We start from the raw sequence: 55,990 nt of genomic DNA, 5'->3' as shown, positions 1-55,990 counted from the left end.
GAAACCCATGCGGCACTTACTGGGAATGGTATTGCTTGCCATAACGATGGCATGCAGCAATACGGCGGCCAAGGCCGCTGAGACGGACTACGATCCGGCCAAGGTCAGCGAAAGTCTAAAAGCGATTTTTCAGTTCGGTTCGGTCTCAACCAAGCAGGCACTGAACGCAAACACGGTCACTTTGATCTCGGGCACCATCGGCGGCACCTATGTGCAGTTCGGTGCCGACCTCGCTTCCGTGCTCGACGACGGAAACAAGTTGCGCGTACTTCCGATCGTCGGGCGCGGATCTGTGCAGAGCGTGGCCGACATCCTGTTCCTGCAGGGCGTCGACCTCGGCATCGTGCGCGCCGACACGCTCGACTATCTCGAGAAGAAGGGCTTTGCGAAGGACATCAAGAAGCAATTCACCTATGTGACGAAGCTCTACAATGAGGAGATGTACGTCCTCGCGTCGAAGTCGGTGACCAACATCAGCCAGCTTAACGGCAAGAAGGTCAGCGTCGACCTTCCCAATGGCGGCACCTTCGTAACCGCCGCGATCGTGTTCGAACGGCTCGGCATCAAACCGAATTTCCTCTATCTCGAGCAGCGCATCGCGATGGAGAAAATGCGGGCTGGCGAGATCGACGCGGTGATTGCCGTCGGCGGCAAACCGTACAAGTCCGTCGCCGCATTCAAGGACGACCGCTTCCATCTGGTTCCGGTCGACTATTCGCGGCCGCTGCAGGGCGACTATTTGCCGGCCACCCTGACCTCGAAGGACTATCCCAACCTGATCGCCGAAGGCGGGAAGGTCGATACCATTGCCGTGCCTGCGGTGCTCGCAGCCTACAACTGGGCACCCAACACCGACCGCTACCGCAAGCTGGCCCAGTTCGTGGACGCCTTCTTCACGAAGTTTCCGAGATTCCAGAACCCGCCGTTCCACCCGAAGTGGAAGGAAGTCTCGCTGTCGGCGCCGCTTCCTGATTGGCAGCGTCTGCCGGTCGCCGAGCAATGGCTCAAGACCCACAACGTTGAGGCGGTGTCGCGCGCCAGGTTCGATGAATTCCTGAAGCAGAGCCCGACGACCGCGGCGAGCGTCAAGACGGATGCGGACAAGGAAGCGCTCTTCAAGCAGTTCCAGGCGTGGGAAGCGGAGCGAGGCGCCAGGGCGCAGACGCGCTAGGCCGCTTCCGGCGGAAGCCGGCATTGATCCGGCCCGGCCGCCGGTTCAAGGCCAGAAAATCAAAAGCCCGTTCCGATTCAATCGGAACGGGCTTTTTGGCATCCGCTATTCCGTCGTTTCATCAACGTCGATCCCGCGCTTCAGCGCAGCGCGGGCGGCATCGCGATGCTCCTGCGTGATGTGACTTGCGACCAAGCGGATGGCGGTGGCGAGCACGGCCGCATCGTCGGTGAATCCGAGCAGCGGCATCACGTCCGGCATGAAATCGAGCGGCAGGATGAAATAGGCGACAGCGCCGATCAGCGCAGCCTGTACGTGACGCGGCGTCTCTTTGTCGAATGCACAATAGTACGCCGCGAGCAGATCCTCGGCGAACGGAAGCTGCGCCATCACCCGCTTGAACTTGATCCAGAAGCGCCGGCGTACGCTCTCGCGGTCCTGCGCCAGCCGGTCGGCCGGCTCAAAACCCGCGGTGTGATCGGACGATGCCATCGCGACGCTCCCCTTGCATCGGCGCGGCAGATCGCCGCGGCCAACATGTACGAATCAGGAATTGGGGATGTCCGCCCCACCCCGCAAGATCGCGAGAGTGACCTCAGGCGACGCCCAATTGCCCGGCGATGGCGTTCATGGCCTTGGCCAGATCGATATCACGCCTGGTGACGCCGCCGGCGTCATGGGTCGCCAGCACCACTTCCACCGTCTTGTAGACGTTCTTCCATTCCGGGTGGTGGTCGTTCTTTTCGGCCACGAGGGCGGCGCGGGACATGAAACCGAACGCCTCGTTGAAGTCCTTGAACGTGAAGGTGCGGGCAATCGCCTCGCGACCGGCCGTTTCCGACCAGCCGGCCAGTTCCGCCAGCGCCGATTTTCGCGCTTCTGCCGACAGCCGTTCCGCCATGATCGCCTCCGCGCTTGAATCAGCCTGTCACCTGATACCCAAGCCTAAACACCCAAGCCTAACACCCAAGGCCGCTCCGGGGATCCCCCATGCCCAAAATTGGCATGCAAGGCGCGTCCAGCCCGGATGCCGGTAACCATGACAGAGATGTAACAAAGGTTCCGCCAGGAAATTTGCTAGAATAATAAGTGAAGCGTGCCGGCTGCGTGAAACTCCACCCTCAAACCTACGGGGATTGATGACCGACGGCCCCCATTCTGCGGAAACGCCGGCCGCCCCCTCGCCCCGCTCTGCGAAACGACGGCTGACATTCGTGACGCTGGCCGGCGTGCTGGCTGTCGTCGGCGCGCTGGCGGCCGGCTATTACTTTGCGATGCGGCCGGTGACGCTACGGATCGCGGTTGGCCCTGCCAACAGCGACGATCTCAAGGTGGTTCAGAATCTGGCGCAAGCCTTCAATAATCCCAGAAACAGCCAGGTCCGGCTGCGTCCGGTGCAAACTGACGGCGCGGTCGCGAGCGCCAATCTGCTCGGCGAAGGCAAAGCCGATCTCGCCATCATCCGCGGCGATCTCGAGGTGCCGAAGAACGCGCAGGCCGTGGCAACGCTGCGCAAGAACGTCGCGGTGTTATGGGTGCCGTCGGCCGGCAAGGCCAGGGCTGCCAAAGGCAGGAAGGCCGCGCCCGACATCAGGAACATTACGCAGCTTGCCGGCCGGCGCATCGGCGTGGTCGGCCGCACCCAGGCCAATGTCAATTTGCTCAAGGTGATCCTGCTGCAATACGGCGTCGATCCCGGCAAAGTCGAGATCGTTCAGTTTCCGGCCAACGAGGCCGCGGAAGCCATTCGCAGCCAGAAGGCGGATGCCTATCTTGCGGCCGGCCCGGTCAACAGCAAAATCACGTCGGACGCGATCGCGGCTTCGACCCGCGACGGCGGCACGCCGAAATTCCTGGCGATCGATTCGGCGGAGGCGATTGCGCAGAACCACCCCGCCTACGAGGCGTCCGAAATTCCCGCCGGGACCTTTGGCGGCGCGCCGGACAAGCCCGAGGCAGAGGTCAAGACCATCAGTTTCGCGCATCACATCGTGGCACGCAGAGGCATTTCGGAATCGACCATCGCCGCCTTTACTCGCCAACTATTCGCCATCCGGCAAACCCTGAAGAACGAGTTTCCGCTCACCGCAAAGATCGAGACGCCCGACACCGACAAGGACGCCACGATTCCCGTGCATCCCGGCGCCGCCGCCTTTGTCGACGGCGAGGAAAAAACCTTTCTCGACCGTTACAGCGATTACATCTGGTGGACGTTGATGGCGATGTCGGCGATGGGCTCCGCCGGCGCGTGGTTTGCGGGCTACCTCAAGAAGGATGAGCGCAACGTCAACGTATCGCAGCGCGACCGGCTTCTCGACATGCTCAGCGCCGCCCGCCAGTGCGATTCGATGGACGAGCTCGACCAGATGCAGGCGGAAGCGGACGACATTTTGCGCCACACGCTGCTGTGCTACGAACACGGCACGATCGAGGAAGGCACGTTGACCGCTTTCAACATCGCGATCGAGCAATTCCACAACGCGGTCGCCGACCGCAAGGCGCTGTTGCTGAGCATGCCGCAAAACCTGCAACGCGCCAGCGCGCAGTTCCGCGCGGCCGGCAACGCCTGATCTGCCAGCCCGGTAATCGAGCCGTCATCAAATCTTTCTAGGTCTGACGGTGCTACACCGCACCCGCGCCAGATCCGAAAGAGGCCCGCATGAGGTTCAGGATTTCCCGCAACCGCCTTCCTGGAATTTCGCGGCGTCATTTCCTCGCCACCGCCGGAGCAGGCGCCATCGGCGTCATTGCAACGCCCTATCTCAGCCGCGCCGCGGACCGGCCCGTGATCACCTCCGGCGTGCAGTCGGGCGATGTCGGCGCTGACGGCGGCATGGTATGGGCCCGCGCCGACCGGCCTTCGCAAATGCTGGTCGAGGTCGCCACGAATGAATCCTTTGCCAACGCACGGGCTTTGCCGCCGATCGCAGCGCTGCCCGAAAGCGACTTCACCGCGAAAATGCTGCTGGAGAACCTGCCTGCCCGGCAGGAGATATTTTATCGCATCCGGTTTCGCGACCTCGCCCATACCAGCGTCGAAAGCGAGCCGGTGGTCGGGCGGTTTCGCACCGCGCCTAGCGACCGCCGCGACATCAGCTTCGTTTGGGGCGGCGACGTTGCCGGACAGGGCTGGGGCATCAACCCGGATGACGGCGGCATGCTCACCTTCGCCACCATGCGCAAGCATCGTCCGGACTTCCTGCTGCACTCGGGCGACACCATCTATGCCGACGGCCCGATCAAGAGCGAGGTGACGCTTCCCGATGGCAAGGTCTGGAAGAACGTGACGACGCCTGAGAAATCAAAGGTCGCCGAAACGCTCGACGAATTCCGCGCCGCGCACAAGTACAACTTCATGGACGAGCATCTGCGCGCGTTCAATGCCGAGGTGCCGATCTTCGTGCAGTGGGACGACCACGAGGTCGTCAACAACTGGTCGTCGTCCAAGGAACTGCCTGCCGCCTACGAGGAGCGCAACCTCGCCCTGCTCGCGGCCCGCTCAGCGCGCGCGTTCCACGAGATGTATCCGATCCGCGCGAGTATCACGGAGCCGGGGCGGGTCTACCGCACGCTGCGCTATGGCCCGCATCTCGACGTGTTCATGCTGGACGAGCGCAGCTATCGCGGGCCGAATGGTGCGAACCAGGAGACCGCTTACGGGCCGGCAAGCTTTTTTCTCGGGCCGGCGCAACTCGCGTGGCTGAAACGGGAACTGTTGAACTCGCGCGCCACCTGGAAGGTGATCGCATCCGACATGCCGCTCAGCATCATCGTCTATGACGATGCGCGCAACAAAATGGGCTCGGAAGCCGTTGCGCAAAGCGACGGCCCGCCGCGCGGCCGTGAGTTCGAGATCGCCGACCTCCTGCGTTTCATCAAGACGTCGGGCGTGGTCAACACCGTGTGGCTGACCGCGGATGTGCACTACGCGGCCGCGCATTACTACAATCCCGACAAGGCGCACTTTCAAGAATTCGATCCCTTCTGGGAGTTTGTCGCTGGTCCCCTGCACGCCGGCAGCTTCGGCCCGAACGACCTCGACAACACGTTCGGACCCGAGGTGAAGTTCATCAAGGCTCCGGGACCCGGCAAACAGAATTTGCCGCCGTCCGCCGGAATGCAGTTTTTCGGCCACGTCAGGATCGACGGCGGCAGCGGACAGATGACGGTGACCTTGCGCGACCGCGCCGATGTTGCGCTGTGGTCGACGACGCTCGATCCGAAGCCAGCCTAATCGAGAGCATATGAAGCACGTCTCGACCATGCGCGATCGCTGCGGAACCGGTCCTGCCGCTGCAATGAGGCGGTCAAAGCCCATTTTGACGCGGTTTTGCGCAGTTTATCCCGACCCCGAAACAGGCAATCGAGCCCGGCGCCGTACCCAAAATCGGCTAACCAAATGCCAAACGAACCATTGTTTTTTGGCGTTTTCTGAATATATTGCGCCGCAACGCGTAAGGTGTGCCCGGTCCTTTTGGCCGGGCTTCCTTTTTGGGGCCAGGTTTGAGCTGTGGCCCCGTTCGCATCCCAGGTTTGAGCGCGATCCGGAAAAGTGGGTCCCGGTTTTCCGGTGAGATCGCGCCTCCACATGCACGACCAGAAGAAGAGCCATGAACCTTCGTAACGTCGCCATCATCGCCCACGTCGACCACGGCAAGACCACCCTCGTCGACCGTCTGCTGCAGCAATCCGGCACCTATCGCGAGAACCAGAAGGTCACCGAGCGCGCGATGGATTCCAACGATCTGGAGCGCGAGCGCGGCATCACCATTCTGGCCAAGGCCGCCTCGGTGCAGTGGAAGGACACCCGCATCAACATCGTCGACACCCCCGGCCACGCCGATTTCGGCGGCGAGGTCGAGCGCATCCTGAACATGGTCGATGGTGCGCTGGTGCTGGTCGACGCCGCCGAGGGCCCGCTGCCGCAAACCAAGTTCGTGGTCTCCAAGGCGCTCAAGGTCGGGCTGAAGCCGATCGTCGTGATCAACAAGGTCGACCGTCCCGATGCGCGTCCGACCGAAGTCATCAACGAGGTATTCGACCTGTTCGCGGCGCTCGACGCCAGCGAGGAGCAGCTCGATTTCCCGATACTTTACGGGTCGGCCAAGCAGGGCTGGATGGCCGACAGCCCAGATGGGCCGCAGGAAGCCGGCATGCAGCCATTGTTCGATCTGATCGTGCGCCATGTCGCGCCGCCGAGCGTCGAGCAGGGCCCGTTCCGGATGATCGGCACCATTCTGGAAGCCAATCCCTATCTCGGCCGCATCATCACCGGCCGCATCACCTCGGGCGCGATCAAGCCGAACCAGCAGGTGAAGGTGCTGGGCGCTGACGGCAAGACGATCGAACAGGGGCGTATCACAAAGATCCTCGCCTTCCGCGGCATCGAGCGCACCCCGCTGGATGAAGCCGAAGCCGGCGACATCGTCGCGATTGCGGGCCTGACCAAAGGCACCGTCGCCGATACCTTCTGCGATCCTTCCGTCGAGACGCCGCTGGTGGCGCAGCCGATCGATCCGCCGACAGTGTCGATGTCGTTCATCGTCAATAACTCGCCGCTCGCCGGCACCGAAGGCGACAAGGTGACCTCGCGCATGATCCGCGACCGCCTGCTGCGCGAGGCCGAAGGCAACGTCGCGCTGCGCGTGGTCGAGGCCGCCGACAAGGATTCCATGGAAGTATCGGGCCGCGGCGAATTGCAGCTCGCGATCCTGATCGAGACCATGCGCCGCGAGGGTTTTGAGCTTTCAGTGTCGCGTCCGCGCGTCGTGCTGCAGAAGGACGAAGCCACCGGCCAGTGGCAGGAGCCGATCGAGGAAGTCGTGATCGACGTCGATGAGGAGCACTCCGGCGTCGTCGTGCAGAAGATGAGCGAGCGCAAGGCCGAGATGATCGAGATGCGTCCGTCCGGCGGCAACCGCCTGCGGCTGGTGTTCTACGCACCGACCCGCGGCCTGATCGGTTACCAGGGCGAACTGCTCACCGATACCCGCGGCACCGCGATCATGAATCGCCTGTTCCACGGCTATGCGCCCTACAAGGGCGACATCCAGGGCCGCCGCAACGGCGTGCTGATCTCCAACGATCAGGGCGAAGCGGTGGCTTACGCGATGTTCAAGCTGGAGGACCGCGGCCCGATGATGATCGAGCCTGGCTGGAAGGTCTACAAGGGCATGATCGTCGGCGAGCACACCCGCGACAACGATCTCGAGATCAACGTGCTCAAGGGCAAGCAGCTCACCAACATCCGCACCACGTCAAAGGACGAGGCGGTGCGCCTGACGCCTCCGATCAAGATGACCCTGGAAAAGGCGCTGGCCTATATCGAGGACGACGAGCTGGTCGAAGTGACGCCGAAGTCGATCCGCCTGCGCAAGAAGTTCCTCGACGCCAACGACCGCAAGCGCGCGGAAAAGGCCAAGGAAGCGGTGGCGTAAGGCCAGTCTCGTGCCCCGGACGCAGCGCGGCGCGATAGCGGTGCGCGGCTGAGCCGGGGCCCAAGCTCTACTCCCCCTCGTGCTTGGTCGGATCGTCACCGTCGTCAACCAGATCGATAGCGTCGTTTTTGTCGACCAGATCGACGGCCTTGCGCAGCGCAACGATGTGCGGAGCGCTGTAGGTGTCAGGCTTTCGTTCGACGTCCCAGTAGGCGGTATGGGTGAAGAAGTCGGCGCCGCCTGCCGCCTTGGTCGCTACTTCGAGATCGACGATGTGGTAGCCGAAGATCGGCGATAGCGCGCCGCCGATGGCGTCTCCCCAGAAAAGCTGAAACCGCGGGAAATAGATGTTGGTCCACCGGGTCAAGCCGAACAGGGCGCCGTTATGAACCCGCCTATTCCCCGTATTTGGGTCTCGGAACGTTAGCAAACCGTCTGCATCGAGCCGCTTTGGCGGGCAGGTCGGAAATTCTCTTTCTTCAACACGACGTTTGAAGTCTTTCTTGAGCCCGGCGTCGGCCACCTTGGCCGACGCATCGGCCTTGTCCTGATGCGTCGCGGCGTCGGTCTTGTCGTCTGGCTGCCATGGCGCGCCGTCGATGTCGGCGAACTCCTGCCAAAGCTGGTCGACCGGCGGCAGCTCGCTGCAAATCCGGCTGAAATAGGCGCGCAGCATGTCGTAGGCGACCACGGTTCCGAGGCTGTGCGCGACCACGACGATCCGGTCGTATTGACCGCTGGTGTGAAGACGCTCGAGCGTGTCCACGGCATCCTTCCGGATCGCCCGGCGCACCGCGACATTGGCGGGCGAATTGCGGAAGTAGCGCGCCGCATCGCCGAGATAGGGCTGCAGGAATGCGGCATTGACGATCAGATAGAGGCCAATCACGGCCGCGGCCGTGGCAACGGCCCACGGCGAGTTCAGCCCCCACACCCACCCCTTGATCACAGTTGAAATGAAGGCCGTCTCCGAATTCCAATACCGGTCGGCAGTGACAAACCAGCCAAACAGGAACAGCGAAATGAACAAAGCCCAGCAGAAGGCGCGCAGCCCCTGCAGCCCCATGACCAGCCCGGTTGCGATGAACGCGATCAGCGTAGGCAGCGCAATCAGCGTCACCAGTTCGGCGCCATCAGGAATTCCGGGGCTGCCGGCGAAATGCCACGCGACCTCGAAGTAGCCGAGGGCCAGCAGGCCTCCGCCCGCCAATAGAACTGCAAACAGGATGATGAGCCGGAACGCCAGCCACCGGCACGCCACGGCAAAACCGACAAATATACTGGCGACGAGCAGCAGAAACGGCGCCACCAGCATGATCTGCGCGCTGTTTCCCGAAAACAGCAAGACGCCCCGCAGCACCAGCACTGCGAAAGAAAGATTCATCAGGCACAGGAAAATGGCCGCGGCCCACCAGAGTCCGTTCATGCCGAGCTTCATGATCGGACCCTTCCGGCCAAGCTCGTAGAGCCAGAGCAGCACCGCAACCGCCCTGGTTTCACTCATCAGATGAGCCCAATACAGTTCGTGGAAGTCGACGCTGCGATTATCTTTCGAGTCCGGTACTCCGTTGGTCGTCATGACGGACAGATCGATATCGGCGCCATCCTTTTGCGGATGCGTCCATACCCGCTTGTTCTTGTCGGCCGGGTTGTTGCAGTCGAGCCAGATGCCGCGTATCACCCCACGCATTGTTTCCAGGGCGCGCTGGCTGCCGATGCCGTGAACGACGAGAATGGCGGTTCGCTTGCGTCTCGTAGTTGGATTCAACGCGGCCATGGCTGAAATCCATATCTGAAATGAGACAAGTGAATATAGTATTCAACACAACTACAGAACGAGGCGCAAGAGACCTCGTCGTTTCCACAGCGTTTCCACAGCGTCGCATCGACTGCCCGTCGCGACCGACGTCTGCTTGCGGATCGATGCGCGGACGCGCCCGGATTGCCGGCCCCGACATCGCCCTCGTCAATGGCCGGCTTCTAGCCTCTGCGCGAACGTGCTACAGCCTTACGCATGACGTCTCTCCCCTCCTCAGTCGATGTCGCCATCATCGGCGCCGGCGCCGCCGGGCTTGGCGCGGCGAATACGCTGAAAGATTCCGGCCTCTCCGTCATCGTGCTGGAAGCGCGTGATCGCATTGGCGGCCGCGCGCACACCATCATGGCCTCGCCTGACGTCACCTTCGACGTCGGCTGCGGCTGGCTGCATTCGGCAGATGAGAACTCATTTGTCAAAATCGCCGAACGGCTCGGTTTCGAGATCAACAGGTCACTGCCGCCCTGGCGCGAGCGCGCTCACGGCAAGGCGTTTCCGCAAGCAGAGCGCGACGACTTTATGCACGCGCTCAATGCGTTCTATGACCGCGCCGAAATAGCGGCGGCGGAAGCCGCGAAGAGTGGCCGCGACTGCGCCGCAAGCCTTTATCTGGAGCCTGGCAATCGCTGGAACCCGATGATCGATGCGATCTCGACTTACGTCAATGGCTGCGAGCTCGACCAGGTCTCGGTCATCGACATGGACGCCTATGAAGATACCGACATCAATTGGCGCGTCCGCCGCGGCTATGGTGCGCTGATTGCGGCCTATGGCGCCACGTGTCCGCTTGCGCTCAATTGCGCCGTGACGCTGATCGATCACTCAAGCAAGCGCGTCCGCATCGAGACGTCGCGCGGCACGCTGACTGCCGACAAGGTGATCATCACGGTGCCGACCAGCCTGATCGCCGATGAGGCGATCCGCTTTCACCCGCCGTTGCCACAAAAGGTCGATGCCGCGCGCGGCCTGCCGCTCGGCCTCGCCGACAAGGTGACGCTGGCAGTGGATGAGCCCGAAGCGCTGCCCGTAGAGGGCAATCTGCGCGCCGCCACCATGCGCACCGAAATGGGCACCTATCACATCCGCCCATTTGGCCAACCCTGCATTGAAGGCTTTTTCGGCGGCCGCTTCGCGCAGTCGCTGGAGGACGCCGGCCCCGGCGCGCTGGCCGCGGCAAGCATCGACGAGATCGTCTCGATCCTCGGCAACGATTTTCGCCGCAAGCTGAAGCCGCTCGCCGAATCACGCTGGGCGCATGATCCCTTCGCCCGCGGCTCCTATTCACACGCGCTGCCGGGACATGCGGGAGATCGCGAGGTCCTAGCCGCGCCCGTCGATGGCCGGCTGTTCTTTGCAGGCGAGGCAACCTCGCCGGAGTTCTTCTCGACCGCGCATGGGGCAAGGGACAGCGGCGAGCGGGCGGCGGAAGAAGTTTTGACTAAGCGTTGACAACCGTCATTGCGAGCGAAGCGAAGCAATCCATTTCGCGGCTGCCGAGACATGGATTGCTTCGTCGCTTTGCTCCTCGCAATGACGGTTGAGGCGACGTTCTTTCCTACTCCATCACCCTCGCCCGCATCTCCGCGTCCGGCACGAAGCACTCGTCATACTTCCCGAATATCCGATACCGGTTGCGCGCGACGAGATTATAGACGGCATCGCGCAGCGGCTTCGGTACGGCAAGCAGCCCGCGCGTCCATCGCCAGCCCGGCAACATGCCGAGTACTGTCAAAGCGGCGTCCGATTTGAGATATGCGACGCCTCCATGCACCACCGCGTTGGTATCGGGATCATCGGGAGCGATGCCGAAGGCCTGCGCCAGTCGTGTGCCATACGCCGACTGGATCGCGGTGAAACGAAACCTTCGCTCGACGTCGCGTTTCGCAACGAAGCGGACCCAGCGCGAGCAGAAGACGCAGACGCCGTCATAGAGGATCACGTCATCGTCGGGCCATTGGGTCATGCACACTCTTTGTCTTGACGCGTTTCCTTCACGCGAACCGGTTCCCACTTCGCTCGGAAACGCTATCTATTATCCAATGTCAGCAGCGCCACCAGCATCAGCACGATGGCGGGTCCCGTCTTCACCAGCGCGCCGAGCGGCTCGATCCAGAGGTCCGGCGTCAGGATTGCGGCGCCGGCCATATAGCCGAGCGAGGCAATGATACCCGCAACTAGGCCAAATGCCGAGGTACGGCGAAACGCGATCAGCACGCCGATGGTCATATCCATCAGGCTGGTACCCACCGTGATGGGGGCGACGAGCGCCGGCGGAAAACCGTGGCTGCGCAGGATACCTGCCGCCGCGTCATAGGAAATCACCAGTGCAATGAAGCCGGAGACGACCCAGAACAGCACGAGGCTTGCGATCATCAGCGCCTTGATCGGGAACAGCCGCGCGAACCATTTGTCCTGGATGGTCGCCAAGCGTTTTCCCGCCATTTGCCCGATTGTCTTCGGTATGATGCCGGTGGCGGCCATCCAGCCGGCGGGACTGCCGCTGACGCCGCGTCGCAGCTCCGCAATCGCGGTGGTCCGCATCGGTGGCGTCCAGCCGAGCAAGCTCGTGAGGTCGCCGAGCCTGGCGCCGAGATCGAGCAGGAACGCCGGCATCACAATGCGCCACCATTTGCCGGTGCCAAACACTTCGCGAAATTGATCGATCACGTCGCCGAGCGTGACCGGCTGCTCCTGCATCAGGTCCCAGGTCACCGCGTTCGCCTCGCCCGGATCGCGCGCGGCAAGCCAGGCAATCGTCGCCGCGATATCCTCCATGGCGACCGGCTGGAATGGCGTCAGCCGTTCGGCGGGCGAAAGATCAATCGGAAGTGCTGCGACCGAGCGAAGCATGGCGCTGCCGCCATAGGCAGCCAATGCCACCACGAAACCCGGCCGCAGGATCGTGTACGGAACGCCGGAATCGGCGATCAGTCGTTCGGCCTCGCGCTTGGTGGTGCTGAAGGCGGTGGCGTCGGTCTCGGCGACACCGGGAATCGAGATATGCACCAGCCGGATCGCGAGGCGGCTTTCGCGGATCGCCTGCAACAGCCGCGCTACGAATTCGCGATGCACTGCGGCAGTGTCGCTGCCGGGGCCATCCTGCAGCACGCCGACGCAATTGACGACGACACCGATGCCTTGATCGCGCAGCAGCCGCGCCATTGCCGCCGCATCCATCGACATGAGAGGCAGTTCGAGATCGAGCGCGCCGTTCTTCTGCGAAGCGGATAATTTCCGGGCGACGCCGACCACGCGAAATCCTCTCCCGCGAAGATCGTCGGTCACGAAGCGGCCGATCAGGCCGGAGGCGCCGAGCACGAGGATTTTTCGGATGTCGGCGTTCATGCTGCCTAGAACGGTTTGGCGATCATCAACCAGAGAATAGCCATGACCGAGCCAAACCCGGGAATGCCAAACAGAAACCAGCGGTGGAAAAGTGCGAGATAGCGCGACGGCAACTCCCGGTTTTGCTCCGCCGCCTTGCGCGCGAGATCGCGCATTTCAATCTGCATGAATACGACCGGCACCCAGAATAACCCCGCCACCGCATAGAGCCCGAGCGAGATCATCAGCCAGCGTTCGCTCCACGCAGTGGAAGACAGCCAGATCAGCGCGCCACCGCTCACCGGCTGCAGCAGCACCGCCGTTAGCGTGAACAGCATGTCAGCGATCACGACGGTCTCTGCCGTGCGCGCGATGAACGCCACGTCCCGGCTACGATGGGCCATCAGCATGAAAAATGCGATGCCGGCGCCAGTGCCGAGAATGACGATCGCGCCGAGTACATGGAGATATTTGACGAGGAAATACAGCGTCATCGCTTGGCTGCCGGGGTACGGGACCGCGCCTTCAACGCACGATCGAGTTCAGGTCCGGCGAGGGTTACACCGCCGCCAGTTTCCACCAGCCAGTGGCCTTCACTGCCATGGGCCGGCAGCACGCGAAAATCAGCCCTGCCGCCGGCGGCACGAAACGCATCGGCCAATTGACGCGAGAATGCGGGCGAAAAGTAGCTGTCATTGGCAGCCACCAGCCAGGTCACCCTCACGCGTGCAGCCTTGCCGAATTCGCCCGCGGCAGCCATCAGCGTGTGCGGCGCGCAGACGCGGCTGGAAGAATCATCGGCATGCCCGCCGCGCCCCGGCGCGAACGCGATGATGGCGGCAACGTTCTTCGGATCTTCGCCGGCCAGCGCCAGTGCACCCCAGGCGCCAGCCGAATGGCCGATCACGACCATGCCCTCGGCGCGGATGAAGGGCTGCTTGCGTATGAAGCCGGTGGCAGCGGCGATCGCATCCGCCACAACGCGGCCAGACTTGGCGTAGTCAGCCTCGTCGCAACCGCCCTGATCCTCCAGGTATTTTCCGCCCGTCGCGCCATGGCCCGGGCGTTCAGGAACCAGCACGGCAAAACCGCGGGCCACCAGCCATCCGGCGAGCGCGCGGTATTCGAGCTGCGGCATCTGCGCTCGCCGCAACACGTTCTGGGTCGAGGCGTGCGCAATCACCGCAAGTGGAAACGGCCCCTTTCCCGGTGGCCTGAACAGCACCGCATGCGCGGCAGTTGCAGAATCGGGAGAAGGCACCAGCCATTGCTGCAGCCGGTGAGGCTCGCCTTCCGGGCCTTGCGCGCCAAGGCTGGACTGCGCGGCGGCGACCTTCACGCCGAGCGCGGCAACGAGGATCAGCGCAGGAAGCATGTTTAGGGGATGCATGAAATGGCCTGGTGCAGCCGAGGGAGGGGCGTATTGCGAACTCACCAACAGAATACCGCCGGCGAATCACATCCTGCGCATTTTTCCGTGAACAGAATTCACCGAGCCGTTTGGTTGGATGATTTTAACAACGATTTCGCCGCCCATTGCCTCGGCGAAACACCTGATGAGACAGCCACCTTGTCCTCTTTCGGTACAGAAGAACACGAAACTGATGCAGAAAATCCACAGGTTAACCGATAATTAACGATGGACCTTGAAGCCGGCCCGCCGACTTGCTTTGATCAGGATATGAGCACAACCCTGATCGAGGTTCGACCGGCCAAGGCTGCGGATGCAGCCGCGGTGGCGTCTACCCATGATGAAGCCTGGCGCTCGGCCTATCAGGGCATCATTCCCGGCGCCGAGCTCGAAAAACTCATTAACCGTCGCGGCCCGCAATGGTGGGACAGCGCAATCCGCAAAGGCAGCCGCGTCAGCGTGCTGGTGTTCGGCGACAAGGTCGCGGGCTACGCCAATTACGGCCGCAACCGCGCCCGCAGCTTGCATTTCGAAGGCGAGATCTACGAGCTTTACCTGCGGCCGGAATTCCAGGGCCTCGGCTTCGGCCGCCGCCTGTTCACCGCCGCCCGGCGCGATCTGATGCAGAGCGGGCTGAGGAGCATGGTGATCTGGGCGCTGTCGGACAACGATCCGGCGACGGAATTCTACCGCGCGCTCGGCGGTCGCATGGTGGCCCGCTCCTCGGAGAAGTTCGGCGCCAAATCGCTCGACAAAGTCGCTTTTGCCTGGACCAACTGAAGCTATTTCAGGCTTTTCCCTGCTCGGCTGCGGGTCTAAAGGGACCCTGACGCGCGCCTGATTCCTGGCGCGCCCCTTAACGCCAAGCGGAGTCCCTTATGCGCATTGACGCCATCCCGATCGGAGTAAATCCGCCACACGACGTCAACGTCATCATCGAGGTGCCGGTTGGCGGCGAGCCGATCAAATACGAGATGGACAAGGAAGCCGGCACGCTGGTGGTCGATCGCTTCCTCTATACGGCGATGCGTTATCCCGGCAATTACGGCTTCATCCCGCACACGCTGTCCGGCGACGGCGACCCCTGCGACGTGCTGATTGCTAATACGCGCGCCATCGTGCCGGGTGCCGTGATGAGCGTGCGGCCGGTCGGCGTCTTGCTGATGGAAGACGAGGCCGGCGGCGACGAGAAGATCATCGCCGTACCATCGTCAAAGCTGACCCAGCGCTACGACAAGGTCCGGAACTACAACGACCTGCCCGACATCACGCTGCAGCAGATCCAGCACTTCTTCGAGCACTACAAGGATCTCGAGAAGGGCAAATGGGTGAAGGTGCTGCGCTGGTGCGGCGCCGAGGACGCCCACCGCCTGATCCTGGAAGGCATCGAACGCGCCAAGAAGAAGTAGCTTTTTCCGCGCGTCGTGGCCGCTGACGAAGTAGTGTCATTCTGGGGCGATGCGTCAGCATCGAACCCGGAATCTCGAGGTTCCGGGTTCGCCCGCTTCGCGCGCGCCCCGGAACGACGGTAACACCTACACCCCGGGCTTCGGCAGCCCGTGAATCGCACAGGCCGCGCGTAGTGTATTCACCAACAGGCACGCCACCGTCATCTGGCCTACGCCGCCCGGCACCGGCGTAATCGCACCGGCGACCTCGGCGACTTCCTTGAACGCGACATCGCCGACCAGCCGCGTCTTGCCGTCAGCGCTGGGCAGGCGGTTGATGCCGACGTCGATCACGGTGGCGCCCGGCTTGATCCAGCCGGCGCGCACCATTTCGGGCTTGCCGACAGCGGCATAGACCAAGTCGGCGCGGGCGCAGAGTTGCGGCAGGTCTTTTGAGCGCGAATGCGCGATCGTCACCGTCGCATTTTCATTCAGCAGCAATTGCAGCAGCGGGCGGCCAACCAGGTTGGAGCGGCCGATGACGATCGCGTTCATGCCTTCCAGCGAGGCATGCACGCTCTTGGTCAGGATGATGCAACCGAGCGGCGTACACGGCGACAGCGCGGTAAAGCCGCCGGCCAGCCGGCCGGCATTGGCGGGATGCAGCCCGTCGACATCCTTGGCGGGATCGATCGCGTTGATGATGGTTTCGGTGTGAAGCGATTTCGGCAGCGGCAATTGCACGAGAATGCCGTGCACGGCGGGGTCGCGGTTGAGCTTTGCGATCAGCGCCAGGAGATCGGCCTGCACGACGTCGGCCGGCAGTTTGTGCTCGAACGAGGCCATGCCGGCGGCTTGGGTCTGGGTGTGCTTGCTGCGGACATAGACCTCGCTGGCGGCGTCGTTGCCGACCAGCACCACCGCAAGGCCCGGAGTGACCTGATGCTCGCCTTTGACCCGTGCGACCTCTTCCGCAACACGGGCGCGAAGCTCCGCCGCAATGACCTTTCCGTCGATAATGCGTGCCGTCATCTCAATCCTTCGTCTTCGTTTTGACGCATGATCCTTTCGGAAAATTGCGCTTCCGCGGCCCGCCGGGTCCGGATCATGCTTTGGCGGCGGCTACCTTTCGCAGCGTTTCGCCGAGAATTTTGGGATCGCCATCAACGGCGACCTGCTTGATGCGCGAGGTCATGCCCGACAAGATTTTCACCCTCGCCTTCGGGACGCCGAGCACCTTCGCCAGCAGTTCCGTAACCGCACGGTTGGCCTCGCCGCCGTCGGCGATGGCACGGACGCGAACCTTCACCACCGAGCGGCCGTTGGCGAGCGTTTCAATGCCATCGATATCGTCGCGCCCGCCGCGCGGCGTCACCCGCAGCGCGACACTGATGCCGTCGGTCGAGTAGCGCCAGGGATCCATCGGGCATCCGTCAGCTATCAGTGCTCGCGGTCAGATGACGTTGGGATAGACGTAGTAGAGGATTATCCGCTGAACGAGCATGATGATCAGGATCAGGATGATCGGCGAGATGTCGAGCCCACCCAGATTGGGCATGAACCGGCGGATCGGCGCCAGCGCCGGCTCGGTAATCCGGTACAGGAATTCCGCCACCGCCGCGACGAACCCGTTGCGCGTGTTCACGACATTGAAGGCGATCAGCCAGGACAGGATGGCCGCGGCGATCAAAAGCCAGACGTATAGGTCAAGGACAATGATGACGATGTCGAGGATAGCACGCATGGGAGGGGGAGCTCGCGAGGAGGGATAGACAGCTAGATATCGGTTCATCCTCCCGCAAACAAGGGAAGTTCCCGGCAAAATCACGCCAAAGTCGGTACTTTCACCGTTCTTGACTTGGCCTTGGGCCGGACTGTAAATGGCGCCGATTGTCGGCTGCTTCGGACGATGTCGAGGCGGTCGCGACGGGGCCATAGCTCAGCTGGGAGAGCGCGTCGTTCGCAATGACGAGGTCGGCGGTTCGATCCCGCCTGGCTCCACCACGCTTCGCCCTTGGGGCTACGCGTGGCGCAGCCACGTGATGCCCGAAGGGTGAAGCGTGGTGCCCGGCGAAGCCCAACGGGCGAAGACGGGCCGGACCCGCAACAAGGTAATCGTCGCCCCTCCCCCTCACTTCCCCGTAAACCGCGGCGGCCGCTTCTCCACAAAACTCGCTACCCCCTCCCGGAAATCGCTCCCCTTCAGCGCGATCTGCATTTCGCGGTTGGCATCGATGGTGGCTTCGGCGAGCGTCTGGAACGGCACGTCGTAGAGCTGGCGCTTGATTACCGAAATCGCGCTGGGCGAGACGAAATCGGCGAGATCGCGCGCATAGGCATACGTCTGCTCGCGCAACTGGTCCGGCGGATAGATCCGGTTGACCAGCCCGATCCGCAACGCCTCCTCGCTTGAGACCCGCCGCGCCGACATCAGCAAGTCCAGCGCATTGGCGTGGCCGACGATGCGCGGCAGCATCCAGCTAATGCCGTGCTCGGCGATCAGCCCGCGGCGCGCAAACGAGGTGGTGAAGACGGTATTGTCGGCGGCAAAGCGCAGGTCGCAGTAGAGCGCGTGAACCAGACCGATGCCGGCGGTGGCGCCGTTGAGCATGCCAATCACGGGCTTTGGGATCGCCGGATAATAGGCGTAGCGCGTCTGCCAGTCCGCCCGGCGGTTCATGTCGAAGGGCGGGATGTTCTCGCCACGCCTGATCTCGCTGGGGTCGATGGCCTGTAACGCCTCCATGTCCGCACCTGCGCAGAAGGCGCGGCCGGCGCCGGTAAGCACGATGACGCGGACATCGTCATCGGCGCTGGCAGCCTCCATCGCGTGGCGGACGTCGCGCTCCATGGTTGCGGTCCACGCGTTCATGCGGTCGGGACGATTGAGCGTGATGGTCGCGATCTTGTCGTTCACCGCGTAGAGAATATGCTGATAGGTCACCGCGGGTCTCCCTGTCGTTCTTGTCATTGCCGTGCGGGCTCAGGGGCGCGACACTATCACATCGGCGGCTTTTGAAAGACGTTCGGACGCGCGGGCAAATTCCGCGTGGCGGCTATTCGGCCGCTTCCAGCAGAGCCGCGTGCGGCGCGCGCACGATCCAGCCTGCAATGAAATTCTTCAGCCACGCCCGCTCGACGACGTCGTGCACGGCGCGGCCTTCGAAGTGAAGGTGACGCGGCTGTGCGCCCGGCGAATCCATCCGCACGCATCCGCGCGTGGTCCAGCGATGCATCATGGCGTAGGTGACGTCGGGATGAAACTGGAAGCCGAACGCGTGACCGTGCTGAAACGCCTGCACCGGAAAATCATCGCCTTCGGCCAGCAATTCGGCGCCATCAGGCAGTTGAAATCCTTCGCCGTGCCAATGGTAGACGCGCTCCGGCCAGTCCGAACAGAGCGCGTGACCGGCAGCGGTTGGGCGGATCGGATAGTAACCGACCTCGACCCGGCCTTCATGATGCGGCGCGACCGGCGCGCCCAGTTGTTTGGCAAGCATCTGGGCGCCGAGGCAGATGCCAAGAAGCGGCCGCCGCTCGCGCAAGGGAATTTCGATCCAGTCGATCTCGCGGCGGACATAATCGTCGGAGTCGTTGGCGCTCATCGGGCCGCCGAAGATGACGGCGCCGGCATGCTGGGCCAGCGTTTCCGGCAACGGGTCGCCGAACCGCGGACGCCTGATATCGAGGGGATAGCCGAGCGCGCCCAGCGTGTTGCCGACCCGGCCGGGCGTCGAGCTTTCCTGGTGGAGAACGATCAGAACCGGTGACAGGGATGCGGCGTCAGGCGCAGCCAGCACCCCTCTGCCCGGAAAGGGCACGATGTTGTCGCCATTTTTGCTCGACCGGAACGACATCGACGTTGCTCAGGTGCCTCGAATCGAAACCATACCTAAGTGAGTGTTAATTTCGGGTGAGTTCACGCACACATCCAAAAATGTAAGCAAACCGCGGGCCAGATGCGGTCAGCGCGCCCGACCCGCGGTGCGAACGGGCAAGAACACCGGAAAAACCCGGGGTTTCTTCAGCGCTGGCGGAGCTGGAAGCGGCCGATCGCCCCGAGGATAAAGGAGCGCGGAAACAGCCGGAGCATGAACGGCACAATCTTGATGCCGAGGCCGGGCAACACTGCCCGTTTGTTCGCCATCAATCCGCTGTAGGCCTGCTGCGCGACATCGGCCGACGACATATTGAGGATCGACGAATCATAGCCGGGTCTAAATCCGGCGCGCGCCTGAAATTCCGAGGGCACGGGTCCCGGACACAACACCGTCACGCGCACGCCATGTGGCGCCAATTCTGCGCGCATGGCTTCGGTGAACGACAGCACATAGGCTTTGGACGCGTAATAGACCGCCATTCCCGGACCCGGCAGAAAGCCGGCGATCGAGCCGACGTTGAGAAGGCCGCCGCGATTGCGGATCAGGTGATCGGAAAATCGCAGTGACAGGTCAGTCAGCGCGCGGATATTGACGGCGATTATCTCGAGCTGGTTGGATCGATCGCGCTGGATTGCTCTGCCAAACACGCCGAATCCGGCGTTGTTGACGAGGTATTCAACCTCCACGCCGGAGGCGGTTAAGGCTTCGGCAATCCTGTCGCCGCAGTCGGGCTGCGCAAGGTCGCAGGGGATGACGATCGGCGCTGCGCCGCCGGCCGCCTTGATTTCGGTCGCCAACGCTTCCAGGCGATCAGCGCGCCGCGCCACCAGCGCCACGCGATGACCCTTCGATGCAAAAACGCGCGCCAGCTCGGTGCCTATGCCCGCCGATGCACCGGTAATCAGCGTCACACGCTCGGTCACGGTTGAATGCTCTTAAATCAAATCAGGGTTATGCTGCAGCACGGGAACGAGAGCATAGGCGCGCGGTGTGGCGCAAGCCATCCCCCAAACATGGCGCCATGCCGGCCTGTGTGCTCCACACGCTGAAGTCCCTATGTTTTCAGGCTTATCGCGCGCTGCCGCAGCCGGTTGCGGCGCACATCAAAGTTTCGTCATCTGCAATGATGCGTGGCTGCGCCGCTCATTGTCACATTGCGGCGTCTTCGGCCTTCGGCGCACCTGCGGACGAGACCGGCTGCCGCTCAGCCACCCGATGCTTCAGGTCGATCCGGTCGCGCGAAGAAATGCCGAGCAGGTCAGCCGCGCGCCAGACGACGTTATCCTCGAACTCGCTGACCTGGCCGTCCGCGTATACCAGTTCCCACATCATCTCGATGATGCGAAGGCGTCCCTCCTCGTTCACCGAACGCATGATGACGCTGGTGAAACGATAGAGATCGACCGCCTCGCCTTCGGCCCGCGTGGCCGACGCGATCAAATGATCCGCCGTTCCGGGATCGAGCTTGAAGCGGCTTTCAATCAAACTGTGCAATTTGCGCTTCTCGAGCGCGCTCGGTTCGCCGTCGAGCGAGACGACGTGGACCAGCAGTGCAGTCGCCGCGAGAAGATACCCGGTATCGTCGAACGCGAAGTCTGGATCCGCGTTGGGCGCAACGATGTCGGCAATGAATTGGCGCAGTCCGTCGAGCATCAATCTACCTGCAAATTCGAGGAAACTGTTGAGCGAATATGGGTCGAAGATTTGGCCTTCGCAATCCGCGCGATGGGTGGCTGACAAGGCACGCAGATTAAATCGGCGTCACGTTGGGTGTGACGAAAACATCTGCGCGAAATCTGAGCAGTGCCCAATGCCGCCACGGCGAACGGCGCGCCTTTTGTTGGGTCGGGGTCCGGTTCAAAGCATGTAACCTGGCCGCTTCGGTAAGACACGGCCATCGGCCAATGGCCGACTGCGCGATTCGCCGCAGGCAGTCGGTCGATATCCAATTGCAAATCATTCGCATTTGCACTAGGGAAAGAACTCATTGTTTCAGCGAGCTATTTTCAAAAGGGAATCGACCATGGCCTCCTTGCGCTTCGCACTTGGTGCTGCCGTTGTGTTGGGAATCGCGTCCGGAGCAGCGCTTGCGGCAGGTGACCTGTCGCGACAGACGCCGATCGAGGTGACGGTCGATCTCGGCTCGCCCGGCAAACACGAATTCGTGCCGAAGCAACTCAAGTTCGAAACCGGCAAGCTCTACAAGCTGATCCTGCGCAACTCGAGCAACGATCCGCACTACTTCACCTCGCACGCGTTCTCGCAGATGGTGTTCACGCGCAAGGCGCAGGTGACGCAACAGCAAAACGGCAAGACCGTTACCCTCGCCGAATTTAAGGGCGCGATCCGCGAGATCGAGGTCTATCCGGGACAATCCGCCGAATGGTGGCTGGTGCCGATCGCCGCTGGCCGTGCCAGCGACCTGCGCTGCGACATCAAGACCAGCGACGGCAAGACCCACGCCGAACTCGGCATGACCGGCGAGATCGTGATCGAGTAGTGTCGTTTAAGGTATCTCGTACACCATCACCTTGTCGGCGATGCCGCGCAGTGCCGCTTCCTTCTGGATCGGCCTGATCGCCTGTTTCGCCAGAATGGTGGCAACGCCCGGCGATTCGATCACAGGTCCGGTGATGTGGATCTCCTGCGAGGTCGACAGGTGCTGCACCCTTGAAGCGATGTTGACGGTCTGACCGAAATAGTCCTGTCGCTCGTTCAGCATTACCGCGAGGCATGGCCCTTCGTGGATGCCGATCTTGATGATCAGGTCCTCCCGGCCGCGCTCGGCATTCAGCGTCGCCATTGCCGCCCGCATGCGCAGGCCAGCGACGATCGCATGTTCCGGCCTGATGAAGGTCGCCATCACGGCATCGCCGATCGTCTTCACGACCGCGCCCTTCTCCGATGCGATGATTTCGAGCAGCGCGTGGAAATGCGCCCGCACCAGATCGAAGGCGGCGAGATCGCCGACCCGCTCATAGAGCGCGGTGGAGCCTTTGAGGTCCGTGAACAGGAAGGTCAGCGAGGTGATCTTGAGGCGCTGATCGACGTTGAGGTTATCCGCCTTGAAGACGTCGCGAAAAGTCTGGTTGGACAGCATCCGCTTGGCGGTCAGGATCGGCTTGCGCTTGCCGAGCAGCTCATGGAGCGTGTCGTTGGCGATCCACACCGCGGGCAGCACCCGGTGGTCGGTCTGGTTTTCGAGCGACAGCCGTAGCGGTCCCGGCCGCATCACCGTCGAGCCCGTGGGCGCCTGCAGCTTGTTGAAGACGATCGAAAACTGTTGCCGCTCGCGGATCGGTTCGCCCTGGACATCGAAGAAATGCGCCGAATGCGTCACCGGCTCGAACACGATCACGAACTGGTTGGGCAATTGCAGCGACAGCACTGCCTTTTCGCCCGCCGGCAACTCGATGGCTTCGAGCGAGACTTCATCGATGAGCCGCTTGATCGATTCCTCGCTCAGGTCCATCCCCGAGCTCCAGAACATCTGGCGGTTATATTCCCAGATCGGCAGCGTGTTGGGATCGTGTGCCGCAATGCGCCTGACACGCGGGCTGACCGTGAAAGCGACTTCGACGCGGTCGTCGACCGATGCCTCGTACCCTTGGGCGCATAGCGCGCAATTGTAATCGTCGTGGCGGAGCGATTTCAGGGTGTTGTGCGCGCCGAGCACGCCGCCGCAGCCGGGGCACAGCACATTCCAGGTGAGATCGAACAGCCCGAGCCGCGCCGAATGCAGGAAGGCCGAGATGACCTGTTCCTCGTCCAGCCCGTAGCGCGCGGCGAAATCCAGGAGGTTGATGCGGTTGAGATCGCGGTCCTCGCCCTTGGCGATCAGTTGCGAGATAGCGTCGACCACCGCGGGATCGGCGGTCTGCTTCAAGACTGCGAACTGGGCCTGGGTATCGCTCATGGTGACAACCTAGATGACGCTCCCGAAGCGACCGTGCAAGGTGCGCTTTCTTATCTGACGCATTTTCTTCGCGGGGCCGGCAATCGGCCCGATCAAAAAAATGCTACCGCGGCGTGATGGCAAACATCGGCGAACGGGCGGGCTGTGTCGTCACCACGCCGACCGGCATCACCGGATCCTTGTCGACCAGCGTGACGCGAAACGCGCCGATCATCTTCGCCAGCGCCAGCGTCGCCTCGACCAGCGCGAAATGCGCGCCGATGCAGACGCGGGCGCCGACGCCGAACGGCAGATAGGCGAAGCGGTCGGGCGGCGTTCCCGTCATGAAGCGGGACGGGATAAACGCGCTCGGATCGCGCCATAGTTTTTCGTGCCGGTGCAACAGCCACGGCGCGATCAGGATGACGTCCTTCTTCTTGACCGGCAGGCCCGCGATGGTATCCGGCCCGATCGCCGCGCGGGCGATCAGGAACGCCGGCGGATAGAGTCGCATCGTCTCGTCGATCACTGCGCGGGTGAATTTCAGCCGCTCGATATCGGACGCGCCGTTGACGGACGCGGTCTGTACTTCGCTCGCCACTTGCTCCTGCGTGGCAGGATCGAGCGCCAGGAGATAGAGCGCCCAGAACAGTGCGGTCGCCGTCGTCTCATGGCCGGCGAGAATCATGGTCGCGACCTGATCGCCGAGTTGTTCGTCAGAGAAGGCTTCGCCGGTTTCCGGATCGCGCGCGTCGCCCATCAGGTCGAACAAATCGCGCGCCGGCGCACCCTCCTGCTTGCCGGCGGCGCGGCGCTCGGCCATCAACATGCCGACGAATGCGGTCCAGCGCTTGCGGAAACGGCTACGCGCAATATCCTGCGGGCTTGGCCAGCTCAACGGCAGCAGCAAATCCAGAAAATGCGGGCGCGCCAGCCGCTCGCCATATTCTATCACGAAATCGCGCAAGGCGGCGCCATGGCGATCCATCCCGAACGAGAACATGGTGCGGCCGGCGATCTCGAGCGCCATCCGCTGCATCGCCTCGCGCAGGTCGACGTGTCCATTGCTGGCGGCTCTCAGCTTGGCGACCGTCTGGTCGGTTGCCGCCAGCATGTGCGGAATGAGCGGCATCACCGCGCGCGGCGTGAATGCCGGCGCCAACGTTCGGCGCTGATGCTTCCACGCGCGCCCTTCCGCGATCAGAAGACCTTCGCCGAGGATTGGACGCAGCACCCGGATGCCGGCCGGCGTGCGGGTATAATTTTCGTAATTGTCGACCAGCACATGCTTGATCGCATCCGGCGCGTTGAGAATGAATGTGCTGCGTCCGAAGAAGCGGCCCTGGACGATATCTTCCTCATAGGCCCGCTGACCCCAGCTACCGATCGGGCTTTCGCGGATCGCCTTCATCCGCCCGAACACCGTCATGTCGTCGGGCGCCCGCGGCGGGCTCGGCGGCACCAGCGGTGCGCGCGCAACCGTCATGTCATAGGCTTCGGCTACACTCATCGGCGCCACTCTCGTAGCCCGGACGGGTCGGGCGAATGCGCGCCCCGTTGGCTCATGCGGGCTACGGCTCCAATTATGTATTCGATCCGGGCGCTACAAAGGCGCGCCTGTCAGGAAACAGCTAATAAGTCAGTTCGGCAACCGGTTTTCCGAGGCCGGCCAGGCCCGCGCCACGATACGCTCCTGGTTGAATAATGCCACCACGGGGCGGTTGACCTCCGCGTTGCTTGACAGCCTAGCCGAGCTCGCGGCGCTGGTCTTCGGTCGAGGGAACGGTTCGGTTGTTCGAGCTTGTCATCGGAGCGTGATGGCCAGCAGGTTGTATCGGAGGTCGGACTTAGTTCGCTGAGCCCGGACTGCTTGCAATATCATTGCATCGCCCCAGAGGCGTTCAGTCCGCAATTAACGCGCTCAGTCACTTATCAGTAAGGCTCAGTCACTTATCAATAAGCAAGTGTGCGCCCGATTCAATCAGCCACCCACGTCGGCGGCTGAATTGAATTGCGGAAGCGGATCATGTCGCCACGACAAGCGGCTATTTCGCCGCTACGGTTGTGGGTTTTCCCTCCTCGCCGGCGAAGACTACCAGGACCTTAGCCGGAACATTGCCCTTATTGAAAAGCTGGTGCGGGTGATTGAGAGCCTCGATGTACGCTTCGCCGGCTTTGTATTGATGCGGCTGTCCCCCGTGACTCTGCAACTCTACCTCGCCCTCTAGGACGTACACGTAGGTCGGTACCGGGTGCTCATGCAATGGCGTGCGGCCGCCTGGCTCGATGAGCCCAATAACGGAGATGATCTCTGGCTTGTCTGTCTTCGGTTAGGCAATCGGCTGCTTGTCTCGAGTTTGACCCGTTTTCAGCAACGGCTGGGTCTTGAACCCGGCGGGCAGCGCACTGTCCTGGGCACGTACTGTCGCGGCTGCGGCCACGAGCCAGATTGCGGCCAGCGTGCTAGCAGTTGAAACAAAACGCGTGGGCGTCATGGAATGTCCTCCTGGTTGCGAATGCGGCCTCCACGAGAGCAGACAGGATCATGCGCCAGGCTCGCAACGCCCGCAGCGGATAGCTGTTGTCGTCTTCTCCGAATGATTACGTTGCTTCTGGTCGAGCCGCTGTTCGCGCGCGTCGCGGAGCCGCTCAATTCCAATCGTCATGGCGTGTCCCGCTTTGGGGTCACATTCAATGATTAACTGGAATGATATCAACCCCAAGCACGCGTTCTATGCGCAATTTGCCGCGCATCACGAAAGCGATGGCCATGAGCATCGTTCGGAGCCCGCTGGAACCTATTGCAGGTCAGGGCCCGGCACTGCCCTTGGGTCCTTCCGCCTTCTTTGCTGCGAGCGCTTTCCTGGTGCGCTGGCTGATCAACCGGCGCTCCTTCTCTGTAGGGGCGGCGTAGAGCAAGAGATCGGCGTCAGCGCCCAAGCACCAACTGTCGCGACAGCCGCATCTGAAACCTTCCGTTGCTTTTCAATGCCTTAGCTGTGCGATAGCACCGCCGATAGTGCTGCTTCGACTGGACAGGCCAGGGCTTTCGCAGGCATCACTTTACATTCGAATGGAATCAAGCCGGTGACAGAACGCCAACGGAACCGATCATGACCGACCAGCCGAAACGCTCGCGTCTTGCGACTGACGGGATCGCAGCGCCGTTGCGGCACGCGGTGTTCCGGCGCATCTGGCTCGCCAGCCTCGTTTCCAACCTGGGGATTTTGATCCAGGGCGTCGGCGCGGCCTGGGCGATGACACAGATGACTTCTTCGGCCGACAAGGTCGCGCTGGTGCAGACTGCGCTGATGCTGCCGGTCATGCTGATCTCGATGCCCGCCGGCGCCATCGCCGATATGCACGACCGCCGCATCGTCGCGCTGGTCTCGCTCGGCATCGCGCTTGTCGGCGCAACCGCGCTCACGGTGCTGGCGTGGCTCGGCCTTGTTACGCCGAATATCCTCTTGGCCCTCTGCTTCGTCGTCGGCAGCGGCATGGCGCTGTTCGGGCCGGCCTGGCAGGCCTCAGTGACCGAGCAGGTGCCGGCGGAAACGCTGCCGGCGGCGGTCGCGCTCAACGGCATCAGCTACAACATTGCGCGCAGCTTCGGCCCGGCGATCGGCGGAATCGTCGTTGCGACCGCCGGCGCCGTGGCGGCGTTTGCCGTCAATGCGGTGCTGTATCTGCCGCTGATGGTGGTGATGTTTCTGTGGAATCGCGCCAGCGAGCCGTCGCGCCTGCCGCGCGAACGGCTCAACCGCGCCATGGTCTCCGGCGTGCGCTACATCACCAATTCCCCGTCCATCAAGATCGTGCTGACGCGCACGCTGGTCACCGGCATCATTGGCGGCTCGGTCTCGGCGCTGATGCCGCTGGTCGCCCGAGATCTCCTGCATGGCGGCGCGCAGACCTACGGCATCATGCTCGGGGCCTTCGGCATGGGCGCGGTGTTCGGCGCGCTGAATATCGGCGAGGTGCGGCGGCGCATGAGCGGCGAGGCCGCGGTGCGCGCCTGCGCGATATCGATGGCGGGTGCGATCGCGGCGGTCGCCCTGAGCACCAACGCGGTCCTGACGGCGATTGCGCTCGTGCTCGCCGGCGCGGTGTGGATGCTGGCGGTCGCCCTGTTCAATATCGGCGTGCAGCTTTCAGCGCCGCGCTGGGTTGCGGGCCGCTCGCTGGCGGCTTTCCAGGCGTCGATCGCAGGCGGCATTGCGGTCGGAAGCTGGGGCTGGGGACACCTCACCGACCTCGCTGGCGTGGAGATCGCGCTCTTGGTCTCGGCCGGGCTGATGCTGATCTCGCCCCTGCTCGGCATCTGGCTGCGCATGCCGCCGGTCGGCGCGCGCAACGAGGATGCCACTGAACTGCTTGCCGATCCCGAGGTGCGGCTGTCGCTCACGGGGCGCAGCGGACCGCTGGTGGTCGAGATCGAGTATCGCGTCGCGCAGGACGATGCGCGCGCGTTTCACAATGTGATGCAGGAAGTGCAGCTCAGCCGCCAGCGCAACGGCGCCTATGGCTGGTCGATCGCGCGCGACATCGGCGACCCCGAATTATGGACCGAGCGCTACCATTGCCCGACCTGGCTCGATTATCTGCGCCAGCGTAACCGTGCGACGCAGTCCGAGCGCGCCCTGCACCAGCGCGCGATCGACTTTCACCTCGGGCCGGAGCCGATCCGCGTCCGCCGCATGCTGGAGCGGCCGTTCGGCTCGGTCCGCTGGAAGGAAGATACCCCCGACCGCGCGGCCAACGAGGTCTTGCCGGTGGTCGCAACCGCAGCAGGCAGCAGCACCTGACCCATTGATATGGGTGACGCGGCGCGGCTATTGGGCGCAGAACGGCGCGGGAATAAATCAGCCCAACTTGATTCAGCGTACTGCCGACACCGCGCCATCAACTTCCTGCGACTAAAGTGCAAGACGCCGATGGGCATTCGCGCCGCCGAACGCGAACAGGTCCTGCTTCGCGCCTGCGAGATAGCAACGTTGCCTTGCCACTTGAGCGATTCATAAGGAGTCCGCGCACTTCCCGCTTGCCAAAATGCCGCGCAAGCCTTTGACTTGTCGTTGAGACAAACAAGCCTGCGGCGACAGCGGGCGACATCTCAACCGGGAGGAACTCATGAGCAAGCGTAGCGATACAAAAACGACGCGGCGCCGTTTCCTGACGGCCGCGGCCGCCGGCGGTGCGGCGATTGCGATGCCACAAGTCAGCCGGGCGCAGACGGCGACCCTGAGGATGCAAGGCTCTTGGGGCAAGGCCGACGTCTTCAACGAGATGGCCGAAGATTATGTGAAGCGCGTCAACGAGATGGCGGGAGGCCGGCTGCGTATCGATTATCTCGTGGGCGGTTCGGTTGTGCATCCATTCCAGGTATTCGACGGCGTGCATGGCGGCCAGATCGACGCGGCCCATACGGTGACCGTCTACTGGTACGGCAAGCACAAGGCCGCATCGCTGTTCGGCACCGGGCCTGTGTTCGGCTTCAATGCCAACGAAGGCCTTGGCTGGATTCACAACGGCGGTGGCAAGGAGCTGTTCGAAGAACTCCAGACCCAGATCATGAAGGTCAACATCAAGAGCTTCTTCGCGATGCCGATGCCGACCCAGCCGCTCGGCTGGTTCAAGAAGCCGATCAACAGCGACGCCGACCTGAAGGGGCTCAAATACCGCACCGTGGGTCTCGCCGCCGACTTGTTCCAGGTGATGGGCGCCTCTGTCGCGCAGCTTCCGGGCGGCGAAATCGTGCCGGCCATGGAGCGCGGCGTGATCGACGGATTCGAGTTCAACAATCCTACCTCGGACAGGCGCTTCGGCGCACAGGACGTCGCCAAGAACTACATGTTGGGTAGCCACCATCAGGCGACGGAATATTTCGAGATCATGTTCAACCGCACGAAGTATAATGCGCTGGCGGCCGAGCAGAAGGCGATTCTGCAGTATGCCGCAGAGGCGGTCTCCTCCGCCAACGAGTGGAAGGGGATGGACTATTACTCCAAGGACCTGCAGGAGCTGATCAGCAAGGACAAGGTCAACGTTCAGCGGACGCCGAAGTCCGTGTTCGATGCGCAGATCAAGGCATGGGATGGCCTGATCGCCCAGCTCGGGTCGGATCCGTTCATGAAGAAGGTGATGGACTCGCAGAAGGCATGGGTCCGCCGCGTGGTTTACTACAACATGACCAACGCGACGGACTATCGTGGCGCCTTCGAGCACCACTTCCCGGGTGTGCTCAAGGTCTGACGAGCTCGCAGCGCCTGATCGGCGGTACGAATAATGGGCGGCGCGCTTGACGCGCCGCTCAGCCAGCAACTGGGGGACATCCGGATGTGCGATTTGCCGCGAGTTCAACTCGCATGAGAAAATTCCTGTTCTTCATCGATGAACTCAGCACATGGGTCGGCAAGGCGTTCGCCTGGCTGATCCTCGTCCTTACGCTTGGTGTCAGCTACGAGGTGTTCATGCGCTACGTGTTGCGTGCGCCGACCACCTGGGCATTTGACATCAGCTATATCACCTATGGCGCGATGTTCCTGATGGCCGGCGCCTATACGCTCTCGCGCAACGGCCACGTGCGCGCCGATGTGGTCTACCGGCTGTGGTCGCCGCGTACTCAGGCGACGATGGATCTCGTTCTCTACATTCTGTTCTTCCTGCCGGCGATTGCGGCATTGATGTATTCGGGCTGGAATTATGCCGATATGTCGGTGCGCTTCCGCGAAGTCAGCATCTTCAGTCCGGCCGGCGTGCCGGTGTTTCCGCTGAAGGCGCTGATTCCGATCACAGGCCTGCTTCTGTTTCTGCAAGGGTTCGCTGAAATCATCCGCTGTGTGCTGTGCATCCGCACCGGACAATGGCCGCAACGCCTGCACGACGTCGAGGAAACCGAGAGCCTCATCATCCGCGAGCGTCAACAGCATCAGGCTGCGGTGGAGCCGAGCGAGAAAGGAGCCGGCGCATGACCGACCCTCAACTCGGCATGCTGATGCTGGGGCTTTTCATCTTCATCATCATGCTCGGCTTCCCGATCGCCTTCACGCTGATGGCGATGGGCGTCTCGTTCGGCTTCTATGCCTACTACACGCCCGGTCAGGAGTTCTTCCAGAACCGCATCTTCACGCTGCTGGTGCAGAAGACGTTCGAGGTCACGTCCAGCGACGTGCTGGTCGCAGTGCCGCTGTTCCTCTTCATGGGCTATCTGATCGAACGCGCTAATATTCTCGACCGCCTGTTCCACTCGCTGCAATTGTCGATGAAGAACGTGCCGGGCGCGCTGGCTGTGGCCACGCTCATCACTTGCGCGATGTTCGCGACCGCCACCGGCATCGTCGGCGCCGTTGTCACGCTGATGGGTCTGTTGGCATTGCCGGCGATGCTGCGAGCCGGCTACGACACCAAGCTGTCGGCAGGCGTGGTCTGCGCCGGCGGCTGCCTTGGCATCCTGATTCCGCCGAGCATTCTCCTGATCGTCTATGCGGCGACCGCCGGCGTTTCGGCGGTCAAGCTTTATGCGGCCGCGTTCTTTCCGGGGTTTATACTGGCGGGGCTCTATGTCCTCTACGCGGTGGCGCGGGCGATCATCAATCCCGCGCTGGCGCCGAAGCTGCCGCCCGAGCAGACCAATGTGCCTATCAGCACGGTGATCTGGGCGCTCGCCACATCGTTCCTGCCGTTGGCGCTGCTGATTGTTTCGGTGCTCGGTGCGATCCTGTTTGGTTTGGCGACGCCGTCCGAAGCGGCGGCGGTGGGCGCGCTCATGAGCATCGTTCTGGCAGCGGCCTATCGCTCGCTCAACTACACGATGATGCGGGAATCGGTGTATCTGACCGTGCGCGCGACCGCGATGGTCTGCTACCTCTTCATCGGATCGTGGACGTTCTCCGCGGTGTTTGCCGTCCTCGGCGGACAGTCGGTGGTCGAGCAGTTCTTCACCTCGCTGAACCTGTCGCCGATCCAGTTCCTGCTGCTGACCCAGATCATCATCTTCCTGCTCGGCTGGCCGCTGGAATGGACGGAGATCATCATCATCTTCGTGCCGATTTTCCTGCCGCTGCTTCCCCAGTATGGCATCGATCCAATCTTCTTCGGCATCCTGGTCGCATTGAACACGCAGACAGCGTTCAATACGCCACCCGTCGCGATGGCCGCCTTCTATTTGAAGGGCGTGGCGCCGCCGCAAGTGAAGCTCACCGACATCTTCTCCGGCGCGCTTCCCTTTGTCGGCCTGGTCTTCTTCACCATGGCTCTGGTCTACATCTTCCCGGAAATTGCGTTGTGGTTGCCCAGCTATCTCTATGGATCGCGGTGAGCCGGCCCGATAAAGCGCTGAAAGGATGCGCATGAGTCTCAATGCGCTCGGGCTTGCGGAAGCGGCGGCCGGCATCCGCGACGGCCGGCTCAGCTCAGCGGAGCTTGTCGCCGACTGTTTGAAACGCATCGACGAGGCCGATCGCGACATCGAGGCGTGGGCATTCCTCGATCGCGACTATGCGATGCGGCAGGCTGAAGCCGCTGACGATCGTCGCAAGCAGGGCAAGGCCACAGGCCCGCTGCATGGCGTGCCGCTGGGCATCAAGGATATCTTCGATACCGGCGACATGCCGACGGAGTTCGGATCCAGCCTGTGGGCCGGACGCACGCCGCGCCGCGATGCGGCGGCGGTGGCGCGCCTGCGGGCGGCAGGGGCCGTGATCCTCGGCAAGACGGTGACGACCGAATATGCCTATTTCAATCCCGGCAAGACGCGAAATCCGCACAACCCGGCTCACACGCCGGGCGGGTCGTCGTCGGGCTCCGCCGCGGCCGTTGCGGCGCTGATGGTACCGGCCGCCATCGGCTCGCAGACCAACGGGTCGGTGATCCGCCCCGCCGCCTTCTGCGGGGTGGTTGGCTTCAAGCCGACACATGGACTCATTCCACGGAGCGGTGCGCTACTGCTATCGCGGGCACTCGATCATGTCGGCGTGTTTGCGCGCTCGGTCGATGATGCAGCACTGCTGGCACAGACGCTCGCGGGTTTCGACGAGGAGGATCCGGACACGCGCCCCCTTGCCTCTCCGCCCTTTGTCGAAGTGGCGGCAAGTGAGCCGCCATTGCCGCCGCGGTTCGCCTTCGTGCGCTCGCCCGCGTGGAAGCATGTCGAGCAGGTGACGACGGAGGCGTTTGCCGAACTGGTGGAAGCGCTCGGCGAGCAAGTTTCCGAAGTCGAGATCGGCCCGAGTTTCGACCGCGTCGTCGACATGCACCGCACCGTCATGGAAGTGGAGATGGCGCACAACCTGCATCGCGATTTCGAGCAGGGCGGCGAGTCCCTGAGCCAGGTGCTGCGCGCGCTGATCGAGCGCGGGCGCCAGGTTCCGGCCGTCGACTACACGCGCGCCTTGGCCGGCAGCGCGCCGCTCAACGCGGCGCTCGACGGCCTGTTTGATGAATACGACGCGATTCTGACCCCGTCTGCGCCGGGCCCGGCGCCGCGCGGCCTCGACAGTACCGGCAACCCCGTGTTCTGCTCGACGTGGACTTATCTCGGCACACCGGCGGTGACGCTGCCGCTGCTGCAATCGGAAACCGGCCTGCCCATTGGCGTTCAGTTGGTCGGGCGCCGCGGCAACGATGCGCGGCTCCTGCGAACGGCCAACTGGCTAATCAAAACTCTTGGAAAAGGCGGCCGCGGCAGAGCCGCGCCTGCCAAGAGTGCCAAGACCAGTAACAAGACCAATGCGCGTCGCGCGAAAACAAGGAGCGGCAGATGACGAATTTCATCACCGGACTGATCGGCGTTGCCGGCGTCTGCACGTTTCTCGGCATCATGCTCTGGTGGATCAAGGCAGTGCCGCTGATCATCATCTGCGTGGTGGTGATGGCGCTGCTGATCTACGATTTCTACCAATCGCTCCGCACCAACGGGAACGGCACGGGATAAGCCGCGACTGCGGGTTCTACTGCCCGGCGCTCGTCAGCTTCTGCTGGCAGGCCTTGCTGATCCGTGAGCGGTTCTGCTTCAGGCAGGCCAGAATGATCTGATCGCCAGCCTGCATCTGCGCCCGGCAATACCGCGAGACGTCGCGCGCGCACTCGTCATGCCCCTCTCTTTTTTGTGTCTGTGCCGACGCGCTCGAAGCCATCAGGATCAGGGGAATGACGAAAAGGATCTTGGTCATTTGCTGTGCCCTTACACCGGTAGAACGCAATCAGCGCGTTCTATAGCGGTTTCCCGCGGCGTGGATACCGGTTTGCGTCAAGAAAACGCCTCAGAACGGGAATCGGGCGCTGAAATCCGGGCGGCAACGCAATTGTGAAGTGGGAAAGTGCGCTTGGTGGAACGCCTGCGTCGCATCGCCGCAAGCGTTCCCGGGAGCCGGTAGGCCGACTATTGCGCGGCGAGCTTGCCCTTCTTCGCCGCGAGATCGCGATCCATCACGGTGCGGCAGCCCGCGCTCAGGTCGGCGCGATGCTTGATCATGCAAGCGGTGATCTTTGGAATATTCGGGATTTCCGAGCTGCAGAGCCGGAATGCGTCGCCAGTGCACATCTGCTGCTGCTCAGAGGTGAAGGCGAAGCTCGCGGTCGATGAAGCAGCGGCGAACGAGGCGGTCAAGCCCAGCACTAGACTGACCTTGCGAACGGCATTGAAGAACACTGCGGTCATTGTCGGCTCCTGTTGGCTCGGCAGGCGAGCCCCGTTGTTGATGGCAGGAGCATGCGCCCGGGACCGCGGGACGACTGTGACTGACCTCACTCGCGCATAAAGCCCTCATCTCCATCGCTTAACCGGCGCTTGTTCGCGAGACGTTAAGACATTGTTGGCATTAATGGCCCGTTGCGTGTGTGTACCCCGAGTATTTGGAAAGAGTAGCGATGCGTAATGCGTTGGGCCTGATGCTGGCCAGTGTAGTGACGGCGCTGGTGATCACCGGCGTTTGGTTCTGGACCTCCTCGCCGCGGACCGACGCGGCTGCACCCCAAACCGTTGCCGCCCGTGCGCCCGAGCCGCTGCCGGCGCCCGCCGCAGCCAGGCCCGCGCTGAGGGACGACGTCGAGACCACGGCCTCGCTCTCGAAGCCGGCCCCTGCCCCCGCGCCCATTCCCGCAGCCCTGCCGATGCGATCGGCCTGCGCCAATCCCGACGCACTCGGCGTCAGCCGCACCGTCGTGATCGACACCACCGGCGGCCCCGGTTTCGGCTTCCTGCAATACAAGCAGTTCGACTTCCTGACCGACAAAGAGGTCGTGCTGACCTTCGACGACGGCCCGTGGCCGACTACGCCCACCGTGCTCAAGGCGCTATCGGATGAATGCACCAAGGCCTTGTTCTTCCCGGTCGGCAAGCACACGACTTATCATCCCGAGATTCTCAAGCAGGTCGCCGCTGCCGGTCACACCATCGGCTCGCACACCTGGTCGCATGCCCATCTCGACAGCAAGAAACTGACCGAGGCGCAGGTCAAGGAAGAGATCGAGAAGGGCTTTAGCGCGGTGAAGATGGCGCTGGGGACGGCGCCCGCGCCCTTCTTCCGCTTCCCGGGGCTTGCGCACACGCAGCCGGCCCTCGGCTATCTCGCCTCGCGCAACATCTCGATGTTTTCGGTTGATGTCGATTCCAACGACTTCAAATCGTCGGGTCCCGACCAGGTCATCCAGAACGTCATGACCAAGCTCGACAAGCAGGGCAAGGGCGTCATCCTGATGCACGATCTGCAGAAGAGCACGGCGCAAGCTTTGCCGACATTGCTGCGCCGCCTCAAAGCCGGCGGCTACAAGGTCGTGCAAATGCGCGCCAAGGAGCAGCTCGAAACCCTGCCCGAATATGACGCGATGCTGGTGAAGGACCAGAAAATGCCGGCAGTTGCCAGCCGCCCGATCAGCAGCGTGGTGCAGACGGTTTCGCAGTAAGCCGATGGGCTCAAGCGTCACGCAAAACGCGCCCCTCGGAGTAATCCCGAGGGGCGCGTTTTGCTTTGGCGATGTTTACCAGTAGATCCCGTGGCGATGCAGCTCGCGGACGATGCGCGCTTCAATCCAGTGGTGCCTACGGCGCGGCTTCATGTTTCTCGACATGAACGCCGTTCTCCGGGCAACGGGCCTTCCGCGCTCGGCTCTCGACCGCTCCGCGGCCGGCTGTTGAACCTTTGCTGCCAGCTTGGGCGCTTCAGCCTTCGGAGTCTCAGCTTTGGGCTCGATCGCCGGCCGCTCGACATATTTCGGCGGTTCCGGCGGCGGCGGGACTTCAGCGGTTTTCGGTGCATCGACGGCCTTCGCGGACGCCCGCTCGATGCCACCCAACGACAAGCTCCGATCCCCAGCCTGAACAGCAGTGGATGCCAAAACGAATCCTGCGATCAGAATGAATTTGCGCATAATGAAATCTCCCCGTTTGCTTGAGGGAGACTACGCCGAGCAGGCGGTTTCTTACGTGAGATAGGTCACGCACGCCAGACCAACCGCCCGGATCGCGCGGCCGTGCGGGCGAGCGCTAGTTAGGATCGGGCCTGATCGGAGCGCCGCAGAATCTCTATTCCGTTGAGATCCTTTACGAGAACGTAGGGCTTCAGCAGCACGGAGAGCTCTGGATCGGCAGCGGCCCAACTACCCCAGTCGCTATTCTGGTTGTCGATCACAAGAACGTCGGGCGGTTGTTTCCTGAAATCCTCGATCAGGCCGGCGCGCTCGCGCGCCACGTGGCCCGCGAGGCGGTCCGCCGTCGCCTGATCGATGGTCCCGTCCCGGAGCGCCTGACGAACGACTTCCCGCACCCAAAGCGCCTGCTGACGCGAGACCCATGTTCCCCCAAGCTCGCGCACCGCCGGATGACCGATGTCGTTCGCCGCACTCAGCATCAGCATCTTCGGCCGCGGCCCAATCAAGGTGACCTCCTCCTGGACGACCCGCGCATCGATGCTCACGGCGAACCGGAGGCATCCGTTTGCGAAGATAAGCGCGACGAGCAGCATCGCGCCGGCGCGAAGCCGGCGCGATGTTGCCTGCCCATCGCTGCCGGCCGCGACCGCCCAACCTGCCGCCAGTAATGCGAGCGCGACCATCGGGTAGGCGTGATAGCCCCATCCCTTGGCCTGCACGAAAAACGAGACCGCAAAGCCGAGCGATCCGGCCATCATCACCAGCAACGCTGTGTCCACTTTCTGCCGCCGGCTTAGCAATGTCAGCGTGACCATTATCGCCAGCACCCACAGCATTGTTGCTGTCGTCGGCAGAATGACGAGGAGCGGCAAGTTCGCCAGCAGATAGACGTCGCGCACCAGCGGATAGATGAGCGTAAAATACTCCGGATAGAATGCGACGATGCCGAGCGCGTGGATCACGACCAGGACGCCGGCGATCCAGTTCTCCGGCGCGAACAGCACCCGCCAGTCTCGCGCTTGCGCGGCTGCGGTCAGAATGCAAAAGCCAACCGCGAAGACGAAGTACGGCTTGAAGTTCATGGTTGTCCCGGCGCACAAGCCGGCGATCAGGATCGCTGACGGCGCAACCCGCTCGCCATTGGCGCGCAGGATGTAGACCGCAAGCGCCGGCAGCAGCGCCACCAGCGCCAGGTGTTCGCGCTGGCCGAAATCATACATCGGCAAAACGGTCAGCAGCGCGGTCGCCCATATGGCAGCCGCGCCACCGGTACGCTCGCGCAACGAGGAGAAACGCAAGGCCCGCCATGTCAGCGCCAGCGATGCCGCGATCAATATAAAGATCAGGCTGTTGGTCACGACCTCAGGCCGCATGTGAATCGCGCGTGCAACGACGACGCCGAGCATATAGACCGATCCCCCCATCGGCGGATTGGTCTCGAGGATGTCGACATACAGGCGCTGGCCGTCGAGCATGCGCTCGCTGATGGTCAGCCACCAGCTAACATCGACGTTGAAGGGCAGAACCCCTCGCAGCATGATCGCCACCATGAAGATGGCGACGACGGCATGCAGGGGAGTCGCGGTCCAGAATCCCTGGCGGGCGGCCTTGTCCCCGGGAAGACTCAGGCCGACGTCGAGCGACATGCAAAAATCCTGCGGTCGAGGAGGTTCAGGCAAGCTAGAAGGGGCAAGTTAACAAGAGATTGCAGGCATGCGAGCGCGCCCGCCTTGGTCGCGCAAGCTGATCGGCGGCGCTGAACGAGGAAATGCGAAGCTGGAAAAGCGTGGTGCCGCAAACAGGACTCGAACCTGTGACCCCGTCATTACGAATGACGTGCTCTACCAACTGAGCTATTGCGGCGGACCGAAGCGGCGTCCGGGTGTTAGCCGCGAACGCCCGCACCTGATATCGGGCAGCGCCCCGATTGGCAAGAAAAACGCTGGCCCCCCGAAACGCTAGCTGCCGCCCCAGCGTGACAAAAATCCCCGCCAGCCGCCGGCCTGGGCCTTGGGCGGGGCGAGTTGTTCCGCGAATTCGTCCGCGGGGCCGCCGTCCTCGTCGATGCCCGGGTCGTCCGGGGCTCGAATGAGGGGGATCACGGCGGGAATCGAGGCCGGAACCGCCCTCGGAATATCCTGACGGGACCGGAACAGCGGGGCCGGCTGGCTTGGTGCCGGTTCGGCTGGCCTGGGCGGTGCCGGCTCCGGCGTCGGAAGAATGGTGGCCGCTTCGGGGCGGGGAGCCTCGGCGGGAGGCACTTCGGCGGCAGCCGCGGGTGGAGGCACATTGTCCTGCGCGGCCGGTGCTGCGGGCGGTTCGGGGGTGACCGGGGCGGCGGGCTCGACGGGCTGCTGGTCCACGGCCTCGGGCGGCGCAATCACCACGGCACGGCGCGGCGTCGCCAACATGGCTTCCTCGAACGGGGAGGATTCGATCGTGCTCGCCTTGTCGGACGGCAGGGCCGCGACCGGCGTCTGCCACTGGAAGGCATCGAGCCGTCCGGTGACGGGGGAGACCGGCCGCCAGCGGTCGCTGACATAGCCGTCTGCGGTCCAGGCCGGATCGTGCAGCGCGCGCACCGCGCGCAAGGTCCACGCGCGCGCCCGTCCCGAATCGCCATGCTCGGTGCGCTCGATCTCGGCCATCAACAGCGCGACCCGCTGCGTCGGCTGGGCGATAAAGGGCGCCAGCGCCTCGCGTGCTTTGGTGAACTCAGACGCATCGATCGCAGCGCGTGCAATCGCCAGCGCGCCCTCGATGTGACCAGGCGCTTTCGCCGCCAGCGTCTCGACCCGCACCAGCCGTTGCCGCGCGGAATCCCCCAACTTCACATGGGCATAAGCGTCGGCCAGATCGGGATGCGGCTGCGCCAGCCACGCCGTCTCGACAAGCCGCATCGAGCGCCGCACCTGGTGCGCTTCGCTCTCGAACTTGCTCGCCAGCACCGCGGCGGGCACCAGCGTCGGCGCCAGCTTGACCGCTTCCATCACGCTCTCGCGCGCCAGGTCGCGATCGACCTTTTCCAGTTCGAGCGCGCGGGCGGTGAGCAGCACGCCGCGCTGCCGGCGATAGGTCGCCTTGTCGATCAGCCCGGCCGATTGATTGTTGTCGAGGATCTTCAGCGCGCCGCCCCAGTCGCCCTTGGCGCAGCAGAAGCCGAGCACGGCGTGCGATGCCCATGACGACGACGGCGACAGCTTTAGCGCTTCCTCGGCGAGCATGACGGCAGCGACGGGATCGTCGGCGCGCTGCGCCTCGATGAACAGGCCGCGCAGGCCCAACAGCCGCGTGTCTTCGCGCTCGGCCATGGCGCGGAAGGCGCGCTGCGCGCCCTCGCGATCGCCGTCGAGCTGCGCCGATTGCGCGTGCAGCAGCAAGGCCAGCGGATCATGCGCCGCATGCTTTCGCGCAGTGTCCGCGTGGATGCGTGCAGCCGTGGAATCGCCATGGCCGATCGCGAGCAGGCCTTGCGTGATCGCATGCCGGCCGCGGGCCTGACGCCGTTCGCGCCGGTTTCGGCGAATCCGTTGCGGCGTGCGCCACATGCCGCGCAGGATCGCCCACAACATCATCGCCACGACGATGACGATGCCGAGCGCCAGCACGAACACCGGCAGCGTGGTCTGCACGCGATAGCCGCCCCACGACAGCACGACATCGCCGGTCTGCTCGGCAATCCAGGCCGCGCCCGCTGCACCGAGCGCGATCAACAGCAGAAACAGAATGATCCGGACCATTGAATTCCTTATTGCGCCGGTTTGGCGAGCACGGCCATGGCCTCAGTCGCAAATTGACGGGATGCGGCCAGCGCGGCGTCGCGCGCATTGGCCGACTCAAGCCATGATTGCGCCGCGGCGCGATCGGCCGGCTCCAGCGTCTCCAATTCCCGCCGCGCCTCATTGAAATCGTTGCGCAGCGCAGCCGCCGTGATCCGCGCCACCACGGCGCCGCGGTCCGTGCCGGCGGTATCGGTGCGTTCGATCTTGACCAGTTTGGCAGCGCCCGCCTGCAAACGATCGACGATGCCGGTGCCGGTAGTGGCGGCGCTCTGTTGGGCCGGCAACAGTTTTGGCACCAGCGTCAACAGTTCCGTGCTCAGCTTGCCGGCGTTCGGCACGCCCTTCTCCGCAAATTCATCGAGCGCCTTCAGCGCTTCGGGATTTGGTGCCAGCGCCTTGGCTGCGGCGAGCGCCGTCGGATAGGGATCGCCGATCCGGACCAGCACATCGAGCAGCGCTGCCGATACTACACGGCGCAGCGGCATATCATCGGCAGGTTTGGCGTCGGCCGTCGTGTCGGCAAGCTTGCTGCCTTGTTGCGCGATCTCGGCGCTCTGCGCCCGCATCTGGCTCTCGACCTTGGCGATGCGTTCGGCGAAAGCGGCGAGATCAGGCGACACGGTGCCGTCGCCACGCGGCGCCGACTTCACCTCGTTGATGGCAGATGCCAGCTTCTCTCCTTGCGCGCGCGCCGCGGCGAGTTCCCCGCGCAGCGTCGCGACCGACTTTTCAAGTGCGTCAGTGCGCGCGGCCACGGCGGGATCGGCCACGGGTTTGCCCATCTTGGATTCGAGGCCGGCGATCTGCGCGGTCAAACCATCGATGGCGGCGGCGTTGAGCTGTGCGGTCTGCGCTACGGAGGCCGGCGGAATCGCGGGCCAGCCCAGCATCCAGCCGACGCCGATCACCAGCGCCGCCGCGACCGCGCCGGAAACCGGCGCGACGACCCAGGGTGACACGGGCCGGGACGGCGGCTCCGCAACCCGTGGCTCCTCAACTGGAGCCTCCTCAACCGGCGCTTGGGCGACCTCGGGCGCGGGTTCAGCCTCAGGCTCGGGTGGCGCCTCGCCAGAACTTTTGGTCTCGCTCGATACTTCGGAGGCGTCGAGATCGATGGTCGGCGGCTCACGCTTCGGCCGACCCGATTCGGGCAACGATCCAGTGTCTTCGGGCCTGTTATCGACCATCACGCGGTTCCCTTAAGGTGGTTAGATGCCGGAACTTAGCAGAATCGAGACGTCTTAGAGCATGATCCGGCCGTGGCGGCACCGGTTTTCCGATAAGACCATGCTCAGACTTAAAGATTAGGACCCCGATCGGGCCTGCAACGCCCGGTCCAGCGCCTCGAACAGGGCGTTTTCATCCGGTGAAACCGCCGTCGTGACCTGGGTCGCGCCGGCGTCCCGCAACACCGCGGCGACGCCCGCCGAAATGCAGCACTGCGGCAGCGCCAATGCCGAGATCTCGACGCCGCCGAAGCGCGCCGCCTCCAGAAACGCACGCGCGCTGCGCCGCGAGTAATGGAGCACAGCCTCGACCTCATGCGCCACGAAAGCGTCACATATTTCCCGCGGCAGGCTGGGCATGGGCACCATCCGGTAGGTGGTACGCGTCACCACCGTAAAACCCTTCTCTCCGAGTTCGCCGGCAAGGTCGCGCGCGAGATCGGCGCCAGCAAGGTACAGGATCGGGCTCGCCTTCTTCAGTTGCTTCGATTTCGCGTTCGCCAGCACCAGATCGCGCAACGCGCCGGCGTCGCCCTTGGAGGCGATCACGTCGCCAAACCCCACATCGCGGGCCGCCGCCGCGGTATTTTCTCCGACCGCGAACAAAGGCAGTTTGAGGAGCCGGCTGTCGGCAAGATGGGGCGCGATGGCGCGCAGCGCGTTGGCGCTCGTGACGATGATAGCGCCATAGGTCGCGTCCGCATCGTCCTGGAACAGCACCGGCTCCAACCGCAGCATCGGCGCGCGCAGCACGTCGAACCCCCGCGCGTGGAGGGCCTTCGCCGTCATCTCATCATCCGGACTTGGTCGCGTCACGAGAACGGCCATATTTCAGATCTCCGCCAAACCGGTTTCAGACACGCGCAGGCGATTGCACGTTGTGACCTCGTAATGCTACCCGGTTACGGAAGCGTTGTTTTTGGCGGTCGCGCAAGGGCTAAACAAGGATTCAAATTGGACAACGACAAGCCGATGCTGGTGCTGGGTATCGAGACCACCTGCGATGAAACCGCAGCCGCCGTGGTCGAGCGCCAGCGCGACGGAAGCGGCAGGATTCTATCCAATATCGTGCACTCGCAGACCTCAGAGCACGCCCGTTTCGGCGGCGTGGTGCCGGAGATCGCGGCGCGCGCCCATGTCGACCTGCTCGACGGGATCGTCGGCCAGGCCATGAAGGATGCCAATGTCGGCTTCGCGCAACTGTCAGCGGTCGCGGCCGCCGCAGGTCCCGGCCTGATCGGTGGCGTGATTGTCGGACTCACCACCGCCAAGGCGATCGCGATGGTGCATGACACGCCGCTGATCGCGGTCAATCATCTCGAAGCGCACGCGCTGACGCCGCGGCTCACTTGCGCGCTCGCCTTTCCCTATTGCCTGTTTCTCGCCTCCGGCGGTCACACCCAGATCGTCGCCGTGGTCGGCGTCGGCAAATATGTCCGGCTCGGCACCACCGTCGACGACGCGATGGGGGAAGCCTTCGACAAGGTCGCAAAGATGTTGTCGCTGCCCTATCCGGGCGGGCCTGAGGTCGAGCGCGCGGCGGGAAGTGGCGACGCCAAACGTTTCGCCTTTCCGCGGCCGATGCTCGGCCGGCCGGATGCGAATTTCTCGCTGTCAGGATTGAAGACGGCGGTTCGCAATGAGGCCAACCGCTTGGCGCCGCTGGAGCCCCAGGACGTCAGCGACCTCTGCGCCAGTTTTCAGGCAGCCGTGCTGGAATCGACCGCAGATCGGCTGAGCGTCGGCTTGAGACTGTTTCACGAGCAATTCGGCCCGCCCCGCGCGCTGGTCGCCGCCGGTGGCGTTGCCGCCAATCATGCCATTCGCGGGGCGCTTCAGGATGTCGCCTCGAAGGCGCAGACCACGCTGATCATTCCGCCGCCCGCGCTCTGCACCGATAACGGCGCCATGATCGCGTGGGCTGGCGCGGAGCGGATGGCGCTCGGATTGACCGATACGATGGATGCGCCGCCCCGCGCGCGCTGGCTGTTGGATGCCAACGCCACCGCGCCGGCCGGCTTCGCCAACACCCGCGCAGGATTCTGACATGACTTCCTTCAATTCCGTCGCGGTGATCGGCGGTGGCGCCTATGGCACCGCGCTCGCCTGCGCTGCGGTGCGCGCCGGCCGCAAGGTCGTGCTCTATGCGCGAAGCGCCGAAAGCGCCGCGCGGATGCAGACGACGCGAAACAATCCAAAACTACCCGGCGTGAGCCTCGACAGCAGTATCGGCGTCACGACCGATATCGCTGCCGCGGCGCGCGCGGACATCGTCCTGCTTGCGACGCCTGCGCAAAGTTTGCGCGAAGCCGCGACGACGCTAGCGCCGCACCTCAAGCCAAAGATGCCCGTGGTCGCCTGTGCCAAGGGCATCGAGCGCGGCACCCACCGGTTCATGACCGAGATCGTTGCCGAGACCATCCCGGATGCAATCCCTGCGATCCTGTCGGGACCGAACTTCGCCGACGACGTCGCGCGAGGCCTTCCGACCGCCGTGACGCTTGCGGCAAGGGACGAGAAGCTGGCAGGCCGTCTGGTGCAGGCGCTGGGCTCATCAACCTTCCGGCCCTATCACACCACGGACGTTCGCGGCGTCGAGATCGGCGGCGCGGCCAAGAACGTGCTGGCGATCGCAGCCGGGATCGTCGTCGGCCGTCAGCTCGGCGCGTCGGCGCTGGCCGCACTGACCACGCGCGGCTTCAGCGAACTCGCGCGCCTCGGCCGCGCCTGCGGCGCGCGCAGCGAAACGCTGGCGGGCCTGTCGGGTCTCGGCGATCTGATCCTGAGCTGCTCCAGTCCGCAGTCTCGCAATTTGGCATTCGGCGTCGCGCTTGGGCGCGGCGAGCCGCCGAACCGCGACAAGCTCGCCGAAGGCGAATTCACCGCGCCGGTCTTGATCGAACTGGCGGCTTCGCAGAACGTCGATATGCCGGTATCAAATGCGGTGGCGGCGATCCTCGGCGGCAAGGTGACGATCGACGCGGCGATCGAGGGCCTGCTGACGCGGCCGTTCAAGGCGGAGGAATGACGATGGCATACTGGCTGGTGAAATCCGAACCGTCGGCCTGGTCATGGGACCAGCAGGTCGCGAAGGGAGCAAAGGGCGAAGCCTGGACTGGCGTGCGCAATTTCACCGCGCGGCAGAATCTGGTGAACATGAAGAAGGGCGACAAAGCCTTCTTCTATCATTCCAACGAGGGCAAGGAGATCGTCGGCATCGCGGAAGTCATCAAGGAAGCCTATCCCGATCCGACCGACAAGACCGGCAAATTCGTCTGCGTCGACATCAAGGCCGACAAGCCGTTGAAGACGCCAGTGACGATGGCCGCGATCAAGGCCGACAAAAAACTCGCCGACATGGCCCTGGTGAAGTATTCGCGCCTGTCGGTGCAGCCGGTCACGGCGGAAGAGTGGAAGCTGGTCTGCAAGATGGGCGGGATGTAGGGCGTCATTGCGTAGGGTGGGCAAAGCGAAGCGTGCCCACCACTCAAGAACACAGCTCGTGGAAGGATGGTGGGCACGCTGCGCTTTGCCCACTCTACGGCGACAAATTTACGCCGCAGCAGCCGCCGTCACCACCTGCGCCAGCAGTGCCTCACGCTTGGCTTGCGTGCGATAGCCTTTCATCGTCGCGGCAAAGCGCTCAAGGATGCCGTCTTCGAACGCGGTGACGATGGTGTCGTGGACATAGCTCTTGCGGCAGATCGCCGGCGTGTTCGAGAGTTCGTCGGCCGCCGCGCGCACGGCTTCGAGCACCTGCTTCTTGCGGCCGCGGGCGCTCGCCGCCGGTGAAATCCGCGACAATGATTCCAGCACCACGGCCGATGCCATCAGCGTGCGGAAATCCTTCAGCGAAATCTTGATACCGGCGATCTCGCGCAGGAACGCATTCACGGCCGTGGTCGAGGCGGCGCGCACGACGCCGGACCTGTCGCGGTACTGGAACATCCGCTTGCCCGGCACGGTGCGCAGGATGCCGATCGCGCGCACCAGCTTGGCGGCGTCGCATTCCTTGCGCACGGCCTTGCCGCCCTTGGCCTTGAAGGTCAGGACGAGGCAATCGTCTTCCAGCGTGACGTTCGATTTCAACAGCGTGGTGGCGCCGCGGGTGCCGTTGAGACGAGCGTATGACTCATTGCCGGGACGGATCGCGGTACGCGCGATCAACTCGATCACGGCAGAGAGCGCAAACTCCCGCGTCGGCTCCTCGCCCGACAGATACGCAGAGACCTTCCGCCGGATCTTGGGCAGCGCCGCGACCAGTTTGGCCAGGCGGTGCGCCTTGCGGTGCTCGCGAACCTTTTCCCAATCGGCGTGGTAGCGGTATTGCAACCGGCCAGCGGCATCGAAGCCGACCGCCTGCAGATGCGAGTTCGGATCGGCCGAATAGCGAACGTCGCGATAGGCCGGCGGCACCGCCATCGAATGCAGGCGCCGGATCGTTCCGGCGTGGCGGATCTGCGTGCCATTGGCGCGAATGAATGAATAGGTTTTTCCGCGCTTGATGCGGCGGATGGTCAGGCCGTTTTGATCGCCGAGTTTGAGGCCAAGTTCCTGTGCCAGCGCTTCGACGGAGGCGATGATGTGCGGCTTTGCCGCGGACGATTTGGGCGGTTCCTTCGGCAGTTGCCCGAGCGCTTCGGCTAATGCAACGGCGGGATCGGCGGAAACGGGCCGCGTAGCCTCGAAATTCTGCTGATCCATCATATCCGTTGTCGCCTTACTCCGCCTGTTTCGCCGGTAATGCCGTTTGTTATGGCTTGTTCCGGGAGGCCGCCGGCCCCGGGGAGGCCATTTAGGGGGTAACGAACCACTTTGCGAGTCCCGATTCCGTCATTAACGGTTATTAGATACCGATCATGGGGGCCATTCCGCCGATAACGTTGATTTGCCCTGAGCGGGACCCGCGAAAATGACCTGACTTTGATCCGCGACAAGGCCGGAAACCGGCTGGCCGACCAAGGTCGCAGACGTTCCGCCTTGTCCGGGCATCGTCCCGCGACGCATAATCGCTGCAACAATCAGGGACGACTTGTGGCCGCCGAGCATCCGGCCGCAATGAGTGGGAGGGTAAACATGTCCGAGAAGATCTACGACGTATCCGCCGATTGGGCCAAACGCGCCTATATCGATGACGCCAAGTACCGCGAAATGTACGCCCGCTCGGTCTCGGACCCCAATGGTTTCTGGGCCGAACAGGCCAAGCGCATCGACTGGATGAAGCCCTTCCACAAGGTCGAAAACGTCTCCTTCGCCCCCGGCAACATCTCGATCAAATGGTTCGAGGATGGCGTCCTGAACGCCGCCTGGAACTGCATCGACCGGCATCTCGACAAGCGCGGCGATCAGACCGCCATTATCTGGGAGGGCGACGATCCCTCGCAGTCCAAGCATATCACCTATCGCCAGTTGCACGACGAAGTCTGCAAGATGGCCAACATCCTGCGCACGCGGAACGTCAAGAAGGGCGACCGCGTCACCATCTATCTGCCGATGATCCCGGAAGCCGCCTATGCGATGCTGGCCTGCGCGCGGATCGGCGCCATTCATTCGGTGGTGTTCGCCGGCTTCTCGCCCGACAGCCTCGCCCAACGCATCACCGACTGCCAGTCCAAGGTCATCATCACGGCCGACGAGGGACTGCGCGGCGGCAAGAAGGTGCCGCTGAAGGCCAATGTCGACGCGGCGATCGAGAAGGCCGGCGGCGTCGATTGGGTCGTTGTCGTCAAGCACACTGGCGCGGCCGTCGACATGAATCCAACGCGCGATTTCTGGCACCACGAAGTGGCCAAGCTGGTGACGACGGAATGTCCGTGCGAGCACATGCACGCGGAAGACCCGCTGTTCATCCTCTACACATCGGGCTCCACCGGTCAGCCGAAGGGCGTGCTGCACACCACGGGCGGCTATCTCGTATTCGCGTCGATGACGCATCAATACGTGTTCGACTATCACGACGGCGACATCTACTGGTGCACCGCCGACGTCGGCTGGGTCACCGGCCACAGCTACATCGTCTATGGGCCGCTGGCGAACGGCGCCACCACGCTGATGTTCGAGGGCGTGCCGAATTACCCTGACACCTCCAGGTTCTGGAACGTCATCGACAAGCACAAGGTCAACATCTTCTACACCGCACCGACCGCGATCCGCGCGCTGATGCAGGGCGGTGACGAGCCTGTGAAAAAGACCTCGCGCAAGAGCCTGCGGCTACTCGGCACCGTCGGCGAGCCGATCAATCCGGAAGCCTGGGAATGGTATTATCGCGTGGTCGGCGACGAGCGCTGCCCGATCGTCGACACCTGGTGGCAGACCGAAACCGGCGGCATCCTGATCACGCCGCTGCCCGGTGCGACCAAGCTCAAGCCAGGTTCGGCGACGCGGCCGTTCTTCGGCGTGGTGCCTGAGATCGTCGATGCCGACGGCAAGGTGCTGGAGGGCGAAGCCACCGGCAATCTCTGCCTCATCAAGTCTTGGCCGGGAATGATGCGCACGGTCTATGGCGACCACCCGCGTTTCGAGCAGACCTATTTCTCGACTTACAAGGGCAAGTATTTCACCGGCGACGGCTGCCGCCGCGACGCCGACGGCTATTACTGGATCACCGGTCGCGTCGACGACGTCATCAACGTTTCCGGCCACCGTATGGGCACGGCCGAAGTCGAGAGCTCGCTGGTGGCGCATGCCAAGGTGTCGGAAGCCGCCGTGGTCGGCTATCCCCACGACATCAAGGGCCAGGGCATCTACGCCTATGTGACGTTGATGGCCGGCACCGAACCGACCGAGGAGCTGCGGAAGGAGCTGGTCGCCTGGGTGCGAAAGGACATCGGCCCGATCGCGTCCCCCGACCAGATCCAGTTCGCGCCGGGCCTGCCGAAAACCCGCTCCGGCAAGATCATGCGCCGCATCCTGCGCAAGATCGCCGAGGACGAGCCCTCCAGCCTCGGCGACACCTCAACGCTCGCCGATCCCGCCGTGGTGGACGACCTCGTGAAGAACCGGCAGAACAAGAAGGGCGCACCGGCGTAGGATGCCGCTGGCGTAAGCATCTCGTCCCGGGACCCGGGGCGAGGCAATGCCGAATTTTGCGGCAATGCCATCACTCACGCGTTTGTCGGTGGCGAGCCCGCCTCACCGGGCTTTTCGCCGCTGCGTGTTGTTTTACGGTCATTTACTTTATTTCGAACATTCCCTTGTTCCCTCCATCGAAAACAATCTCGAGGGCTGGCTTGAAACCAGCCGGTGAGTTCGCGCGACTAAACTGAAAACGCATGGACGAGACAGCGAGCCATCAAGGCTTGAAAGGACATTTGAGGGCCCCTGAAAGGGCGGGCAGAGTGGAGCTGGGGAATGTCAAAGAGGATTGCGGTGGCGTTGGCCACCACCTTTTCTGTGGCCACCATGATGTCGACGCAGGCGCAAGCCCGCCCGGAACTGGTCGACATTAGCGGCGATTACGCGCCGGGCACGATCGTGGTGAAGACCAGCGAGCGGCGTCTCTATCTCATTCTCGAATCCGGCCGCGCCATGCGCTATCCGGTCGGCGTCGGCAAGGCCGGCAAGCAATGGTCCGGCACCACAAAGATCGAGGGCAAGTATCTCAATCCCGCCTGGTCTCCGCCGAGCGAAGTCAGGCGCGACAAACCTAACATGCCCGATGTCATTCCCGGCGGCTCGCCACGCAACCCGATGGGCGTCGCGGCGTTGACGCTCGCCGGCGGCGAGTATGCCATTCACGGCACTAACGTGCCGGGCTCGGTCGGCGGCTTCGTGTCCTACGGTTGTATCCGCATGCTCAACGACGACATCTCCGATCTCTATCAACGCGTGCCGGTCGGAACTACCGTAACCGTCATGCGCTGATCGGCGGATTAGATTGAAGACAGGAACCGCGCGATTGCGCAACTCTTTCATTTGAGCGGTGTTTGTCCTGCGGTCGCGCACCATCCGTTGCGGTGGCCGCCGCCATAGCTGCGCACATGACCTGCCGCGAGCATGGCGGTCGAGATATTCCCGGTGCGCCGGGTCGCGGCCTCCGCCACGACCCGGCCGCTATATTTGTCCGGTCCGATATTGAAAATCGTGACACCGCCTTCGCCGAGCAGCGCGCGCAGGGCACCCGTCGCGGCCTCCGCCATCTGCAATTCCTCAGGGCACGAGGCCTTCAATTCGGGCGCGTCGATGCCGCGCAGGCGTATGCGCGTGGTCGGCTCAACGCCGGGCGACAAATGCACCCGCGCCTCAAACGTGTCGCCATCGATGGTCCGGATGACATCGACGGGATGGCGCACGTCAGGACTTCCAGCGCGCTTCCAGACCATCTCGGCATCGCGCGCCGCCTGACTGTCGGTGAAGTCAGGCAACGACCGGCGTACCCAGTCGCGCACCGGCAGCGTCGTCGCCGCAGCGACGCAAAGCACGAACATCCACGGCAAGGCCGCCGCAAACCAGCGGCGCCGCGGACCCCTGCGCGAGGTCCGGTAAGCATTTATCTTCTCGTATGGAGGCATACTCCCGACTAAGAGCTGAGTCGGGTCGTCCGGCAAGAGCGCATTGCCCTTCCCTTGCGCCTCAAAAATCCTGGCCCTCAAAAATCCGAAGCGATCCCTTTGCGCTCCCAATCGCCGTAGCGAGTCGGTTCCAGGCCCTTCGGACCCTGGAATTCCTTCTGCAGCGTGGTAGCGCTGGCCTCGGCGGCCTTGCGGCGCGCTTCGGCCTCGGCAAGCGCGCGCTCGGCTGCGGGCGTCAGCTTCTTGCGTTCCGCAACCGGCGCGGGGGATGAAGAATTGTCAGTCATCGCAACTCTCCCATAGCACGGGATGGGCGCACAGATGACATCACAATCGAGAAATTGTCTGTGGCGATTCTTACATTTGGCATATTCGCATGCCAAATGGACGTTTCATTTCATTGGCATGAGCCGAAACCTTTCCGCCTTCCGAGATATTGCTGCTTCATGCCCCCTTCACGATTCGCAGTACCTTCAGAAGTGCCCGGCCTCGCGGCGCGGCGGATCGCGGCTGATATTCTCGACGGCGTGCTGCACAAGCATCGCACCCTCGACGACCAGCTCGACGGCGCGGGCGCTCATCCCGGACTGAAGGCGCTCGCCGATCGCGACCGCGCGTTGATGCGGCGGCTGGTGGCGACGATTTTGCGGCGGCTCGGCACGCTCGGCCATTTGCTGTCGCGCCTGCTCGATCGCGGCATTCCGACCGACGCGCCGCGGGCACAGAGCGCATTGCTGATCGGCGCGGCGCAGATTCTCTGGATGGACGTGCCTGATCACGCCGCCGTCGATCTTTCGGTGCGGCTGGTGCAATCGGACCGCCGTGCCGCAAAGTATGCCGGCCTCGTCAACGCCGTGCTACGCCGTTGCGCCCGCGAGGGACAGCCGCTGATCGAGGAAGTCAAGTCGCAGACGCTTGATGTTCCGCCGTGGCTGCTCGCGCGCTGGATCGGCGCCTATGGCGAGACCACCGCGCGGGAGATGGCGCGCGCCATCGGCCACGAGCCGTCCCTCGACATTACCGTGAAGACGGACGCGGCGCAGTGGGCGAGCCGCCTGCATGGCGAAACCTTGCCGACCGGAACGGTGCGCACGCTGCTGCAGGGTTCGGTGACCATGCTGCCCGGCTTCTCGGAGGGACAATGGTGGGTGCAGGACGCCGCCGCCGCGCTGCCGGCGCGGTTGTTCGGCGACGTCGCCGGTAAGAGCATCGTCGATCTCTGCGCCGCGCCCGGCGGCAAGACTGCGCAGCTCGCGCACGCCGGCGCGCGCGTCACCGCGGTCGATCGCTCGCCGGCGCGCATGGCGCGGCTCCGCGATAATCTGGCCCGGCTTTCGTTGCAGGCCGATGACGTGGTGACCGATGCGGCCGAATGGCAAGGCAACGGCGATGGCGGTTACGATGGCGTACTGGTGGATGCGCCCTGCACCTCCACCGGCACCATCCGCCGTCACCCCGATGTCGCCTGGCTGCGTCATGAAGCCGACATTGCGGCGCTGTCCGCGCTGCAGAAAAGGTTGCTGCAAAAGGCGGTCGCTCTGCTCAAGCCGGGCGGAACGCTGGTCTATTGTACCTGTTCGCTGGAGCCCGAGGAGGGCGAACAGGCGGTCGCGTCCCTGCTCGCTACCGAAACGGGCATGCGCCGTGTCCCGGTCGAGGTGGACGAGGTCGCAGGCCTCAGCGAAATCGTGACCCCAAGCGGCGATTTACGCACCCTGCCCTGCCATTTGCCCCATGCCGACCCCCGGCTCGGCGGGCTGGATGGATTTTACGCCGCGCGGCTGGTTAAAACCTGATTTTTAGACCGGAATCACCCTGCCTTCGGGTGATTCGTCGATTTTCAAGATGGTGTGTTGCCGGTGTTTCCGGATTAAAAGGATTCGCCAGAATACCCCTCCCTCCCTAAGCCCAAGGCACGGCGTGTCGGTCGCTCAACGCAGACGCATCTCGACGCTTATCATGAGCCGCTCGGCGCGGACCGTGATCGCGCGCGCGACCGGCGCCACGGTGGCGGTATCGCGGCTGTGGCCGGGCCGCGCCGACCGGCTGATCATCGCCCCGCACGATCTACGCACCGCCGACGCTACCCGCGCCGCGGAAATCTATGCCGGCCGCTTCGTGTTCGCCGGCAAAATCGTCACCTGCCATGGCCGCTCGATCTTCGATCTCGAGCCGCCATCGGAAGATTGGGAAGTCGCACTGCTCGGCTTCGGCTGGCTGCGGCACCTGCGCGCCGCCGACACCGCGCTGACCCGCGCCAATGCCCGCTCGCTGGTCGACGACTGGATCTCGAATCCGGCGCGCAAGCGGCCGCTCGAACGCCGCCCCGACGTGCTGGCCCGCCGCGTGATCTCGCTGTTGTCGCAGGCGCCGCTGGTGCTCGGCGACACCGACGGAAAATTCTATCGCAAATATCTGCGCGGGCTGACCCGCGAAATTCGATATCTTCGCTACACGATGCTCGACATCGCCGACGGTGTGCCGCGGCTGCAGGTCCTGATCGCGCTGTGCTACGCCTCGCTGTGCCTGGCCAATCAGGCGCGGCACATCCGCTCCGCCACGCGACGGCTTTCCGACGAATTGCAGCGCCAGATCCAGCCCGACGGCGGGCATATTTCGCGCAACCCCGGCGCGCTGGTCGAACTGCTCAGCGACCTCCTGCCCCTGCGACAGACCTTTGCCGCCCGCAACATCGCGCCGCCGCCCGCGCTGTTGAATGCGATCGACCGCATGATGCCGATGCTGCGCTTCTTCCGTCATGGCGACGGCAGCTTCGCGCTGTTCAACGGCATGAGCAACGCGCCCTCGGACCTGGTGGCGACGTTGCTCGCCTATGACGACACGCACGGCGTGCCGATGGCGAACATGCCGCATACCGGCTTCCAGCGTCTCGACGCCGGCACGACGACCGTCATCATCGACACCGGCCCACCGCCGCCGCCGAATGTCAGCCAGGAAGCGCACGCCGGATGTCTCTCGTTCGAACTGTCTTCGGGGCCGAGCCGGATCGTGGTCAATTGCGGGATGCCCTCGACCGGCCGGGATAATTGGCGCACTTTTGCACGCAGCACCGCAGCGCATTCGACCCTGACCTATCACGAGGCGTCCTCGTGCCAGTTCGTCGAATTGTCGGCGATGAAGCGCCTCTTGCAGGGCGCGCCGGTCGTCAGCGGTCCGGCCAACGTGGAAAGCTACCGCGAGGCGGTGGCCGACGGCGATCTCCTGACCACCTCGCATGACGGCTATCTCGCACGCTTTGGCGTCGTGCATCGCCGGGTGCTGATGATCTCCCATGACGGCGCAAGACTCGATGGCGAGGACACCGTGTCGCCGGCGCCGGGAACGCGCATCAAGGGCGCGGACGCCGATTTTGCGCTGCGGTTTCATCTTCATCCCGCGGTGAAGGCAAGCCGCCTTAGCGATGCGCGCGGCGTCATGCTGGTATTGCCCAACCGCGAAGTCTGGACCTTCGAGGCGCTCGACGACAAGGTCGATCTCGAGGACAGCGTGTTTCTGGCCGGCAATGACGGCCCGCGCCGCACCGCCCAGATCGTGATCCGCCAGGATTCCCGCCACGCCTCCTCGATCCGCTGGAGCTTTGTCCGCTCGAGCACGTCGCCAGGCGCCACCAACGCCCGGCGCACTGCGCGGCGCGAGCCGGAATTGCCGCTCTGAGCCATGTTCGCGGCCGGCTTTCCAATGGCGATCGCTTGACGCAAGTAAGCTATTTGCTTACACTGGCGATGTGATAAGAACCTTCAAGAGCAAGGCCCTTTCGGAATTGTGGGCGAGGGGCAGGAGTTCAAAAATTGATGTGAAAATGCAGAAGCGCATTTTCGCGAGGCTGGACCGTCTCGACGTTGCCGTCCGCGCCGAGGAAATGAATATCCCCGGCTTCGACTTTCACGCATTGCATGGCTTTAACCCGAAGCGCTATTCGGTCCACGTCAATGGACCGTGGTGCATCACGTTCGAATTCGAAGACGGCGACGCCTTCCGGGTCGATTTCGAACAGTATCACTAAAGGAGCAAACATGGTCTATGCAGCCAAGCGCAGCAAGAACCGCTGCCCCACCCATCCCGGTGCGCTACTTCGCGATGAGGTTATTCCGGCGACCGGCCGAACCAAGGCCGAGATCGCCGGCCTACTCGGAATTTCGCGCCAGCACCTTTACGACATCCTGGGGGAACGAAAGCCGGTGTCTCCCGCAATCGCAGTGCGCCTCGGCAAGCTTTTCGGCGATGGTGCGGGAGTCTGGACCAGGATGCAGGGCGCTTACGATACTTGGCATGCGGAACGAACCGAAGATGTCAGCCGCATTCCGACCATCAAGGCGGCTTGAGACGGTCTCTGCAATCTTCCGGCCGATCCATGCGGGTGCTCCGGACTATCGTTCCAAATGTTCTGCAGAGACAACAATCCGCCCCCATTGTGAACCGCGCCAAAAGCTGCTAACCAGCCCGCGCTCGCGCGACTGGCGACTTTGGATGGAGCACCATCGGGAAGCGCGAGAGTAATCGCCGCGCGCCTGGGCATAAGCATCCCCTAACAAAGGACCTTGCCCATGACCGATACGACCCGCCGCGTGACCCGCGCCCTGTTGTCCGTTTCCGACAAGACCGGCCTGATCGAATTTGCCCAGGCGCTGGCCGGACATGGCGTCGAACTGGTCTCGACCGGCGGCACGGCGAAGGCAATCGCCGCCACCGGATTAAAGGTCAAGGACGTCTCCGAACTCACCGGCTTCCCCGAAATGATGGATGGCCGGGTCAAGACGCTGCATCCTAAGGTGCATGGCGGCCTGCTCGCGATCCGCGACAACAAGGAGCACGCCGACGCCATGAAGGCGCACGGCATCGCGCCGATCGACCTGCTCGTCGTCAATCTCTATCCGTTCGAGGCGACCGTCGACAAAGGCGCTGCTTACGAAGACTGCATCGAGAATATCGATATCGGCGGGCCCGCGATGATCCGGGCGGCCGCCAAGAACCACGACGATGTCGCCGTCGTCGTCGAGGCGCAGGACTATCAGGCCGTGCTCGACGAACTCGCCGCCAACAAGGGCGCAACGACGCTCGGGCTGCGCCGCCGCCTCGCCGCAAAGGCCTATGCGCGTACTGCCGCCTATGACGCCGCGATCTCGAACTGGTTTGCTACAGAGCTCAAGGACAACGCGCCGGATTTCCGCGCCTTCGGCGGCCGGCTGATCCAGTCCTTGCGCTATGGCGAGAATCCGCACCAGACCGCAGCGTTTTATGCGACGCCCGACAAGCGGCCCGGCGTCTCCACCGCGCGGCAATTGCAGGGCAAGGAGCTGTCCTACAACAACATCAACGATACCGATGCGGCTTACGAATGCGTCGGCGAGTTCGATCCGAAGCGCACCGCGGCCTGCGTCATCGTGAAACATGCAAACCCCTGCGGCGTTGCGGAGGGCCCCGATCTCGTCACCGCCTATCGCCGCGCGCTCGCCTGCGACTCGACGTCGGCATATGGCGGCATCATCGCAGTCAACCGCACGCTGGATGCGGAGGCCGCGCGCGCCATCATCGGCATTTTCACCGAAGTGATCATCGCCCCCGACGCCACCGAAGAGGCGATCTCGATCATCGGCAGCCGGCGCAATTTGCGCCTGTTACTCGCGGGCGGCCTGCCCGACCCGCGCACGGTCGGCCTGACCGCCAAGACGGTTGCCGGCGGCTTGCTGGTACAGAGCCGCGACAATGCGGTGGTTGAGGACATGGACATCAAGGTCGTAACCCAACGCGCGCCGACCGACGCCGAACTGCGCGATCTCAGATTCGCCTTCCGCGTCGCCAAGCACGTCAAGTCGAACACCATCATCTACGCCAAGGATCTCGCCACTGTCGGCATCGGCGCCGGCCAAATGAGCCGGGTCGATTCGGCGCGTATTGCCGCCCGCAAAGCACAGGATGCTGCGGCCGAAATGAAGCTCGCTGAACCGCTGACCAAAGGCTCCGTGGTCGCATCCGATGCGTTCTTCCCCTTCGCCGATGGCATGCTGGCCTGCATCGAAGCCGGCGCAACGGCGGTGATCCAGCCCGGCGGTTCGATGCGCGATGAAGAAGTAATCAAGGCCGCCGACGACCACGGCATCGCCATGGTGTTCACGGGCGTCAGGCATTTCAGGCACTGAGTGAATGACAACGCCGTAGGGTGGGCAAAGGAGCGCCAGCGACGTGCCCACCATCCATCACCGATCGCATGGCTTGACGGTGGGCACGCTCGCGCTTTGCCCACCCTACAGCACCGGCGATGTGATTGCCCTACGGGCAAATCACTTCTGATTTTCCGAAATCGTGTCAAGTCCCGGAATCAAAAATATTCCGCTTTCGTTCTCACCCAAATCAGCGGCATATTCCGCCCGTCTCACCCGATGGAGGGGCGCTCGCGATCGTCACGAACGTGCGGTGAGATGCGATGGACGCGGAATGCGCAAGACGTAGGCGCAGGAAGCGTACGGCGAAGTCGTGTGGTTCGGGCGCCGCGGTGCTGGCGTTAAGTCGGCGGGAATTATCCCGTCGGCGACGGAGGCAAGAAAGCCGTTCTCCGGGAAGAGCACGAAGTAAGCCGTAAAGCCATTGCGCAGGGAAGGCCGGGATGCTCCCGCTGTACCTGTATGCTCGTGTGCGCTTTTGCTATGCGCACTTGCACACGAGACCGCGGGTGCAGCCAGCACCCGGTCTTCCCTGCGCCCTCTGAATGAGAGGGCGGGAAAGAAGATGCAAACCTCGGGCAAAACATGTCGCGAGAATGCGAAA

The 55,990-nt window shown here is 63.5% G+C and carries 53 protein-coding genes, 2 tRNA genes and 1 riboswitch; of the genes, 26 read left to right on the top strand and 29 right to left on the bottom strand.

Annotated features, from left to right (window positions below):
- Positions 1-7: 7 nt before the first annotated feature.
- Positions 8-1,171 (top strand): TAXI family TRAP transporter solute-binding subunit, encoded by a 1,164-nt coding sequence (locus YUO_RS0117315; RefSeq protein WP_028348419.1) that lies wholly within the window; start codon positions 8-10, stop codon positions 1,169-1,171.
- Between the two features lie 105 nt (positions 1,172-1,276).
- Here YUO_RS0117315 and YUO_RS0117310 read toward each other — a convergent pair whose 3' ends face one another.
- Positions 1,277-1,663 (bottom strand): YkvA family protein, encoded by a 387-nt coding sequence (locus tag YUO_RS0117310; protein ID WP_028348418.1) that lies wholly within the window; start codon positions 1,661-1,663, stop codon positions 1,277-1,279.
- 103 nt (positions 1,664-1,766) lie between these two features.
- Positions 1,767-2,075, bottom strand: coding sequence for a 4a-hydroxytetrahydrobiopterin dehydratase (locus YUO_RS0117305; protein ID WP_309142481.1), 309 nt, complete (start codon positions 2,073-2,075; stop codon positions 1,767-1,769).
- Between the two features lie 235 nt (positions 2,076-2,310).
- Between YUO_RS0117305 and YUO_RS0117300 the strand changes: the two genes are divergently transcribed.
- The 3 genes from YUO_RS0117300 (at position 2,311) to typA (ending at position 7,608) form a co-directional block, all read left to right on the top strand.
- Positions 2,311-3,741, top strand: a complete 1,431-nt coding sequence (locus tag YUO_RS0117300) for a TAXI family TRAP transporter solute-binding subunit (protein ID WP_028348416.1) — start codon at positions 2,311-2,313, stop codon at positions 3,739-3,741.
- A gap of 89 nt (positions 3,742-3,830) precedes the next feature.
- Positions 3,831-5,405: an alkaline phosphatase D family protein gene (locus YUO_RS0117295; RefSeq protein ID WP_028348415.1), complete on the top strand. Its 1,575-nt coding sequence runs from the start codon at positions 3,831-3,833 to the stop codon at positions 5,403-5,405.
- A gap of 376 nt (positions 5,406-5,781) precedes the next feature.
- Positions 5,782-7,608, top strand: a complete 1,827-nt coding sequence (gene typA, locus YUO_RS0117290; RefSeq protein ID WP_028348414.1) for a translational GTPase TypA — start codon at positions 5,782-5,784, stop codon at positions 7,606-7,608.
- Between the two features lie 67 nt (positions 7,609-7,675).
- Here the strand turns inward: typA and YUO_RS0117285 are convergent, their stop codons facing one another.
- Complete coding sequence (locus tag YUO_RS0117285; protein ID WP_028348413.1) at positions 7,676-9,385, bottom strand: hypothetical protein; 1,710 nt, start codon at positions 9,383-9,385, stop codon at positions 7,676-7,678.
- A gap of 237 nt (positions 9,386-9,622) precedes the next feature.
- Between YUO_RS0117285 and YUO_RS0117280 the strand changes: the two genes are divergently transcribed.
- The gene (locus YUO_RS0117280; protein WP_028348412.1) at positions 9,623-10,873 is read left to right on the top strand and encodes a flavin monoamine oxidase family protein; all 1,251 of its coding nucleotides are present in this window, start codon (positions 9,623-9,625) and stop codon (positions 10,871-10,873) included.
- A gap of 106 nt (positions 10,874-10,979) precedes the next feature.
- Here the strand turns inward: YUO_RS0117280 and YUO_RS0117275 are convergent, their stop codons facing one another.
- The 4 genes from YUO_RS0117275 to YUO_RS0117260 form a co-directional block, all read right to left on the bottom strand.
- A complete protein-coding gene (locus YUO_RS0117275) occupies positions 10,980-11,387 on the bottom strand; it encodes a thiol-disulfide oxidoreductase DCC family protein (protein ID WP_028348411.1) in 408 nt (135 codons plus the stop codon).
- A gap of 62 nt (positions 11,388-11,449) precedes the next feature.
- Positions 11,450-12,769, bottom strand: a complete 1,320-nt coding sequence (locus YUO_RS0117270; RefSeq protein WP_028348410.1) for an SDR family oxidoreductase — start codon at positions 12,767-12,769, stop codon at positions 11,450-11,452.
- A gap of 5 nt (positions 12,770-12,774) precedes the next feature.
- Positions 12,775-13,242, bottom strand: coding sequence for a DUF2269 family protein (locus YUO_RS0117265; RefSeq protein WP_028348409.1), 468 nt, complete (start codon positions 13,240-13,242; stop codon positions 12,775-12,777).
- Positions 13,239-14,138: an alpha/beta hydrolase family protein gene (locus YUO_RS0117260; RefSeq protein ID WP_028348408.1), complete on the bottom strand. Its 900-nt coding sequence runs from the start codon at positions 14,136-14,138 to the stop codon at positions 13,239-13,241. The genes YUO_RS0117265 and YUO_RS0117260 overlap by 4 nt, the downstream gene beginning before the upstream one ends.
- Positions 14,139-14,429: 291 nt before the next feature.
- On the opposite strand from YUO_RS0117260, the gene YUO_RS0117255 reads away from it, so the two are divergent.
- A complete protein-coding gene (locus tag YUO_RS0117255; RefSeq protein ID WP_028348407.1) occupies positions 14,430-14,939 on the top strand; it encodes a GNAT family N-acetyltransferase in 510 nt (169 codons plus the stop codon).
- A gap of 98 nt (positions 14,940-15,037) precedes the next feature.
- Complete coding sequence (ppa, locus tag YUO_RS0117250) at positions 15,038-15,568, top strand: inorganic diphosphatase (RefSeq protein ID WP_028348406.1); 531 nt, start codon at positions 15,038-15,040, stop codon at positions 15,566-15,568.
- A 126-nt stretch (positions 15,569-15,694) separates the two neighbouring features.
- Here ppa and folD read toward each other — a convergent pair whose 3' ends face one another.
- From folD to YUO_RS0117235, 3 genes are all read right to left on the bottom strand, one after another.
- Positions 15,695-16,579 (bottom strand): bifunctional methylenetetrahydrofolate dehydrogenase/methenyltetrahydrofolate cyclohydrolase FolD, encoded by an 885-nt coding sequence (gene folD / locus YUO_RS0117245; RefSeq protein ID WP_028348405.1) that lies wholly within the window; start codon positions 16,577-16,579, stop codon positions 15,695-15,697.
- Between the two features lie 73 nt (positions 16,580-16,652).
- On the bottom strand, positions 16,653-16,970 hold the full coding sequence (locus YUO_RS0117240) for a DUF167 domain-containing protein (RefSeq protein WP_028348404.1): 318 nt from the start codon (positions 16,968-16,970) through the stop codon (positions 16,653-16,655).
- Positions 16,971-17,000: 30 nt separating this feature from the next.
- Complete coding sequence (locus YUO_RS0117235) at positions 17,001-17,291, bottom strand: YggT family protein (protein WP_028348403.1); 291 nt, start codon at positions 17,289-17,291, stop codon at positions 17,001-17,003.
- 184 nt (positions 17,292-17,475) lie between these two features.
- Between YUO_RS0117235 and YUO_RS0117230 the strand changes: the two genes are divergently transcribed.
- Positions 17,476-17,551: transfer RNA gene (locus YUO_RS0117230), tRNA-Ala, on the top strand.
- Positions 17,552-17,678: 127 nt separating this feature from the next.
- Here the strand turns inward: YUO_RS0117230 and YUO_RS0117225 are convergent.
- The 4 genes from YUO_RS0117225 to YUO_RS0117210 all read right to left on the bottom strand — a co-directional run bounded on the left by YUO_RS0117225 (position 17,679) and on the right by YUO_RS0117210 (position 21,081).
- Positions 17,679-18,491: an enoyl-CoA hydratase gene (locus YUO_RS0117225; RefSeq protein WP_028348402.1), complete on the bottom strand. Its 813-nt coding sequence runs from the start codon at positions 18,489-18,491 to the stop codon at positions 17,679-17,681.
- 112 nt (positions 18,492-18,603) lie between these two features.
- Positions 18,604-19,404, bottom strand: a complete 801-nt coding sequence (locus tag YUO_RS0117220) for a glutamine amidotransferase (protein ID WP_028348401.1) — start codon at positions 19,402-19,404, stop codon at positions 18,604-18,606.
- 167 nt (positions 19,405-19,571) lie between these two features.
- Positions 19,572-20,351, bottom strand: a complete 780-nt coding sequence (locus tag YUO_RS0117215) for an SDR family NAD(P)-dependent oxidoreductase (protein ID WP_028348400.1) — start codon at positions 20,349-20,351, stop codon at positions 19,572-19,574.
- Positions 20,352-20,577: 226 nt separating this feature from the next.
- Positions 20,578-21,081 carry a tellurite resistance TerB family protein gene (locus YUO_RS0117210; RefSeq protein ID WP_028348399.1) on the bottom strand — a complete coding sequence of 168 codons (504 nt, stop codon included), beginning with the start codon at positions 21,079-21,081 and terminating at the stop codon, positions 20,578-20,580.
- 370 nt (positions 21,082-21,451) lie between these two features.
- Here YUO_RS0117210 and YUO_RS0117205 point away from each other — a divergent pair, with 370 nt between their 5' ends.
- Entirely contained in the window at positions 21,452-21,928 is a 477-nt protein-coding gene (locus YUO_RS0117205) for a cupredoxin domain-containing protein (RefSeq protein ID WP_028348398.1), read from the top strand.
- 6 nt (positions 21,929-21,934) lie between these two features.
- Here the strand turns inward: YUO_RS0117205 and YUO_RS0117200 are convergent, their stop codons facing one another.
- From YUO_RS0117200 to YUO_RS46255, 4 genes are all read right to left on the bottom strand, one after another.
- The gene (locus YUO_RS0117200; protein ID WP_028348397.1) at positions 21,935-23,344 is read right to left on the bottom strand and encodes an adenylate/guanylate cyclase domain-containing protein; all 1,410 of its coding nucleotides are present in this window, start codon (positions 23,342-23,344) and stop codon (positions 21,935-21,937) included.
- Between the two features lie 103 nt (positions 23,345-23,447).
- Positions 23,448-24,833: a cytochrome P450 gene (locus YUO_RS0117195; protein ID WP_028348396.1), complete on the bottom strand. Its 1,386-nt coding sequence runs from the start codon at positions 24,831-24,833 to the stop codon at positions 23,448-23,450.
- A gap of 535 nt (positions 24,834-25,368) precedes the next feature.
- Entirely contained in the window at positions 25,369-25,611 is a 243-nt protein-coding gene (locus tag YUO_RS48930) for a cupin domain-containing protein (protein WP_430649546.1), read from the bottom strand.
- Between the two features lie 42 nt (positions 25,612-25,653).
- Complete coding sequence (locus YUO_RS46255; RefSeq protein ID WP_156908660.1) at positions 25,654-25,818, bottom strand: hypothetical protein; 165 nt, start codon at positions 25,816-25,818, stop codon at positions 25,654-25,656.
- A gap of 618 nt (positions 25,819-26,436) precedes the next feature.
- On the opposite strand from YUO_RS46255, the gene YUO_RS0117170 reads away from it, so the two are divergent.
- The 6 genes from YUO_RS0117170 to YUO_RS46250 all read left to right on the top strand — a co-directional run bounded on the left by YUO_RS0117170 (position 26,437) and on the right by YUO_RS46250 (position 33,254).
- Entirely contained in the window at positions 26,437-28,128 is a 1,692-nt protein-coding gene (locus YUO_RS0117170) for an MFS transporter (RefSeq protein WP_028348394.1), read from the top strand.
- Positions 28,129-28,453: 325 nt separating this feature from the next.
- Positions 28,454-29,575, top strand: coding sequence for a TRAP transporter substrate-binding protein (locus YUO_RS0117165; RefSeq protein ID WP_028348393.1), 1,122 nt, complete (start codon positions 28,454-28,456; stop codon positions 29,573-29,575).
- 113 nt (positions 29,576-29,688) lie between these two features.
- On the top strand, positions 29,689-30,294 hold the full coding sequence (locus YUO_RS0117160) for a TRAP transporter small permease subunit (protein ID WP_028348392.1): 606 nt from the start codon (positions 29,689-29,691) through the stop codon (positions 30,292-30,294).
- Complete coding sequence (locus YUO_RS0117155; protein ID WP_028348391.1) at positions 30,291-31,640, top strand: TRAP transporter large permease; 1,350 nt, start codon at positions 30,291-30,293, stop codon at positions 31,638-31,640. Before YUO_RS0117160 ends, YUO_RS0117155 begins: the two co-directional genes overlap by 4 nt.
- Positions 31,641-31,671: 31 nt before the next feature.
- Entirely contained in the window at positions 31,672-33,084 is a 1,413-nt protein-coding gene (locus YUO_RS0117150) for an amidase (RefSeq protein ID WP_028348390.1), read from the top strand.
- Positions 33,081-33,254 (top strand): hypothetical protein, encoded by a 174-nt coding sequence (locus YUO_RS46250; RefSeq protein WP_156908659.1) that lies wholly within the window; start codon positions 33,081-33,083, stop codon positions 33,252-33,254. The genes YUO_RS0117150 and YUO_RS46250 overlap by 4 nt, the downstream gene beginning before the upstream one ends.
- A gap of 16 nt (positions 33,255-33,270) precedes the next feature.
- Here YUO_RS46250 and YUO_RS0117140 read toward each other — a convergent pair whose 3' ends face one another.
- Together YUO_RS0117140 and YUO_RS0117135 are read right to left on the bottom strand one after the other, a co-directional pair.
- Positions 33,271-33,492, bottom strand: coding sequence for a hypothetical protein (locus YUO_RS0117140; protein ID WP_028348389.1), 222 nt, complete (start codon positions 33,490-33,492; stop codon positions 33,271-33,273).
- A gap of 209 nt (positions 33,493-33,701) precedes the next feature.
- Positions 33,702-33,980: a hypothetical protein gene (locus YUO_RS0117135; RefSeq protein WP_028348388.1), complete on the bottom strand. Its 279-nt coding sequence runs from the start codon at positions 33,978-33,980 to the stop codon at positions 33,702-33,704.
- Positions 33,981-34,189: 209 nt separating this feature from the next.
- On the opposite strand from YUO_RS0117135, the gene YUO_RS0117130 reads away from it, so the two are divergent.
- Positions 34,190-35,224 carry a polysaccharide deacetylase family protein gene (locus YUO_RS0117130; protein WP_028348387.1) on the top strand — a complete coding sequence of 345 codons (1,035 nt, stop codon included), beginning with the start codon at positions 34,190-34,192 and terminating at the stop codon, positions 35,222-35,224.
- A 75-nt stretch (positions 35,225-35,299) separates the two neighbouring features.
- Here the strand turns inward: YUO_RS0117130 and YUO_RS47165 are convergent, their stop codons facing one another.
- The 6 genes from YUO_RS47165 to YUO_RS0117100 form a co-directional block, all read right to left on the bottom strand.
- The gene (locus YUO_RS47165) at positions 35,300-35,689 is read right to left on the bottom strand and encodes a hypothetical protein (protein ID WP_028348386.1); all 390 of its coding nucleotides are present in this window, start codon (positions 35,687-35,689) and stop codon (positions 35,300-35,302) included.
- A 119-nt stretch (positions 35,690-35,808) separates the two neighbouring features.
- Positions 35,809-37,335, bottom strand: coding sequence for a hypothetical protein (locus YUO_RS40945; RefSeq protein WP_028348385.1), 1,527 nt, complete (start codon positions 37,333-37,335; stop codon positions 35,809-35,811).
- A 141-nt stretch (positions 37,336-37,476) separates the two neighbouring features.
- Positions 37,477-37,552: transfer RNA gene (locus tag YUO_RS0117115), tRNA-Thr, on the bottom strand.
- Positions 37,553-37,647: 95 nt separating this feature from the next.
- Positions 37,648-39,429, bottom strand: coding sequence for a heme biosynthesis protein HemY (locus YUO_RS0117110; RefSeq protein ID WP_028348384.1), 1,782 nt, complete (start codon positions 39,427-39,429; stop codon positions 37,648-37,650).
- An 8-nt stretch (positions 39,430-39,437) separates the two neighbouring features.
- Complete coding sequence (locus tag YUO_RS0117105) at positions 39,438-40,658, bottom strand: hypothetical protein (RefSeq protein ID WP_028348383.1); 1,221 nt, start codon at positions 40,656-40,658, stop codon at positions 39,438-39,440.
- Positions 40,659-40,775: 117 nt separating this feature from the next.
- Positions 40,776-41,525: a uroporphyrinogen-III synthase gene (locus YUO_RS0117100; RefSeq protein WP_028348382.1), complete on the bottom strand. Its 750-nt coding sequence runs from the start codon at positions 41,523-41,525 to the stop codon at positions 40,776-40,778.
- A gap of 144 nt (positions 41,526-41,669) precedes the next feature.
- Between YUO_RS0117100 and tsaD the strand changes: the two genes are divergently transcribed.
- From tsaD to YUO_RS0117085, 3 genes are read left to right on the top strand one after another with little or no spacing between them, the layout of a single operon-like run.
- Complete coding sequence (gene tsaD, locus YUO_RS0117095; protein ID WP_028348381.1) at positions 41,670-42,743, top strand: tRNA (adenosine(37)-N6)-threonylcarbamoyltransferase complex transferase subunit TsaD; 1,074 nt, start codon at positions 41,670-41,672, stop codon at positions 42,741-42,743.
- 1 nt (position 42,744) lies between these two features.
- Positions 42,745-43,725, top strand: coding sequence for an NAD(P)H-dependent glycerol-3-phosphate dehydrogenase (locus tag YUO_RS0117090; RefSeq protein ID WP_028348380.1), 981 nt, complete (start codon positions 42,745-42,747; stop codon positions 43,723-43,725).
- A 2-nt stretch (positions 43,726-43,727) separates the two neighbouring features.
- The gene (locus YUO_RS0117085; protein ID WP_028348379.1) at positions 43,728-44,141 is read left to right on the top strand and encodes an EVE domain-containing protein; all 414 of its coding nucleotides are present in this window, start codon (positions 43,728-43,730) and stop codon (positions 44,139-44,141) included.
- A 108-nt stretch (positions 44,142-44,249) separates the two neighbouring features.
- On the opposite strand, the gene YUO_RS0117080 is transcribed toward YUO_RS0117085, so the two are convergent.
- On the bottom strand, positions 44,250-45,404 hold the full coding sequence (locus YUO_RS0117080) for a DNA topoisomerase IB (RefSeq protein ID WP_028348378.1): 1,155 nt from the start codon (positions 45,402-45,404) through the stop codon (positions 44,250-44,252).
- A 369-nt stretch (positions 45,405-45,773) separates the two neighbouring features.
- On the opposite strand from YUO_RS0117080, the gene acs reads away from it, so the two are divergent.
- Complete coding sequence (acs, locus tag YUO_RS0117075) at positions 45,774-47,726, top strand: acetate--CoA ligase (RefSeq protein ID WP_028348377.1); 1,953 nt, start codon at positions 45,774-45,776, stop codon at positions 47,724-47,726.
- 321 nt (positions 47,727-48,047) lie between these two features.
- Positions 48,048-48,560, top strand: coding sequence for a L,D-transpeptidase (locus tag YUO_RS0117070; RefSeq protein WP_028348376.1), 513 nt, complete (start codon positions 48,048-48,050; stop codon positions 48,558-48,560).
- A 47-nt stretch (positions 48,561-48,607) separates the two neighbouring features.
- Here the strand turns inward: YUO_RS0117070 and YUO_RS0117065 are convergent, their stop codons facing one another.
- Together YUO_RS0117065 and YUO_RS0117060 are read right to left on the bottom strand one after the other, a co-directional pair.
- On the bottom strand, positions 48,608-49,207 hold the full coding sequence (locus tag YUO_RS0117065; RefSeq protein WP_028348375.1) for a thermonuclease family protein: 600 nt from the start codon (positions 49,205-49,207) through the stop codon (positions 48,608-48,610).
- 77 nt (positions 49,208-49,284) lie between these two features.
- Positions 49,285-49,494, bottom strand: coding sequence for a DUF1674 domain-containing protein (locus YUO_RS0117060; protein WP_028348374.1), 210 nt, complete (start codon positions 49,492-49,494; stop codon positions 49,285-49,287).
- A 159-nt stretch (positions 49,495-49,653) separates the two neighbouring features.
- On the opposite strand from YUO_RS0117060, the gene YUO_RS0117055 reads away from it, so the two are divergent.
- The 5 genes from YUO_RS0117055 (at position 49,654) to purH (ending at position 55,365) form a co-directional block, all read left to right on the top strand.
- The gene (locus tag YUO_RS0117055; protein WP_028348373.1) at positions 49,654-51,003 is read left to right on the top strand and encodes an RsmB/NOP family class I SAM-dependent RNA methyltransferase; all 1,350 of its coding nucleotides are present in this window, start codon (positions 49,654-49,656) and stop codon (positions 51,001-51,003) included.
- A 163-nt stretch (positions 51,004-51,166) separates the two neighbouring features.
- Positions 51,167-52,882 (top strand): heparinase II/III family protein, encoded by a 1,716-nt coding sequence (locus tag YUO_RS0117050; RefSeq protein ID WP_028348372.1) that lies wholly within the window; start codon positions 51,167-51,169, stop codon positions 52,880-52,882.
- A 70-nt stretch (positions 52,883-52,952) separates the two neighbouring features.
- Positions 52,953-53,231: a type II toxin-antitoxin system RelE/ParE family toxin gene (locus YUO_RS0117045; RefSeq protein WP_028348371.1), complete on the top strand. Its 279-nt coding sequence runs from the start codon at positions 52,953-52,955 to the stop codon at positions 53,229-53,231.
- A gap of 10 nt (positions 53,232-53,241) precedes the next feature.
- Complete coding sequence (locus tag YUO_RS0117040) at positions 53,242-53,550, top strand: HigA family addiction module antitoxin (protein ID WP_028348370.1); 309 nt, start codon at positions 53,242-53,244, stop codon at positions 53,548-53,550.
- 118 nt (positions 53,551-53,668) lie between these two features.
- A riboswitch (ZMP/ZTP riboswitch) is annotated at positions 53,669-53,749 on the top strand.
- Positions 53,750-53,772: 23 nt separating this feature from the next.
- The gene (gene purH, locus YUO_RS0117035; protein ID WP_028348369.1) at positions 53,773-55,365 is read left to right on the top strand and encodes a bifunctional phosphoribosylaminoimidazolecarboxamide formyltransferase/IMP cyclohydrolase; all 1,593 of its coding nucleotides are present in this window, start codon (positions 53,773-53,775) and stop codon (positions 55,363-55,365) included.
- Positions 55,366-55,990: the final 625 nt, after the last annotated feature.

This window comes from Bradyrhizobium murdochi (assembly GCF_000472965.1).
GTDB classification, from domain to species: domain Bacteria; phylum Pseudomonadota; class Alphaproteobacteria; order Rhizobiales; family Xanthobacteraceae; genus Bradyrhizobium; species Bradyrhizobium murdochi.
Note: the sequence above shows the minus strand (reverse complement) of the source record. Positions and strands in the feature narration are given on the sequence as shown.

Bases quoted from the DNA above. Each gene is read 5' to 3' on its own strand.
- YUO_RS0117135 (WP_028348388.1), bottom strand. From the start codon at position 33,980: ATGACCGCAGTGTTCTTCAATGCCGTTCGCAAGGTCAGTCTAGTGCTG.
- YUO_RS0117260 (WP_028348408.1), bottom strand. From the start codon at position 14,138: ATGCATCCCCTAAACATGCTTCCTGCGCTGATCCTCGTTGCCGCGCTC.
- YUO_RS0117085 (WP_028348379.1), top strand. From the start codon at position 43,728: ATGGCATACTGGCTGGTGAAATCCGAACCGTCGGCCTGGTCATGGGAC.
- YUO_RS0117090 (WP_028348380.1), top strand. From the start codon at position 42,745: ATGACTTCCTTCAATTCCGTCGCGGTGATCGGCGGTGGCGCCTATGGC.
- YUO_RS0117275 (WP_028348411.1), bottom strand. From the start codon at position 11,387: ATGACCCAATGGCCCGACGATGACGTGATCCTCTATGACGGCGTCTGC.
- YUO_RS0117055 (WP_028348373.1), top strand. From the start codon at position 49,654: ATGCCCCCTTCACGATTCGCAGTACCTTCAGAAGTGCCCGGCCTCGCG.
- YUO_RS0117060 (WP_028348374.1), bottom strand. From the start codon at position 49,494: ATGACTGACAATTCTTCATCCCCCGCGCCGGTTGCGGAACGCAAGAAG.
- YUO_RS0117080 (WP_028348378.1), bottom strand. From the start codon at position 45,404: ATGATGGATCAGCAGAATTTCGAGGCTACGCGGCCCGTTTCCGCCGAT.
- YUO_RS0117165 (WP_028348393.1), top strand. From the start codon at position 28,454: ATGAGCAAGCGTAGCGATACAAAAACGACGCGGCGCCGTTTCCTGACG.
- YUO_RS0117280 (WP_028348412.1), top strand. From the start codon at position 9,623: ATGACGTCTCTCCCCTCCTCAGTCGATGTCGCCATCATCGGCGCCGGC.
- YUO_RS0117240 (WP_028348404.1), bottom strand. From the start codon at position 16,970: ATGGATCCCTGGCGCTACTCGACCGACGGCATCAGTGTCGCGCTGCGG.
- YUO_RS0117050 (WP_028348372.1), top strand. From the start codon at position 51,167: ATGAGCCGCTCGGCGCGGACCGTGATCGCGCGCGCGACCGGCGCCACG.
- tsaD (WP_028348381.1), top strand. From the start codon at position 41,670: ATGCTGGTGCTGGGTATCGAGACCACCTGCGATGAAACCGCAGCCGCC.
- YUO_RS0117205 (WP_028348398.1), top strand. From the start codon at position 21,452: ATGGCCTCCTTGCGCTTCGCACTTGGTGCTGCCGTTGTGTTGGGAATC.
- YUO_RS46255 (WP_156908660.1), bottom strand. From the start codon at position 25,818: ATGACGCCCACGCGTTTTGTTTCAACTGCTAGCACGCTGGCCGCAATC.
- YUO_RS0117110 (WP_028348384.1), bottom strand. From the start codon at position 39,429: ATGGTCCGGATCATTCTGTTTCTGCTGTTGATCGCGCTCGGTGCAGCG.
- YUO_RS0117065 (WP_028348375.1), bottom strand. From the start codon at position 49,207: ATGCCTCCATACGAGAAGATAAATGCTTACCGGACCTCGCGCAGGGGT.
- ppa (WP_028348406.1), top strand. From the start codon at position 15,038: ATGCGCATTGACGCCATCCCGATCGGAGTAAATCCGCCACACGACGTC.
- folD (WP_028348405.1), bottom strand. From the start codon at position 16,579: ATGACGGCACGCATTATCGACGGAAAGGTCATTGCGGCGGAGCTTCGC.
- YUO_RS0117270 (WP_028348410.1), bottom strand. From the start codon at position 12,769: ATGAACGCCGACATCCGAAAAATCCTCGTGCTCGGCGCCTCCGGCCTG.
- YUO_RS0117220 (WP_028348401.1), bottom strand. From the start codon at position 19,404: ATGTCGTTCCGGTCGAGCAAAAATGGCGACAACATCGTGCCCTTTCCG.
- YUO_RS47165 (WP_028348386.1), bottom strand. From the start codon at position 35,689: ATGCGCAAATTCATTCTGATCGCAGGATTCGTTTTGGCATCCACTGCT.
- YUO_RS0117255 (WP_028348407.1), top strand. From the start codon at position 14,430: ATGAGCACAACCCTGATCGAGGTTCGACCGGCCAAGGCTGCGGATGCA.
- YUO_RS0117070 (WP_028348376.1), top strand. From the start codon at position 48,048: ATGTCAAAGAGGATTGCGGTGGCGTTGGCCACCACCTTTTCTGTGGCC.
- YUO_RS46250 (WP_156908659.1), top strand. From the start codon at position 33,081: ATGACGAATTTCATCACCGGACTGATCGGCGTTGCCGGCGTCTGCACG.
- YUO_RS0117170 (WP_028348394.1), top strand. From the start codon at position 26,437: ATGACCGACCAGCCGAAACGCTCGCGTCTTGCGACTGACGGGATCGCA.
- YUO_RS0117040 (WP_028348370.1), top strand. From the start codon at position 53,242: ATGGTCTATGCAGCCAAGCGCAGCAAGAACCGCTGCCCCACCCATCCC.
- YUO_RS0117300 (WP_028348416.1), top strand. From the start codon at position 2,311: ATGACCGACGGCCCCCATTCTGCGGAAACGCCGGCCGCCCCCTCGCCC.
- YUO_RS0117310 (WP_028348418.1), bottom strand. From the start codon at position 1,663: ATGGCATCGTCCGATCACACCGCGGGTTTTGAGCCGGCCGACCGGCTG.
- YUO_RS0117130 (WP_028348387.1), top strand. From the start codon at position 34,190: ATGCGTAATGCGTTGGGCCTGATGCTGGCCAGTGTAGTGACGGCGCTG.
- YUO_RS0117195 (WP_028348396.1), bottom strand. From the start codon at position 24,833: ATGAGTGTAGCCGAAGCCTATGACATGACGGTTGCGCGCGCACCGCTG.
- YUO_RS0117105 (WP_028348383.1), bottom strand. From the start codon at position 40,658: ATGGTCGATAACAGGCCCGAAGACACTGGATCGTTGCCCGAATCGGGT.
- YUO_RS0117295 (WP_028348415.1), top strand. From the start codon at position 3,831: ATGAGGTTCAGGATTTCCCGCAACCGCCTTCCTGGAATTTCGCGGCGT.
- YUO_RS0117235 (WP_028348403.1), bottom strand. From the start codon at position 17,291: ATGCGTGCTATCCTCGACATCGTCATCATTGTCCTTGACCTATACGTC.
- YUO_RS0117265 (WP_028348409.1), bottom strand. From the start codon at position 13,242: ATGACGCTGTATTTCCTCGTCAAATATCTCCATGTACTCGGCGCGATC.
- YUO_RS0117160 (WP_028348392.1), top strand. From the start codon at position 29,689: ATGAGAAAATTCCTGTTCTTCATCGATGAACTCAGCACATGGGTCGGC.
- YUO_RS0117140 (WP_028348389.1), bottom strand. From the start codon at position 33,492: ATGACCAAGATCCTTTTCGTCATTCCCCTGATCCTGATGGCTTCGAGC.
- YUO_RS40945 (WP_028348385.1), bottom strand. From the start codon at position 37,335: ATGTCGCTCGACGTCGGCCTGAGTCTTCCCGGGGACAAGGCCGCCCGC.
- YUO_RS0117155 (WP_028348391.1), top strand. From the start codon at position 30,291: ATGACCGACCCTCAACTCGGCATGCTGATGCTGGGGCTTTTCATCTTC.
- YUO_RS0117150 (WP_028348390.1), top strand. From the start codon at position 31,672: ATGAGTCTCAATGCGCTCGGGCTTGCGGAAGCGGCGGCCGGCATCCGC.
- YUO_RS0117100 (WP_028348382.1), bottom strand. From the start codon at position 41,525: ATGGCCGTTCTCGTGACGCGACCAAGTCCGGATGATGAGATGACGGCG.
- YUO_RS0117315 (WP_028348419.1), top strand. From the start codon at position 8: ATGCGGCACTTACTGGGAATGGTATTGCTTGCCATAACGATGGCATGC.
- YUO_RS0117210 (WP_028348399.1), bottom strand. From the start codon at position 21,081: ATGCTCGACGGACTGCGCCAATTCATTGCCGACATCGTTGCGCCCAAC.
- acs (WP_028348377.1), top strand. From the start codon at position 45,774: ATGTCCGAGAAGATCTACGACGTATCCGCCGATTGGGCCAAACGCGCC.
- YUO_RS0117285 (WP_028348413.1), bottom strand. From the start codon at position 9,385: ATGGCCGCGTTGAATCCAACTACGAGACGCAAGCGAACCGCCATTCTC.
- typA (WP_028348414.1), top strand. From the start codon at position 5,782: ATGAACCTTCGTAACGTCGCCATCATCGCCCACGTCGACCACGGCAAG.
- YUO_RS0117200 (WP_028348397.1), bottom strand. From the start codon at position 23,344: ATGAGCGATACCCAGGCCCAGTTCGCAGTCTTGAAGCAGACCGCCGAT.
- purH (WP_028348369.1), top strand. From the start codon at position 53,773: ATGACCGATACGACCCGCCGCGTGACCCGCGCCCTGTTGTCCGTTTCC.